Here is a 43,515-nt window from a genome sequence, read left to right on the forward strand (position 1 = left end):
TCGAAAACAACCGATGCACGCGACCCAACGACGACACGGCGCGTGGTTGCGGCGGTGGCGGCGTGTTCAACGAAGGCACTTTCGTGATGGAAGGCGGAACCATTCGCGGTAACCGTTCCACGCAGTTCGGCGCGGGCGTCGCGAATTACGGACCCAATCCCCCTCCGTCGTTCACGTTGCGGGGCGGCACGATCGAGAACAACGCCATCGACCCCTTGCCTTCGACGGGCACGCGCGCACCTCGCGATCCGTTCGGCGGCGGCGTCGCGTCGGGCGGCGTCTTGGTGATGGAGAACGGCACGGTGCGCGGCAACTCGGCCGCGCAAGGACGTGGTGGCGGTCTCGCCGTCGAGGGTGCGTCCGCCGAGATTCGCGGCGGCGTCATCGAGAACAACACGGCCGCCGCCGCCGGTGGCATCTTTTTCGTCGACGCCGAGGCGCGCGCGGGCGTACGCACGATTTCAGGGGGAACGATTCGTGGCAACGTCGTCACCGGACGACCTGCGAACGGCACCCTCTCGTTGCTCACGCCGAACGGAGCCGGCATCGCGATCTTCCAAGCGAACGTCACGATGTCGGGCGGCACGATCGAGAACAACACGGGTGCCATCAACGGCGGGGGTGTGCGCGTGTTCAGCCCGAGCACGTTCACGCTGTCGGGTGGAACGATTCGCGGTCACACGGCCGAGCGTGGTGCGGGCGTGCAATCCGACGGCACCTTCACGATGACGGGCGGTCGCATCGAGAACAACACCGCGAGCGTCACGGGCGGCGGCGTCGCGAACGCAGGCACCTTCGCGTTGCAAAACGGCACGATCACGGGCAACACGGTTGGCGCGGCGCAAGGCAACGAAGGAGCGGGCGGCGTGCGCACTTACGCGGGCACAACCTTCACGATGAGCGGCGGCACGATCTCGAACAACACCGCGCGGCGAGGCGGCGGCGTCGTGGGAGACGGTCCCTTCCAAACGTCCACGGCGGCGCAGGTGAAGATCACCGGGGGCGCGATCACGGGCAACACCGCGACCGTGAACGGCGGCGGCGTGAACGCCTTCAACCTCGACTTGACCGGTGGAACGATCTCGAACAACACCGCGCGAGACGCGGGCGGCGTCGACATCACGGGGGCGTCACAAGCTCAGAACATCGCGAGCTTCTCGTTCTCGGGAGGCACGATTTCCGGTAACACGGCGCGTTTCGGCGGTGGCGTGCGCTTGATCGACGCGACGGCCACCATGAGCGGTACGGCCGTCGTGAGCGGAAATCGCACGGTCGCGCCGAGCGGTGAGACGGGCGCCGCGGGCGGCTTCCAAGTCAACAACTCGACCTTCACCTTGGCGGGCGGCACGATCGAAAGCAACGCCTCGGACTTCGGCGGGGGCCTCGACGTGTTCGGCGCGGCGCCGTTCACGATGACGGGCGGCACGATTCGGGGCAACACGACCACGCGAAATGGCGCTGGGATCAGCTTGGGAACGACGGGTGTCGTGCGCCTGTCGGGCGGCACGATCGAGAACAACGCCGCGTCCGATGTGGGCGGCGGCTTCATCGCGTACGCGAGCGATGGACGCACGATCAACATCACGTTGAGCGACACCCTCGCGATCAAGAACAACACCAGCCGCTTTTGCGGAGCGGGCGCACACGCGAACGCCGCGCAAACAGGCGCGGTGAACATCACGATGACAGGCGGCACCATTTCCGGCAATGGATCGCAAGAGACGGGCGGCGGCATGTGCTTTCTCACGAACGCACGGCTCGCACTTTCGGGCGGGTCGATCACGGGCAATACGGCGGCCACGAACGGCGGCGGTCTCTTCTTCGGCAACGGCAGCCGCTTCAATCGTACGGGCGGCACGGTGAGCGGCAACACGCCCAATGACGTCTTCCCGGGGCCGTAACACCTCGTGGGCGAGCGTACGCTCGCCCCGCGCCTCAAGGCAAGCGCGTCGCCTTGAGGCGCTCGTACCACTGAGGAACGGTCGGGTCGCTCGATACCACGCCGCGCACGTTCTCCTCGGCGTTCACGGCCCACTGCAACGGGTCGATCGTCAACGCCGCCGCCGCCCACTCGAACTTCACGTTGCCGTTGTCCGTGAGCGGCAACAATTCCTGCGAGATTCGCAGCGCGCGCTCGGCTTCGTGCGACTCGCCCATCCAATGCAACGCCAGCGCGCTGCACGTCCACGACGTCGCCGCGCCGGTCACGTTCACGCTTTCACGTTGCGGCGCGAACGCCTCGAACGCCGTTTCGAAGTCGCGCCGCAGCAAATGCGAAAAGCCGAGGGCGTTCACGAGGTGCGACGAGAAGGTGGGCGCGCCGTACATGAGGCCGTCACGCGCCAGCGACAAACTGCGCTGCGGATCGCCCGTGATGTTGAAGTGCCACAGCATGAACGAAATGACTTGCGGCAGCACGAACGGATCGTCGTGCTGCCGCGCGGCCTGCAACGCCAACTCGTGCCAGTGACGCGCCGCGCGGTACTGCTGCGTGGCGTCTCCGACGCGCGCCAAAATCGCGTACAACATCGCCGGTGAGTCGAGCGCGGGCAAAGTTCGCAGCGCGCCGCGCGCGATGCTCGCAGCGCGGTCGTGCACGCCCAGGATGACGTTGCTGTACGCCGCCGTGAAAGCCACTTCACTCGTCGGTTCGTCCACGAGGGTGAGGGCGCGCTCGGCGAGGTGTCGTCCGCGGTGGTACTGCCCTTGATCGATGGCGAGGTTTGCCAGGACGTCCATCGCGAGCGCCGCCGTCAATCCTTTGGAGTGCCGCTGCAGAATCTGCCGCGCGATGCTTTCAGCGCCCGCATGGTCACGAAGGCGATAGGTGCTCAGCACATCTTGACTCCACGCGGTGGCGTCCAGCGGACGACGTGGTAAGAACGCCACGGTCACGGCGCGTCCCAAGTGATCGAGGAGGGACGTTCGGTACGCGCGTTGTTCCTCGCTGTTCGCGGCGTCTTGACGTTCGCGGCGTTCTTGCGCCGTCAACCACAAGTCGTGCGCGGTGCGCTGCATGGCCCGCAGCAGTTCCTCGTCGGACGGTCCACGCCGAGCGTTTTGAAACGCCGTCCAATGCGTGAGCACCTGCGGATGGTGCGGTGCGAGATGAAACGCTTGACGCAACAGCACCTCGGCTTCGGGCAAGGAAGCGGCGGCCGCGTGCGCGAGCAAGGCTTGCAAGTGCTCTTCGAACAAGCGTGACTCCGTCACGTCCGCCCATTCCAACCACGCTTCCGTGCCAACGTGACGGTAGCCGGACATGAACTCCTGCCAATACGACACGAGCGCGCTCGTTTCACGGGGAGGATGACGCACGTCCACGTGGACACGTGTAACGTCGAGCGCGAGGTGATCGCGTTCGATCTGCAAGACGTCCTCGTGCGGACCGAGCGCTTTTCTCAGTTCGGACAGCGCCGTTCGTAGACTTTGCAGCGTTCGCTTCGTGTCGCCAAACCAAATGAGGTCGGCGAGTCGCGACCGTGTCGAAGGCCCGTCGAGCGCGAGGATGGCCAGCAAGCGCAGCATGCCTTTCCCGACCGTGACGTCATGCTCACCCATCATCAAGCGTGGCCGCCCGAGAAGATGCAGTCGAAGAACTTCGGCACGGGTCGAGGTCGGTGGACTGGAAGCAACTTCAGGCACGGGAGAGGCTCCTCCTTGATTTTATAGGCACCCAGCGTCCGATCGTATGTGGACGCGGGTGGCCGCACGAACGTAGACCAACGGTGCTCGCATCACTTCTCGACCCGTGCCGCGCGTCGACAGACTCTCGTCGAAGAGCACAAGACATGTTGAAGTGTGCCAACGAAAGCGTCAAAACAGCGTCAAAACATGAGAATGCACGCGCGCTTTATAGATTGGGCACGGATTCGAGTGCGCGAGGCGGGCAGCCAGGTCGACCTGCCGAACGTGCTGCCACGCCATCGTCGACCTCGCCTTCGACTCCGCTGACGACCTCGTCGAAGCTGCCCGGCACGTTGCACTTCACGTCCGTCCACGCCAACTCAACCCGATATGTCACGACAGGCGAACCAGGAACGAGGCGTTCAGCGCGAGAAGAACCTTGAGGGGCGAGACGAGCCGGTCTTCACGCTTCGGCGAGATCACGTGGTCCTTGGGCGTGCGACAGGGCGACTCGCGAGAGAGCACAATAGAACTCTGGTGGAGCCCAGCCTGCTCACGGTTCCGCCAAGCAGGAGAGGAGGCACGAAGTCATGCCGTCCACACCTTCGCCCCCCGAAGTTCGTCGCCGCGTCCTCGCATGAACCCGCAGCTCGCCGATCTCGCCGTGCGGATGCGCGCCCTGACGGCACGTCGAAGCGGCCTTGCGGTGGGCCTGTGGGGAGAGCCGGGGATCGGCAAGACGCACGCGGCCCGAAATCTGCTGCTCGGCACGCCCTGTCGTAGCTTGAGCGTGCCCGCGGCCACCTCACCGGCAGAATTGGCGCGGAGCCTGCACCGACCGGCGCGGTTGCCCGCGTGGGTGAGGCGGGTACTCGAACGGCTGGAAGCGGGCGAAGAGCTGGAGAATGCCCGCGCGGTGGACACCTTGGGAGCGGCCTTGGCAGCGCTTTCTCCCTTCGTGCTGCACTTGGAGGACCTGCACGAGGCCGACTCGGGGGGGCAGCGCCGAGTGGCCTCGCTGGCCTCGCTGATCAGGCGCGCCCGCGGTGTGGGGCTGCTGGTGACCAGCCGCGTCCCGCCTCCCGAAGAATTGGAACCGTTGAGGCTCTGGCCTCTGGATCGACCGGAATCCGACGCGCTGTTGGAGGCCGAGGCCGCCTCCGCGTTGCCCGCCGAGGCGCGAGCGTGGCTGTTCGGGCACGCGGCGGGCAATCCCCTCTTCACCTTGGAGTATTTCCGATTGCTGGCGCGCCAGGGACACCTCTGGAACGACGGTCACCGCTGGCACTGGCGCGCTCCTCAGGGCGATCCCACGCCCGTGATGGTCGAAGCGCTGATCGAGCAGGCCGTGCTGAACGCCAGCGCCCTGCCGACACTCGCCGAGGTGATCGCGTGCAGGGCGCTGCTCCCGGTCGGCGCGGACCGCGCCTTGCTCGTCGTACTGACGGGTTTGACTCAGGAGGCGTTGACCGAGGCGGAACGCGAGTTGGAGCGGCAAGCCGTCTTCTCGGGAGGCGAGTTCACCCACCCGCTGTACCGCGAGACGGCGCTCAGGACGCTGCTGCCCCAACGCCGCCGCCGACTGGCTCGGCGGGCCCTGGCGGCGTTCGGGCACGACTTGCCAGCCGCGAGCCGTTTCGTGGAGGCGGCGGAGCTGGACTCGGAGGCCGCGCAGGACTGGCTGCTGAGGGCGGCGGACCAGCGCGGCGCGGCAGGCGACGAGGTGGGAGCCGCTCGGCTCTGGGCGCGCAGCTTGCGCTACGCGACCCCCGAAGTGGCCGCCCGCAGGGCGCTGGCGGCGGCGTCCCGACTCAAAGAGGTCGACGTGCCGGAGGCGACACGCCTCGCCGAGCAGGCCGTGCAGGCACCTCGGCAGCGCAGCGAGGCCCTCTGGCTGCTGTCCGAATTGCTGGCGGCTCAAGGCCGTGGCACCTTGGCCGAGCAGCGGCTGATGCAGTTGCCTTCCGGCGAGCGCGAGGGAAACGCGTTCTGGGCGCGCGTGCTGACGCTGCGCGCCCAGAACAACGGGCGTCTGCTGGAGTTGCTCGATGAGCACCCCGGCGTCCTCGCCCACGCTGACCCGAGCACCGCCTGTCAAGTCGGCCGCTCACTGGCTTACTGCGGTCGGGCCACCGAGGCCGAAGCGGTCGCTCGGCATCTGCTCGCCCGACCGGGCGACGATCCCGGCGCGCGGATCATGGGCCTCAAGGTGCTGTCAGTGGTGGCGCAAGTTCGAGCCGACTTCACGGCGATGGAGCGGCTGGAACGCGAGGTGCTGGATTTGGTGCGGCCCACTGGGAATCTACGCCTGATCGACGCCGCGCTGTTCAACCGCGCGATGGCCTTGGGTACGCTGGGGCGCTACCGCGAGCAGACCGCCTGCTTGGAAGAAGCGCTGAAGGTGTGTCAGGACCTCGGCGATCCGACCGCCTCGGCGATCGCGCAAGTCGCGCTCGGCAGTGCGCTGAGCGAGGCGGGCGAGTACCAGCAGGCCGAGACGCTGCTTCAAGACGCCCGCTCCTTCTTGGAGAGCTTGGACGTGAGCGGTTATCTGGTGGACTGCGAGTGCGCCCTGAGCGCGCTGTATCAAGCGTGGCAGCCGCCCCACGGCCGAGTGCTGGCGACCCGTTACGCTCGGGCCGCCCTGTCCCACGCCCAAGAGTTCAACGATTCGCGCTCGCTGGCCGAGAGCCTGCCGGTCGCCGCGCTCGCCGAGTCTTGGGCGGGTCAGCCCACGTCGGCGTTGGCGCTGGCCGATCAAGCGGACGCGCTCGCCAACCAGCTGGACATGCCGCAGATGAGCCGAGCCGCTCACGCGGCCCGTGGGGTCGCCCTGATCGCCCTCGGTCGTCCGGACGAAGGAGCCGAAGCCCTGCGAGCGGCCGAGCGGTTGGCGCGAGACATGGGCGATCTGCTCGCCGCGCACCGCACCGGCCTGCAACTCGACCGCTTGCACGGCGACTTGGCGTCTGCCAGGAAGCGGCTGACGTGGTTCGAACGACGGGGACTGGGAGCAGGCGCCGATCTGGCGCGGCGATTGTTCCCGGACTTGAAGCCGACGCCCGAGCGAGGCGCGCCTCGCTCGAAAGAATCGATCCACGGTCATCCTGCCCAGGAGAGCTTGCCCGCTCCTCTTCGGCTCGAAGCCCTCGGCACCCTGCGCTGCGGCGTTGCGGGTCAACCGAGGTTGGTGAGGGGGCACAAGCGCCGCGAGTTGCTGGCTTGCTTGCTGGAAGCCCGCCTGGCGGGCCGCTCGGAAGTGACGCGGCTTGGGCTGCTCGACTTGCTGTACCCCAGCCACGACGAGCAGTTGGCGAGCGCCGCGCTGCGCGACATGGTGCATCACCTGCGCGCCGAGTGCGGCCCTCACCTGATCCTGACCACGCCCGGCGGTTACGCGCTCGGCCAAGTCAGCAGCGACGCCGAGGACTTCCTGCGAACAGGCGACACGCGCCTGTGGCGCGGAGTGTACCTGGCCAGTGAAGGCGCGGACCACGGGGACGACACGGTGAGGAGCGCGCTCTGCTTGGCGCTCGGCGAGCGGGCGGAAGCGTTGCTCACGAGCGACCCTGCCGAGGCGGCGCGGCTGGGCCGCCTGCTGCTGGCCGCCGATCCTTACGACCATACCGCCCTCGGCGTCACGCTGAACGCGTTGCGTGCGCTTCACAACCACCGCGGCCTGACCCAGACGTACGGGCAGGCCCGAGCGCGTCTGCTGGAGGTCGGCGAGCGACTGCCGGAGCACTGGGCCGATTACCTGGCCGTCAGAAGCGGCGGAACACCGTGACCGTCTGACGGGCGTCTCACAGCGTCGCCTTCACAGTGAGCGTGAAGGAGGCGGCGCCTGTGGAAGACGGGAAGGGGAAGAACGCGGCGAAGAGCGACGAAAGGTTGGCCTACCGCCTGTGCCCACGCTGCCTGCGGGCCGTTCCCGCCACCTCGGGCGAACGGTACTGCGTCAACGACGGCGTGCGACTGCTCGAAGCGTGCCCTCGGTGCGGCGCGCCCATCGCCTCGCCTTACGCCCGCTTCTGTCCGCGCTGCGGCGCGCCGCTGGCCGAGAACGGCTCGGCCTTGACGTCCAGGTCCTCTCAACCCACGTCCCAGGAGGAACCGTGAACCGTTCGACTTCCCTGAAATCAAGCTTGATCGTCTTGCTGTGCGCCGGACTTGCCTCCGCGCAAGAACGCGTCGGCAGCCACTCGCAGCCGCTGACCGTCAAGAACGTGCGCCTCTGGACCCAGAATGGCAACACCGTGCCGGTGTGCTGGGAAACACCAGGCTACGCCCGTGAAAAGGCCATCGTGCAAGCGGCCGTCATCAGCACTTGGCAGTGGCACGCCAAGGTCAACTTCACCGGTTGGGGAGCCTGCCCGACGGGCGGCATCGGCGGCAGTGCCACGGTGAAACAGGTGCGGGTGCGCATCACGGCGCAAGGCACCGCGAACGCGGGAGCCGGAGGCTCGGCGCGGCTGGGCATGGACGCCCTCAGCAGCGCCAACGACAACGATCCGGGCGTCTCGCTGTCGTTCAACCCTGACGGCAGCGCGAATCGGGGACGCGTCGAGTACGTCGGCGTTCACGAGTTCGGCCACGTGCTGGGATTCGTTCACGAGCAGGACACCCCCGGCAACCCTGAAGGACCGGCTCGTTGCGCCAGTCCAGGCAACGAACCGAATTCGACGTCCCTCACCGCTTACGACCGCGATTCAATCATGAATTACTGCAACCGCGACGGCAATATGACCGGCAACCTCACCGACATCGACATTCAAGGAGTGCAGGCCGTGTACGGCGTCCGCTTTCCGAACCTCGCGGCACGAAACACCTGCGCTTCGGCCCTCACTCGGCAGACCGCCTCGGTCGCCTGGGCTTGGAACGACGGCAGCAACCAAGCTTCCATCGCCCTCTTTCCATCGTCAGGAACGAAGTTCACCGACCGCGCCGTGCTGAGTTCACGTGACGGCGGGTGGGGCGACTCGGTGAAGTGGTTCGCCGGTGATTTCAACGCCGACGGCAAAAGCGACATCGGAGCGGCGTGGAACAACGGCGGTCACGCCACCCTCACGATGCGGCTGTCCACTGGCAGCGCTCTTCGTCAAGCGCACTGGCTGATCGAAGCGGGAGGCTGGATCGACACCACCATCTACTTGCCGGGTGACTTCAACGGCGACGGCAAAACCGACGTGGCCGGCGTGTGGAACAACGCCGGCAAGGTCTCCATCGCGGTCTTCTTGTCGGACGGCCAGAAATTCACAGGTTGGACGCAGTGGAGCGACCGTGACGGTGGTTGGGCGGAGACGGTGAAGTGGTTCGCCGGAGACTTCGACGGTGACGGCAAAAGTGACATCGGCGCCGCCTGGAACAACGGTGGCCGCACCACCCTGACCGTCCGCGCCTCGACCGGCAGAAGTTTTGTCGCCGCTCACTGGCTGACCGACGCGGGCCGCTGGACGGACACCGCCGCCTTTGTCGCGGGCGATTTCAACGGTGATGGTCGTGCCGACGTGGCGCGGCTGTGGAATGACCTCGGCAACAACTCCACCGACGTCACGTTGTCGAACGGCAGGGCCTTTCAGGGCGCTTCGGCTTGGAGTACGCGCGACGGCGGTTGGATTCAGGGAGCGGCCGTCAAATGGATCGCGGGCGATTTCAACGGTGACGGCAAAACCGATATTGGCGCGGCCTGGAACGATCAGCAACTGAACACCCTGACGATCCGCGCCTCCACCGGAAGCAGCTTTGCCCCCGCCCACTGGGCAGTTCGCGCCGGCGGCTGGCGTGACTCGGCCGCTTGGTGTGCCGGGCACTTCCAATAGCCTGCGCCGAAACCATCCCGCAGGGAAGCGCGGGTGTTCGACCGCGCTTCCCTGCCTCCCGAAGGAGACCCATGTCCGCTGCCCCATTGTCTCGTTGGCTGACTGCCTTGTTGCTGAGCGTCTGGACGGGTGAAGCCGTCGCTCAGCAGGCTCCTTCCGAACCCGCGTCCCGTTCCACGCTGCTGGGATTGCCCCTTTCCGATGCCCCGCGGCGCTTGACCAGCGGCGCCGGCTACGTGGCCGAGATCGCCCAGATGAACAAGGGCGCCCTCTCTTGGACGTTGGGCCCGTGCCGCCGTTATGAGCTGTTGTACTGGACGACCGCCCTCAAGGTTCAGCCCTCCGTGGCGCTCGCCCATTTCAAGGCCGCGGTCCACGCGGCAGGCTGGAAACAAACGACGGTCGCGGACTTCACGCCGCTCGGAGGGCTGGAGGCGTTCGTGCTCAGCAAGGACGGCCGGCGGGTGCTCGCTTCGGTGGTGCTCGGCCGTGGCCCCAGCCTCTCGCTGTGCGAACTGCCGCGCTAACTCCACGCCTGCGCTCGCTCCTCGCGAGGAGGTGACGACCACCAAGGCGCTGGCCCTGCTTCCCGTGACCTTCCCGTGCTGACCGCGTATTTCCGCTCACCCGCCTCGACCAGCAGATCGACCATGGGACGCCGACGCTCGGCGCCTTCCTGAGCTCGGTCGTAGCGCCCGCCATCCTCGCCCACCTTGCCGCCCTCATCCAAAGAAGCGCCGGGAGTCCCCATGAAAAAGATCACCCTGCTTGTCTCCGCCCTGCTCGTCCCCGCCTTGCTCGGCACCGTCGCCCTCGCGGCAAGTCCGACCTACAGCGTGATCGTGAACGGGCAGGTGGCCCCCGATCAGGCCATCGTGATCGGCGGCAAGACCTACGTGCCGCTCACGGCCCTGAAGCTGCTGGGCGTGAGTTCGAGTCTGAAGGGCAGTACCCTCACGCTGGGAGCACAGAACGCCGCGGCAATCGCGCCCGGTGGAGCCAATCAGCGCGCCTCGCTGGAAGGCTGCGTCGGCGAGACGCTCTTCAACGGCGTCTGGCGGATGACGGTGAGGAAGGTGGAGGCCATCGGGCCCGACGTCGGGCTCGGGCCCGGCTGGGGCGTCACCGTCGAACTCAGGAACGGCACGACGACCAAGACGAACTTGCACGACACGGGGTTGGAGAACATCGACTTGTCGCTGCCGAACGGCAACACCTTGACGTTCGAGGAACGGACGGCCGAGGAGGGCTTCATCTACAAGGAACTGGCCCAGGCCAGCGGCGTGACCTACCAGTTGCGCTTCCACGTGCAGGACACCCGGGCACCCGCCAGCAGCGTGCCTCGTCCGGCCAAGCTGACGATTCAGCTCAACCCGGCACGCCTGACGGCGGGCTACCTGATCGCGGGCAAGGTCGCCTACACCACGCCTACCCCCAGCTTCCGGGTGCGGCTGGATTGCCAGAAGTGAGCTCACCGGCAGTGTGTGAAGTCGACTTCAGTCGCGTCTACGTTCCTGACAGGGAGGCCCGAAGGGCAGGCAGCGCGAGAGGACGCACGCGCATCTGCTGGAGAAGTGCTGCGTCACCGGGGCGTCGTCCGCAGGGAGTACAGTATGGATGAGCCAGGCTCATGGCAGCCGGGAGAACAGGGCCTATGCTGGAACTCGAGGTTCGGCTTTTCGAGACGCTCCAAGTCACCTGCCACGGACACTCCGTGACGCCGCCGCACGCTCTGTGTCAGGACGCCGTGGCCTGGAGTGGCCGTGACGCGAACTTCGACGTCCACGACGGGGGCGACCTCCGGCCAGGGAACGCCGACGCCCTCAAGAACCGGGTGATGCACACCTGGGAAATGCTGCAGCCCCATTCGCCGGGGTGCGTCCGTCAACTCGACGATGGACGAGGAACAAGACCGCGTCCGGGCACTGGAGCGCGACCACCACGAGCGGCTCGCACGGGTCAAGGCCGGGATGACCCGCAGAACGTATTCAGCGTCGACCAGGACATTTTGATGTGAGGAGGCCGTGGAGCCAGCGAAGGCCTGCTGGCCAGCTGAGCACGGCCACACCGTCGAGCCCGCGAAGGGTGTCAGCCTGTTCTCCCGCTCCTCACCTTTGCCTCTGTCTTACCGCGACCCGTGGAGGCTCTTATGCAGAAGAAGTCGATCAGCCGCGCGCTTCTCGCTCTGGCCCTGGCGCTCACTGTGGCGGGCGTCACCCACTCCCAGCCCGTTCCGCTGGTGAACAACACCGGCGCGCTCGCCCGCGGGTGCCGCACCGGCACCCTCGCCCGCATCGATCCGCAATGGGTGAGCGTGGAAGCCAGCGATCGGCCCCGAGTCGCGGAGGGCACCGTCACCCTGAGCAAGGTCACGCACGAGGACAACCCCGCAAATCACACCAGCCACGACTGGAACTTCGACGTCGTGCTCGACCCCTCCTACCAAGGGCTGCACAGCGACGCCAATCCCGTCGAGGATGGCCAGCGTCAGATGGAGATGGAGTGGGAGACTCGGTATTTCCCGCCGCAGTTCTGGCCGGTGGCCGGGGACCGCGTCTGGCTGATGGGCCGCTGGATCTTCGACTGCGGTCACCCACCTTACCGCACGGAGATTCACCCGCCGAAAGCCGTGGCGTTCACGCGCCTCGAACCCACCTTGTTCCCCGGCCAGACCATGCCCGCCCTCACGAACCGGACGTACGTGTACGTGCACGGACGCAGCGGGTATTACCGCTCGCCGGTCGCCACGCAGAATTACGAGTTCGACGTTCCCCTGCCTCCCAAACCGTTTGTCGACACGCCCCTGCGCCGCAACGAGTTGCGCGCCGAGGTCCTGTCCCTTCCCTTCGGCGGCCCGCGCCCCATCCTCACGCCCCAGCCAGCGAACAACCCCACTCGCGTGCACGTGGTGTACCCGCTCGCGCTGGGCAACCCGGACCCGAACCTCCGCTTCGGAGCGGTGCTCGCGGTGGGCTGGCAGGAAGTCGCTCGGCGCCCGGCTCTCCCTCTGGGGGACCTTCGCCAGGGGAGCGGCCCTCCCCGGTTCCGGCAGTTGCGGGTCACGTTCGACAGTCTGAAGATCAACGAGGACCATGATCCTCTCGCGTCGGGAGAGTGGAACTTCTGGGTCCGGGCGGGCAGCACGTGGTTCGAGGTGCGTGGGCTGGGGGACGTGGATGACGGCGACACGATTCAGATCCGGCAGTCGACGACGTTCATCGTGCCGGAGAACGGTTCGTGGAGCGTGCAGACGACTGGCTGGGAAGATGACTGTGACGACCGCTTCAGCGACTCGGAAGCGGAGGCCGAGCGGAATGACGCCTCGCTGGCCGACTTGCAGTGCTTGCTGGACGGCAACGACCGAATCGGCACGTTGAACCGGACGTACACGTCATCCTCGAACTTTGGTCTGGGAGCGCACGATGACACGTCCGCTCGCAATGGCGACTCGGACACGCAGAGGGATTTCAACTTGCGCTACCACGTGGAGGAAGTGGCGCGCTACCCGCAGGCGGGAATACAGCCTCCGGTCAATCGCTGACGATCAGCACGCCCGAGGACTCGTTTCACGCCCGGTCATGCTCCCGGAAATCCTTCCAAAATCACCCGCTCACTTGCAGGGGTTCGGCACACGGCGGGGACATCATGGGCAAGCAACGGAAAAACTGGCCGACACCAAGAAGCAGATGGCGGGTTGCTGAGTCCGGCTCAACTTCTCGTCGTCTACGAGGAGCCCTCCGCATCTGAGCAGCTCACCGCCCCTTTCCCGAGCCCGACGAACACACGCGCGAGTAGCAGATTCCCGAGAACGACAGAGCCATCTTGAGGAGCGTCTGGCGGCCACGAGTGCGCGGTTTTCGTGGCCGCCCCGACGCTTTCTTTATGGCTGGAGGCACACTACTCCGGCGGTGGAAGTCGCGGCCTCGCAACGGGCGGGCTCCTCAAGTTCCGGTTGTCGCCTCCGCTTTGGCGCGCGCCGTGACGATGCCGCGCGCGGCCGCAAGGGTGCCGATGTCCGCGCCTTGCAGCGACGCCGCCATCAACTCCGGGAAGAAGTCCGGCGTGCACGCGAAGACCGGGATGCCCAGCGCGGCGAGGCGAGCGGCGTTGTCGTGGTCGTAACTTGGCGTGCCGTCATCGTCGAGGGCCAGCAGCACGATGACGCGCGCGCCCATCTCGCGGAATTCGCCGAGGCGCCGGATCATCTCGGCGCTGCCCGCTCCTTCGTACAAATCGGAAATCAAGACGAAGGTGTGCTCCTCGGGATTCGTCAGCAAGCCGCGGCAGTACCGCAAGGCGAGGGGCGTGTCGTTGCCACCGCCGAGTTGCACGCCGAACAAGACGTCCACCGGGTCGGCGAGGTGCTCGGTGAGATCCACGACCGTCGTGTCGTACACGACGACGTTCGTCTTCAACGCCGGAAGGCTCGCCAGGACCGCGCCGAAGATGCCCGCGTACACGACGCTCGACGCCATGCTGCCCGACTGGTCCACGCACAACGTGACCGCTTTGAGTTGCCGCCGTGCGCGGCTGTAGCCGACGAGCCGCTCGGGAATCACGCTGCGGCGCTCCGGATCGTAGGTGCGTAAGTTCTTCAGCAGCGTGCGGCCCCAGTCCACTTCGTTGTGACGCGGGCGCGCGTTGCGCTGCGAGCGGTTCAAGCTGCCCGTCACGGCGCTGCGCAGCGGTTCGGCCAGGCGCGCTTGCAAGTCGTCCACCACCCGCGCCACGACTTGCCGCGCGAGCGCCTTGGCTTGGTCGGGCATGGCGTCTTTGAGGCTGAGAAGGGTGGCGGCCATGTGCACGTCCGGCTGCAAGTGCTCCATGAGCTCCGGTTCGAGCAGCAGCGTCTTGAGGTTGAGGCGCTCCACCGCGTCGGCTTGCATGACTTGCACCGCCGACTGCGGAAAAAGCTCGCGCACTTCTCCCAGCCACGCGGCCACCGCCGGAGCGCTCTTGCCGAAGCCGACGTTGCGGTGCGACTTGCGGACCTTCTGCGGCTTGTCCGTTCGCATCGTGAAGGGCGCGCCGTCGTACAGCGAAGCCAACGTCGCGTCCAAGCGGCGGTCGTGCTCGCCCAACGTGCAGCCGGTGCCGTCCGCGCTTTCACCGCTCGCCGTTTCGCCGCCCAGCAGCAGCCGCCAGCGACGCAAGCGCTCCAATTCGGGCGTCGAGTTCTCCGGAGTCACGTCCGTCATGGCGCGCCTCCCACGGGCGACGTCACGCCCAGCATTCGCAGCACGATCGGTACCACCTCGGCTCCCAAGAGGTCGTTGATTTCAGTCGCTTCCTTCGTGCGTTCCAAGCCACGCAGTTCCTCTCCCAACCTTTTGCGGGCGTGCGGCTCCAAGCGCGACAGGGCGCGCCGCAAGGAAGGCAGCACGTCGGTGAACGCGTCCGCGTCGAGCATCACCACCCAGGCGTCCAAGAGCGCCAAGACCGTCGGGTCGTGGCGCAGCGTCGAGCCGTCCTCCCCGATGAAGCCCACCAGCCAAGCTGCCACGTCCAGCGGCGGCGCGCCTTTGGCGAGCGCCAACTCGAGTCGAGCTTGAACGTGCTCGGCGTTCAGCTCTCCTCGGTCGCGTAGGCGGTTCACGGCGTCGCCCCGCAAGAGCGGCGCGTTTCCCTCCGCGTCGAGGGCGTGAAGCGCCCGAGTCCATTCGGCGCTCGCTTCCGCGTCGTCGAGGAGGCGCACGGCCGCGTCGGCCTGCGCGATCTGAGCGTGCAAGGCTTCCGCGGCTTCGCCGTTCAAGCCGTGCGCCGCGTTCGGCAGTCCGGCGGCGGCGCGCGCCACGAGCGTGCGAAACACCGGCCGCAAGTCGTCACCGTCACGTTGCCGCACGTCTCCGTACCGAGCGAGGCGCGCGAGTGACGGCAGCGATTCGAGCAGCGCGGCCGTGTCCGCCTCGGCGGCGCGCGCGTTGAGTCGAGCGAGCGTGAACGCGGCGGCGCTCGGCAGTCCGCTCAGCCGCGCCACTTCCAGCAACTCGGAGAGCGCCGCGAGGTCCGGGGCTTGCCGCGCTTTCGACGCGACCGCCGTGTTCGCGGCGCGCACGAGGGTGTTGCCGTGACGGCTCGCCTCGACGACGCGCACGCTGAACTCCGGTTCCCAGCGAAGCGTCCAGGTTTCCTTGAAGGTGCCCGCGCCTCGACTGGCCGCCGCTTTCGCCCACGGCACGCCGAGCACGTTCAAACGGTGGAAGAGTTGCGAACGACTCAAGCCGACGTCCTCGCGCAAATCGAGGACTTGTTCGCGCCTCACCGCTTCACGCTTGAGGCGCAGCCGCGTCAGCGTGGCCGCGAGGTCTTGTTCGAGCGGCACGGCGGGCACGCCGGAGGGCACGCTGCCGAGCACTTCGCCGACGAACAACTCGTCGGTCAAGAGGCGCAGCGGCGTATCCGAATCCCACGCGAACACCGCGCGCGTCGCGTCCGTCAGCTCGTCGAGGCCCGCCAGGCTCCGCCCTCGCAAAGTTGCGAGGGCTTCGGCGAGGCGCACCGCGTCGATGACTTGAGCGCTCGACGCGTCCAGTCCGTGCGCGCGCAGCAAGCGGGCCGAGCGCGTCAACCAGCGCTCGCTGACCTGTTCGGACGCGCCGAACAAATGCGCGTACCAACCGGGCGACGTGACGCCCGCGCCGTACCCGCTCGCTTGCGTGAGTCGCCCGTGCGTCCACGGAGTGATGGTGAGGGCCACCTTCGCCTTCGCCAGGTTCTTGAGGCGCGCCACGTCCGCTTTCGCTTCGCGCGTCAGCACGTCCTGCGTCAACGCGGGCGCGTGCCACGCGCCGCACACGACGGCGACGCTGCCCCGCTTGAGGGCTCCGCGAATGGTGTGGCGCATGTGCGCTTCCCGCACGAGGTCGCGCTCGGACGTGTGGTGCTCGTCGCCTTCGCGCACGGCCGTCATGACGTCGGCGATGGCGGAGAAGACCGCTTCGCCTTCACCTCGAGACTCCACGAGGGCGTCCCACCAGCGTTCGAAGTCGCTGTAACCCGCCGCTCGCGCGAGCAGCGCGAGCGGATCGGCGCGCACCGCGTCCGCAGGTTCGATCGACGTCGATGCGGCGTCCACGTCTACCTCCGCCCGTGCCCCTTCTGCTTCTTCGGTCGAAGCGAGGGTCACGGCGGCCGGCACGTCCATGAAGGCGACGTTCACGCCGCGCGCGAGCGCCCAACGAATCGCCACGAACTCCGGGCTGAACTCGGCGAGCGGGTAGAACACGGAGCGTTCGGGGCGCCCTTGCACGTGCGCCATGACCGCGACGGGCGGCGTGAGCGCCGCGTCATGCAAGAACGGCAGCAACCCATCGGCGTCCACGGGTCCCTCGACGAGCAGCGTGGCAGGTGGATTGGCCTCCAGCGCCCGCGCGACGCTGCGCGCCGACCCGGGGCCGTGGTGACGAATAGGGTAAAGGGTCAGCATGAAACTCGGACGCTCCGAGCCGAGGAGCCTTCTTTCTTCACCTCGTCACCGAAGTGCTTCCTCTTCGTCTGCACGTGGCGCTCCACCTTCAGCTCACTTCCCGGCACGCCGCGTAGAAGTCCTTCCAGCCCGACCGCTTCTTGACGGCCGTCTCCAAGTACTCGTTCCACACGACTTGGTCCTGCACCGGGTCTTTGATGACAGCGCCGATGACGCTCGCGGCGACGTCGCGGCTGTTCATCGCTCCGTCTCCGAAGTGAGCGGCGAGCGTCAAGCCGTTCGTGACGACGCTGATGGCCTCGGCGACGCTGAGGCTGCCGCTCGGCGTCTTGAGTTTGATCTTGCCGTCCTCCGTGACGCCCGCGCGCAACTCGCGAAAGACCGTCACGACGCGCCGAATCTCGTCGAGCGCCGGGGGCAGCTCGGGCAGACCGAGGCTGCGGCCCAGCGATTCCACGCGGCGCGTCACGATTTGCAGTTCGTCTTCCAAGCTGTCCGGCACGGGCAGGATGACGGTGTTGAAGCGGCGTTTGAGGGCGCTCGAAAGGTCGTTGACGCCTTTGTCGCGGTTGTTGGCGGTCGCGATGAGGTTGAAGCCGCGCACCGCTTGCACCTCGCTGTTGAGCTCCGGAACGGGCAGCGTCTTTTCCGAGAGGATGGTGATGAGGGTGTCTTGCACGTCGCTTTGCACGCGCGTCAACTCTTCGAGGCGCGCGATCTTCCCTTCGCGCATGGCGTGCATGACGGGACTTTCCACGAGGGCCGCTTCGCTCGGTCCTTCGGCGAGCAGTCGCGCGTAATTCCAGCCGTACCGAATGGCGTTCTCGTCGGTGCCCGCCGTTCCTTGTACGAGCAGGGTGCTGTCCCCGGAGATGGCGGCGGCGAGGTGCTCGCTCACCCAGCTTTTGGCGGTGCCGGGCACGCCGATGAGCAGCAACGCGCGGTCGGTGGCGAGGGTCGCGACGGCGATCTCCATCAAGCGCGTTTCACCGACGTACTTCGGCGTGATCTCCACGCCGCCGACATGCCCGCCCATCAAGTACGTCAAGACGGCGCGCGGACTGAGCTTCCACTTCGGAGGGCGAGGATGCCGGTCGTCCTCGGCGAGGGCGGCGAGTTCGTGAGCGTACGCTTGCTCGGCGTGCTGGCGCAGGACTTCAGGGGCGCTGGTCATGAAAAGCTCCTTGGAAGGCGGGAAGGTCAGGAGGTCGGGTGGGCGGCCAGGGCGGCGCGCCACGCGCGCCGCACCCGCCAGGTGTCGACGAGGTCGGCGTACGCTTGAACGGCGGACGTCTCCTTCTGGGCGTGCTCTTGACGTTGGCGCTCTTCCCACGCGGCGGGCGTTTGCCACGTGGGAAGCTGCTTCGGGCGGGGCGGCAGTTCGAATGCCCTCGGCGTGGGCGGGGGAATCGTCACGTCCGGTGACAAGGTGAGGCGCAGCAAGCGCGTGAGTTCGCGCGCCGAGGGCGTCAGGCCCGCGATCTGGATGACGTTCAGCGTTCGCGTCGCCAAGGCGGCTTGCAACGCGGGAGGTTCCGCCGAGAGGTCGGTGGACGCGGCCAGCGCTCGCACGGCGTCGAGGAGTTTCTCTGCCGTCACGCTGGGTTGCCCGGCGAGGTCGCGCACGCGCGCGCGGGCGGTGTCGACGTCGAGTGGAGGCGGGGCGGGCGATTGCGGCGCTTGGAGTTCTTGCGCGAGGGACCAGTGGTGACTTCGAAGGGCGTGGTGCAGGTCGTCCCAGCGGACGTTCAGCGTGGTCAAGACGAGCGGGGTGGGCAGCGCGCCGAGCAGGCGGTGCAAGTCGCTGTCGTCGTACTGCCCGGCGCGCGGTTTGCCGAGCGCGGCAGGCAAGTCGAAGGCGCCGAAGGTGATCTTCTGTTTCAGGAAGCCGCTCACCTTCACCGCTTGAGGCAGCAAGCGCAGCAACTCGTCTTGCAGAGGGCCGGGAAGGTGCCCGAGGAGTTGACGCGCTTGCTTTTGCAGGTCCGGCGAACGGTCGCGCGTCGCGGCTTCCAGCAACGCGCGGTCTTCTTGGCGCAGGTCGCGGCGCACGAGGGTCAGCAGTTCCTTGCGTCGCTCGGCGGGTTGTTCCGCCCACTGGGCTTGCAACTCGCGCGCGGCGGCCTCGGGGTTCGTGGCGCGCCGCTCGCCGAGCGCTCGGAGGGAAGCGGCCCACGTGGCGTCCTCCTCGGCTTTGCGCGCCTGCTTGTGCAGGGAATGCGCGTCCAGCGTGACGCGTGCGCGCGCGTCCGCCAGCGTCCACAGGGCGTGCGCGAGGTTGGCGTTCTGGCCGTGCACGGCCAGGATGTGCGCGGCGTTCAGCGTCCAGCCGCGCGCGGCCACGGTGCGCAGCGCCTCGGCGATCAACGCCGGGTCGGCGCGCAGCAGCGCCGGCAGCAAGGCCGCCAAGTCCGCTGGCAAGGGACGCTCGGGTGGTGGAAGCGGCGTGGGTGGGAGCGCCGCGGCGCGGCCCAAGGAAGCGCCCGCGCGGGCGTGCAAGCCCAGCAAGGCGGCGCGGCCCAGCAGCAGCGCTTCGGGCGTGTCGCCGGGAACGGCCGTCAACGCTGCCGCCAACGGTCCGGTGGGCGCGGGCAGGTCGGCGCGGCTCGTGCCGCGCGTGGCGACCGCAGCCAACTCGCGCAAGTCGCCGCTCACGAGGCTCCTTGTGCTGCTCGCGGGTCGGGCGTCGCCTGCGTGTCGGCAGCGACGGTGCCCACGGGTGTGAAGCTGCGCCCGTCCCATTCACCGAAGTACGTTTGCGGGAGGGTCTCGGCGTGGGCGAGCATGGTCCACACGTCGGCCTCCTCGACGCGCGCGCCGAGGGGAACGGCGTGGCCGTCCGCGTCGCACAGTTGCGGCGGGTCGAGGTTCAGGTACGCCGGGCCGACGAAGGCGCCGATTCGTTCCAGCCAGGGATTGAGCGCCAAGGCGGCCGCGAAGCGGCTTTGCAGGTCGGTGAGGGTACCGCTTGGGAGGGGCAGGGGTGTGGTGGCCGCCGTCACGTCGCCTTGCAGGATGGCTCGTTGCGCGTACGCCGAGGGCGCGTAGGCCACGGCGGCTTGGAACGGGCGGGCGGGCGGGGGTGGCGGCAGGGCTTGTCCGGTCGGCGCGAAGTCGAGCAGCAAGGCCACTTCTCGCTCGTCTCCGAGCAGCCAGGTGCGGCGAACGTGAAGTTTGCCTTCTTCTTCTTGCACGAACCCGAGGGTTCGCCACGTGCGCGGCGCGGCGGGCGGGATGCTCGCGCGGTCGAGGGGCGCGCCGAGGGCGCTCAGGAGGTCGGCGCGTTCGAGTTCACTGAAGGTGGTTCGGTGTCGCCAAGCTTGCGTGAGCAGCCACAGCCGCCCGAGGTGCGCGGTGAGCGCTTCGCCGGTCTCGTCGTGCAGCAAGTCGGGAATCTGGCGAACGTGCCTCGCCACCCCTGGAAGTTGAGCGTCGACGAGGCGCGCCGCTTGCCGGTCCCAGTCGCCGTACGGGCGGGCGCGAGCGGCTTGCAGGCCTTCGCGTACGAGGTCGCTCAGCCACAATTCGAGGTCTTCGAGGCCCGCGGTCTTCTTGCGGTCGCCGCCCGCTTGAGCTTTCGCGCGGGCTTTGGCGCGCTCGGCCGGATCGGTTTCCACGTCGCTGGGAAGCTGCGCGGCCTTCTCGGCGCGGGCCGTTCGGCCTTCCAGCCATTTGGCGAGGTCGGACGGCGGGGTGGCGCGTTGCCACGCGCCGGACTGGGCAACGTGCAGCAAAAGCAGGCCCAGGGCGTGCTTACAGGGGAATTTGCGGCTGGGGCAACTGCATTTGCTGGCGAGTTCGGCGCTTCTGGCGTCCACGCCGACGAGGTAGGGATGTGCGCCGCTGCCTTGGCATTCTCCCCACAGCACGTCGCCTTCTCGTGCGAGGGTCGGCCATTGCGTGGGTCGAGCGAGTTTCTGGGCAGCTTTGGCGCTGCCGCCGTCGGGCGCGAGGGCCAGGGCGGCATCTGCGGTCAGTTGATCGAGAAAGGACGACAGCGTAAACCTCACTTTAAATTCATTTATAACATAATTGCGGCGAGTGGAATTCATGCTCGCACCCTTACCGACTCGAGCAACCTGCGGTCAGTTCACCCATGCTGCAAATGACAACTCGATCCACGTACGGCGAGCAACCGCACACCGAAGCAAGGCAAGCAGGACCTTCACGACAAGCCCGTGCACAACCCCATTTCGGAGGCCATCCCCACCCTTTAAGGACGATGCCCTTGGCTTCGAATAGTCGTGCGCGCTTTCCAAACTGCATCTGTTGAAGCTCTCGATGAACTGAACGGGAACGCTCAGGCGTCCTGACGTTTCATCACGCGTCCCAACCGAAGCCACGTCACTTGTCCGTTCGCGTCGCGCAGGATGTCCACCCGTGCGCCTTTGAACATCCCGTCGGTCGCGACGAGTTCGTCCTGCCCGCAGAATCGCGCCGGAAAAGGCGGAAGTGGATCGGGTGCCGTGTCGGACAGGTCACCGTAATCCTCGGGAATGAACTCCACCAGCAACTCCGGCCCGTTTCGTGACACCGTCACGCCACCCCCGAACGTTCCAGCCATCAGGTAACGACCGACCACGTCACTCACGGTGTTCTCGTCGACGTCCAAGAAGATCGGTTCCTCCTCTTGAATGCCAAGGAGGTGCTCCCATACCCACTGTTGCACGCTCTTATTCAAGACCTCCCCGAGGTCCGCATTCGTCAGGCTCGTGAAGGCGAAGCCGAGGTCCGGAGCGAGCACGAACGCGGACATCTGCCCGTTCGTAGCTCCGCCGTGCGATAGGAACCGCACACCGTTCACGTCGCGCACGAACCACGAAACGGCCATGTGACGCCCCCCGGACGCCCGTACGGTCGGCGTCTGCAGAACCCGCATCGACTCCGGAGACAGGAGACGCTCCCCGGACGGGGCCGTTCCATCTCCCATGTGAAACCGTGCGTACGCCAACTGATCCCGAACGCTGCTCGCGAGACCACCGGCAGGATTCGCGCTGCGCGGCAACCCCCATGGGCGAGCGACGACCGCACGGTCACCTTTCACGATGTGTCCCACGGCGAATGATCTCGTCATCACGTCATCTTGAAAGAAGAACGACGCGTCCAGGCTAAGCGGATCGAGGACGAAGCGCCGCGCGGCCTGCTCGTACGTCATGCCCGTCACGACTTCGATGACACGCCCCGCGACGTAGAACGCGGCGTTGTTGTACGACCACACCTCCCCGAGCGGCGTGATTTGCTCCTGATCCGCCAGATTCGCGACGATGCGCGTGAGGGCGTCATCACCGTTTCCTGTGTTTTCAAAGTAATCTCCGACCCAACCCGCCGTGTGGTTGAGCAGTTGCCTCACCGTGACACGCGCAGCAACGTCCTCAGACTGCAACCGAAGGTCGGGCAGGTACGTTCGGACGTGCTCGTCCAAGTGCACTTGGCCCGCTTCGACGAGACGCATCAGGATCGTCGCCGTGACGGTCTTGGTGGTACTGCCGATCTGGAAGAGCGTGTCGGCGGTGACGGGAAGAGGATGATCGACGCTCGTCACACCGAGGCACAGCTCGTACGTCTCCCAGGGCGTGTGAAGACCGATGGCGACTCCAGGCACACGGAGCGCGCGCATCTGCTCGAGAACATGATGCGTGAAGTTCTCGAGCAGATCGGGCGTGAGCTGACGCACGTCGGTGATGGGTGTGTTCATGAAGGAACCTCCTCATTCAGCATAGGCAGACGAGGTTCGTACCGCGAGTCCGTGCAGCGAGATTGATTCACCACTCGACGTCGGCTGTCCGGGAAAACGTCGCCCAGCCCGCTGATCATCGTCCGCGCCACATGCCGTCATGGGACCGCACGCACGGCGGCGAGCGGCACGTCCACCTCGGAGTATTTCCTCGCCCACATCACGTACTGCTCCGTATCCCCGCCCGTACGAGAGATGACAGCGCGATCAGTAAGTGCGTGAGGGCCACGTCACGGTACGCGTCGTGAACGCCTTCACGTCAGCGATGCGGGTGTCCCAAAAGAGAACGTCGGGAACGAGGGTGGCGAGCAGGGTCGAGGTGATAGGTTTCATGCAAGCGGTCGTGCACCCTGAGAGGCTCGTCGCGCTCAACGTGACGTCGCCCGCTCGCGCCGACGTCGAGGTCGGTCACGGCCTAGCCGGGGCCGGGAACGCCATGTCGAACGCCAAAGTGGCCAATCTGGCGGTCAAGATCCGAGCGATCCGGTATGAGGAGAGCGGATGGAGTCATGCTTCAGCTTGTCGGACGGTCACGCTGAAGGGCGAGCGGGGACTTCAGGGAGCGAGAAAGCGCGACGAGCAAGGAAGAAGCGTTCAGCAGCTCACCTCGCTCTACAAGGTGCGTAAAGGGCTGCTGGCGATCTTCTTGGCTTGGCGTTGGTTGACGCTCGTTGAAGAGCGTTCTGGCGCTCTGGATAATTCAAGACCGTTGGCCCAACGTCTCGCCTTGAGCGACTTGGCAAGACGCCCGTTCGGACGCCGCAAGCCTCTCCTCGTTGTTTTGTACCGACTCCTGTCACCGCGCGGGTGCGGGCCAGTTCAAGGTGGTGCGGACGCTGCGACCCAGAATCCAGGCTTTCTCCTCGCCGGACAACTCGCCGGTATCGCGAATGTAGTGCAGGGCCTCCGCCCAAGAGTGGTGGTCCTTGCTTTGCGTGTGATCGCTTCCCCACATCACCCGCCGCGGCGTGAACGCCTCCACCACGCGCAGCAGCATGCCGAGAACGTCTCGGTACGGATACCCTTCGCTGGACAAGCGTGGCGCGTGACTCCATTTCACCGACACGTTCGGAAATTCCGCCAAGGCCAAGACGTCCTCGAAGTCCGCGAACCGCTCGGCAGGCGGCGCGCCCAAGGGAAGACGCACCCCGCAATGGTCGACGATGACCTTCACGTTCGGGAACTTGCGCAGGTACGGCCGCAAGAGGCGAGTACGGCCGGGCAGCAGCACGAACACCGGCACGCCGTACTTCTCGGCCGCCGCGAACACCGGTTCGTCCGCACCCTGCGCGAATTGCGAGAAGCCTTCCTCCGTCCACGGCACGACCCGCAAGGCTTTACGTTGCGGCATCCTCCCGATGGTGGCGATGAGCTCTTCGAGGTCCGGGTCACGTCGATCGAAGCGCACGAGGTACGCGAAACGCTCCGGGAAGCGCAACGCCGCCTCTTCGGCGAGGGGAAAGACGTGCCGAAACGCGCCGTTCGGTAACTCGTACCCGGGCAGGATGCGCGATCGCTCGTCGAATCCCCAGTACTCGTCGTACAGAACGGCCTTCACGCCCACGGCGTCCATGGCGGTCATCCCCGCCTCCAAGCTGCCCAGTAAGTTGAAGTGCACTTGAGCGTCGACGATGTCCATGCTGATCTCCTTGGGCGCGCTCGAGGCGCCGCTCTCGATCATGGACTTAACCACTTCGAAGGGTGCCGCGTGATGAGACGGCCCCAAGAGGAGGCGATGACCGCTTTGGGAAAGCGGTCGCCCGTCGGTCGGGTACGCTCGGCATCGCGTCACTCTACGGACCGGCGACCACTTGACGCACCTCGTCGTACGCCTTGACACCCGCTCGCGCAACTTCAACGAAGACGCTCGCATCGACAACGGCTTCAAGCCGCTTACCGCGACCTTTTTACTTCCGGCAGGTGAGTCGGACGCGAAAGCTCGGATCCGACACGCTGTAGCTGAGGCCCAGATCCGCTGGAAGGCGCGGATTCACCTGGAGGATGAACTTCGTGGGCTTCAAGGCTTTCGCTTGCGCCTCGGTCGTTCCCTTCGGAAACGAGAAGCGAAGCTTGAAGGTCATGACGCCACCTTGCAGCACCTCCTTGCTCCAGGGCTTCAGAAAATCGTCCTCGTCGACGGCCAAGGTGTTGCCGTCGGGCAACACCAGGGCAGGCTGGCTCGCTCCACTCGCCGCGCCAAAGCCGGTGTTCATCAGCGACGTCGCCCTCCGAGCTCCATTGCGCATCTCGAGCGTGACGGCCCAGCCGGAAGTATCCGAATTCGCGAGCTCGGCCGCACGCACCGCTTCGAGCGACGTCACCTTGACGCGCCAAATTCCGTTGAAGAGAGTCTCGTTCAGGCAGCCTTCGAGCGCCGGAAGCTGATTCGCCCCACCGGCGGCCGTCCCCGACGGCACCCCGCCTCCCTGACTCAGCGTCAGCGCGTTGCCCTTGAGCGTGCCGGTAATTCCCAGCTTCTTCAAGGCGGACAACGGCACGTACGTTTCGCCACCGATGACCACCGCCGGTTTGGGCATCGTCTGGCCATTGACGATCACGCTGTACCCGCTCGCCGCGAGCGCAATCCCTGTCATGCCCAACGCGAGCGCACCGGCGACTCCCGACTTCATTCGTACCGCCATACCTTACCTCCGAACCGCAAACCCCACGCGACCGACGAGGCTTTGTGGCCATGTGCCTCCAGACCTGGTCTCGCACGTGGGGCCAGTGGGGAACTGCAATTTCACCTCAACGCGGGCGGGCGGCGGTGCGACCAGGGTCGGCAGGCAGCACGGCGCCCGCACCATTTCGGCATCACCGAATGCGCCTGGAATCCGCCAGAGCGTTGTCGGCGTGCGCCTGATCGCGCGTCGCGGGCAAGACGCACACGGCGTCACCGTCATACGCGTCGCGCCAGACATAGCCTGAAAGACAGGCGATGCTGTTGGGCTGCTGACGAGCGGCGGCCCGGCTATTGTCCAAAAGCACTTGACGCCGAACGGCGGGAGTCACGCAGACGTGATCGCCCGGAACCGTCTCGCGCCACACGTACCCCCCGATGCACGTGTCCGGCCCGGAGGAAAGGACTCGGCGTGCCTGCGCCTGGGCGTTGTCCGCTTTGGCCTGCTGACGCGTCGCGGGCAAGACGCACACGGTATCGCCTTGATACGCTTCTCGCCACACGTACCCTTGACGGCAGGAGAGGGACCCCGGAAGGTGGCGCAGAGGCGCCTGGCGATTGTCGGCAGCCACCTGGGCCCGGACTTGTGGCGCCACGCAGACCAAGTCGGTTGGAATGGCCAGGCGCCACACGTAACCGGCTTGGCACGTGTTCGGTCCATACGGCAGGCGCGAGGCTGACTGAGCCGACGCCGTGGCCAAAGTCAGGAGTGGCGCGGTGAGCAGCAGGCTGCGGACGGTCGTGGAGTTGAGCAAGGTCAGGTTCATGGATTCCTCCTGGAGTGCAGGCAATGCGGCGAAGCCGCAAGTGCAGAGGGTGAAAGCACCGATCGACGGCGGCGGGACGAGGGAAGCGCCAGGGAGGTGGAACGTCCGGAGTTCGGCCGGCGTGCGGGCCTACTCTTCGGTGACGCGAGGTGGAGAACCTAATCGGCAGTCATGGCGCCCCTTCATGCGACTGCAGCAGAGGCTCGCCGCAAGCCGCGCAGTAGCGGGTGTAGGGACTGAAGATCGGCGCGCGGCACAGCGGACAGACCTCCATGAGCCAAGTCCCGTCGTTGATGCAGTAATGCTCCGTGGAACTGAGCGGCACGGCGCGCCCACAGCGCGAGCACAGCCGGTAGTGAAGGGGTGTCCGGACGGCAGCGTCTTCGCCAACACGTTTCACAAGATGATTCAACCTCCCTTCTGCCACGCAGTTTGGGGGAGGCTGGATCGGAAGCGAATCGGATTCTCAGGTCGGCGTGCGCTCGGCGTCCGAACGAGCAAGGAAATCAGCCCACGTCTCCGGGAGGCGTTCGCCGACCTCCAACAACCGGGAGCGCGCCCATTCATACGTCCGCTTCTGGCCCTTGGGTTTGCCCAAGATGCCCTGCGCCCGCAAGCTGAGCTCCAGCGCCTTCAAGTCGTACGGGTCGGCGTCGAGCAGCAACTGGGCCGCCCGGACGACCTCGGCCGGATCGTTCGTCAACTGCGCCTCGAGGCGGTGCTGCAACGCCAGAAGCAGGGCCTCACGCGCGGCCTCCGAGCGGCTCTCCAGAGAGAGACCGCTGAACGCCGCGCCGCGCCATAAGCGGGTGTCGCCGTGCGCGAGGAAAACCTCCGCGTCGCTCGACACGGCCGCTCCGAGCGCGTAACCATCGACCGTCGTGGTGATCAGCCCCGCGCCGAGTTGCTCGCGCACCTGGTAGACCAGATCCGCGAGGAGCTTCCCCGCCTGCAGCTCGGTTTGATCCGCGTAGAGCGACTCGGTCAAGCTCAAGCGGGCCACCTCGAGGCGGCCCGACAGCCGCGCTTCGAGCAACGTGGCCAGCAATTCCTGACGTTTGCGTCCCCGCACGGGGAACGTTTGCGGGCCCACCGTCAACCGCATCGGACCGAGCACCTCGATGTGAAACGCGGCGGTCGAGGCGGCCGGAACCGCTCCGCCACTCGTCGTTCCCCCCGCCAGCTCCGGAAAATAACGATGGGCGAGAAAGACGCCGTGCTTCAATCCACGCTGCTCGAACCATTCGGCGTGGGTTCGGGCGCCTTCGAGATCACGATCCAGGGCGCAGCGTTCCAGCTGAATGACGTGCAGTGGAAGCGGCTCGGCGATTTCCGCCGCCAAGCGCTCGGCCTCCTCCAGACTCTGCCGAGCCAGGTCCTGATGCCCAAGGGCCCGCGCGATTCGGGCCTTGACTTGATAAGCCGCCCGGAGTTGCCGAGGTCGCCCACTGGACGTGGCCATCTTCATGGCTTCATCGGCGCGTTCCCACGCCCTGCTCAGCTGACGGTCGAGAAGCAGCGTCACCGCCAACGCCCGAGTGGCCGAAGCGGCGCCTCCCGAATGATTCAACGCCTTGGAGACTTGCAGCGCCTCGGAAGCGTACTTCCGGGCCAGGGTGACGTGAAGGGCGGTTTCCAGCGTCAAATGCAATTCGGCCAGGGCATTCAAACAGTCGATCAGAAATCCATGAGGCTTTCGCCGTTCCAAGACACCCAAGCTGTCCAGATAAAGGCTTTCGGCCTGCTCATACTCACCTTGCCAAACCAGATGATCGGCAATCGCGAGATTGGCTTCGGCGAACTGGACAATGTGACCGCGCTGAAGACTCAACGCCGCCGCTTCCTGAAGCTCTGCCAGCGACTCACCGTACTCGCCCAAGTCTTGCAAGACCACCGCGTGAGCGTGCAGACCGGTCACCACGTTGTGGGTGAGCTCGAGCGTTCGGAAGATGGCCAGAGATTGGCGAAAACAAATCTCGGCGTTCTTGTTGTCCGCGCCAGAGGCATGAATGATGCCCTGCAAGTAGATCAAAGCTCCGCGGATTCGGTCCGTCAGGGCGGGATGCTGCTGCGCGCGGCGCGCGAACTGCTCGGCCTCCTCGACGCGCCCCACGTTGAGCAGCGACCAGGCGATGTCATAGCACGTTTCTGGACTGGCGCCGAGCAGCGAAGGATGCTGCCGCACCAAATCGACGACCGCCTCGTCATCACCGACGATACTGCTGAGGCGAATTTGCCGCCACAAGCCGCGCTCTCCGTGTTCGCTTTCCGGAAGCTGGGCCAGCACCCGGTCAAGCTTGTCTTGCTCTTTGCGGCTCGCGAAGATGCCAGCCAGCAAGTCGATCGTCGGAACGTCATGGGGATTGAGTTCCAGCGCCAGTTCACCCAACCGAATCGCGGTTGGCAAATCGCTTCCCTTCAAGGCGGTCGCCGCTTCAAGTGCCAGAGCGGCCTGCTCCGAACCGCTGGCGTAGTCGACCGCCTCGACCAACCACCGGTTGGCCTGCGTTCCTCCTCGGGCCTGCGCGGCCTGCTTGAGCAGGTTCAGGGCGTGACCAGGCTCGAGCGCGGCGTCTTTCACAAAACGGGCTGCTTGCTGAGGATCGTCTTGATAAGCCGCGATGGCTCGGCGACCGAGGAACTGACGTTGCTGCGCGGGCACTCCCCGCGCCATGACTTCGGCATACAAGGGATGAACGAACTCACCGTGAAGGAGAAGTCCGGCCCGCGTCAGGTGCTCGGTGGCGTCTCGAAGTTCATCCAGGCTCGACCCGACCACCTCTGCCAAACGCGACGCCGCAACGTCTCGCCCGAGGATCGCCTTGGCTTGCAAGACGGTCTTCAGCGAGGACGATTCGGTCGCCCCGGCGATGACCTCTTCGATCAAAGCTTCGACCGTGGCCGGCACGACGCGCTGCTCGGGCACCCGCCAGTGCCAACGCCGACCGTCATTCCAGAGCAAGCCCTGCCGAGCCAGGAACCGAAAGAATTCGAGTGTGAACAGTGGATTCCCGCCGGCCTGCTCGTAAATCCAGGCGCGTGCCTCCACGGGCAACTCCGCCCTCACCTCCGCTTCGAGCAGCGCATCCGAAGCGGCGCGGCTCAGCGGCTGAACTCGGATGGACTCGAACTCCTCGGGCAGCGGTGTTCTGCTGGTCACCAACAGTCCGGCGCCCTTGGTGCGCTTCACGCGGGCAGCCACCTGCTGCCACAGCTGCCGCTGCTCGGGCGAGGCGGCGTGCAAGTCCTCGACATGCACAATGAGTGGAGCTCCATGGGCAAGCTGCGCGGCGAGAACTTCGACGAGTTGGCTTCCGGTGAGGGCTTCCCGGCTGCCCAAGCGTTCAATGGAGCGGGCCAGCCAACTGCCGGGTCGTTTCAAAGGGGGAAGGGCCAGCGCGACCTGCTCGAGCGCGTTGCTGGCCTGGACACTCAGCGAAGGACAGGGCGTGGTGCTGAGCAGAGACTGGGCCAGATGGGTCTTGCCGACGCCGGGCTCCCCCCAAAGGCCAACGGCGAGACCGGCACGCATGGCGAGCAACCCTCTGAGTCGCTTGCTGATCTGTTGATCGTCTCCGATGATCTCGACCTCCCGATGGTGGAGTCTGCCCTCTTGATAGGCTAATGCATCCACCGCGACCCTGAGAGGGTGTTCTAGTGGAGTTGTGCCCTCGCCGAAAAGAACGGCGACGACGGGTAGAGCCTTGTCATCCGAGGAGGCGGTGATGCTCTTCGAACGCCTGCCTGAGCGTCAACGGACAGTTCTCCTGCCCGAGCATCACCACCGCGTACGCCGCCGCCATCTGCCGCGCGCTGCGATCGGGCGGCATGCGACCGATCGCCGTGCACAACCCCGGACTCAACACAGACGTGATCGGCCGCTCGGCGTTCGCGGCGTTGAAGGCACGCACGGCCAGCAACGCCGCGCGAAACGCCAGGTACGCGTTCACGCTCTCCGCGACGTTCCCTGGCACGCGCATCGTCGGGGCGCTCACCAGGTAAGGAAGGTGCGCGTCGAAGGTCTCGAGCACGAGCGCCTGCCCGACGGGAAGCTCCCCGACGTGCGAGCGTCGCAATTCGTCGCGCAAGCGGTCCTGCAAATCCCACCCGAAATGCCCCGTGTACGCGAGGTCGATGCCGCCGTCCATAAACCCGAAGCTGTTCGCGGGACTGACGATCGCGTCCGCCGAGACGTCGAAGATGTCACCGTGCGACACATCCACGCTCGGCAGACGATGAAAGTGCGTGCGCCAAGCGTCGACGACGTCCGCGTCGCGGTCCCGCAGGTGCAGCGTGAAGGCCGGCATGCCACTTCATCGTCGCACGTCCCGCGCCGCACCTGCCGAAGGTTCTCGTTTCATCGCTCGCGCTCGGCACGCAAGCGCCCGCCAAGGAAGAGAGCGAGGGGCGCGTCGAGCGAACCTTCGTCCGCGTACGCTGAAGAAGTGACGCTCACCTTCCGCCACCGCCTGCGTCCCTTGCCCGACCTGCTTGCTTTGTGGAAGGAGGGCGGGGTCGATCCGCGCTCGTACCTCACGGGATGGTTTTGGCTCACCGACGGCCGGTACGCCATCGACACCCCGCACGGCCGGGTGTTCGCCTACCACCCGGCGTTCGTGACCGCGCACGATGTCGTCGGCGAGGACGCGCACTTCCTCGATGACCAAGTGGGGCGCTTGTGGTGGAACCTCGCCGAGATCCTACCGGACGTCCTCGACGTCCTACCCACCCCCTTCGACGCGTGGGTCGAAACGGGGCAGTGGCAGGCGTGGCTGGCGAGCGTGACCGAGTGGTGGAACGGCCTCGACGAACACGAAAGTGACCTGACGTGGAACGCGTGGTACGAAGCCACCGCGTGGTGGGGTGCGCGGCACCTCGACACCGGGTACCTGGCGGCTGGACCGCGCGTGGTGCTTTGGCGAGTGCGGACCACCGTGACGATGGAATGGGACGCCCGCAGGCGCCTTGTAGACGGCGTGCCATGCTGGGAGGAAACGGCGGGACGCGTGACCTTGAGCGTGACCGAATTTCAAGCGGAAGTCGAGGCGTTTCGCGTTCGCCTTCACGCGGAGATGGAGAGGCGGTTGCGTGAGGTGGCCGCGCTGGGCATGTTGACGCGAGCGGAAGAAGCAGACTTGCGCCGACAACACGCGGACAGCTTCGCTCGGGTCGGCAGGAGCGACGGCACGAACTGGACGACCGTCTTGGCGGCCGTGAAGGCCGTGGAGGACGCGTCGGGAATCGCCTCCCTTCAAGCGACGCCTGACCTTTTCAACTTCGATGGCTAGCTGAATGCGGACCAACGCGCCCGAAGGGTCAGAACCCGAGGGCGTGACGTCGCCTACTTCCCGTCACTCCGGCAAGCGTTGAAAGACGAGAGCGAAAGGGCCACTCGAATGACAGGGTTGCGCGGAGCAGCGAGCAGTTGGAAGAAACGCGTCTCCGGCGGCATCGAGTCGAGTCGAGTCGCGGCGTGCTCAGCGGCGGCTCACACGAGATGGAAGGCCGCCTTTCGGGTGGAGGGTGATGCTCGGCGTCGGCACGGCGACGCGCGGCACTTCGACGTTCCACGCGCGCACGATCAGCGCGAGGACGAGCGCCGCCTCCATCGTGGCGAACGCGTTGCCGATGCAGATGCGCGGCCCGCCGCCGAAGGGGATGTACGCGCCCTTCGGCAAGCGGCGCTCCAACCCGTCATGCCAGCGCGCCGGGCGGAAGTCGAGCGGCGCGTCGAACGTGGCGTCCGAGCGGTGCAGCACCCACGGCGAGATCATGATCTGCGTGCCCTTCGCGACCGCGTCCTCGCCGAAGGTGACGTCCGCGTCAAGCTGCCGATTGAAGATCCACGCGGGCGGGTACAGGCGCAGCGTCTCTTTCACGACCGCGTCGAGGCGCGGCAACTTCGGCAAGTCGGCGAAGGTCGGCGCGCGATCCCCGAGAACGCCGTCGAGCTCCTCGCGCAGCGCCCCGAGCTCCTGCGGATGCCGCCCGAGCAGCCACAACGCCCACGACAGGGTGTGCGCGGTCGTCTCGTGCCCGGCGATGTAGAGGGTCATGATCTCGTCGCGCAGTTGCGCGTCCGACATGGGCTGCCCGTCCTCGTCGCGCGCCGCCATGAGCAAGCCGAGCAAATCGGCGCGCTCCTCGCTCAAGGCGCGTCGCCTCGCCACGATCCACGCGAGGACCTCCTCGACGTGCTCGACGGCCCGCGAAAGGGCGCGCCGCCCTGGAGCGGGCAGGTGCGGCGGCACGACGGCACGCCACGAGAAGCTGTCGAGGATGATGCCGCGCTCGATGGTCCCGAGGGCGTCGGCGAGGCGACGCTCATCTTCGTGCAGGGACGCGCCGAACATCGTCGCGACGACGATGCGCTGCGTCAGGAGGGTCATGTCGGCGTTCACGTCGCGCGTCTCGCCACTTCGCCACGTTCCGAGCAACTCGCACGTGAGGGTCACCATCGTCTCGGCGTAACTCGCGACGTGCACCGCGTGAAAGGCAGGCTGGATGAGTTTGCGTTGACGGCGCCAGAAGTCACCCTCGCTCGTCACGAGGCCGCTTCCGAACACGAGCGGCATCGCGAAGCCACGCTGATAGCCTTTCGAGAACAGCCGTCCCGTCTCTTGCAGCGTGAAGTGCACGTCCTCGGGGCGCGTGAGCAGCGCCGTAGAACCGCCGAGATCGAAGAACACGACGCGCCGCTCCGTCGCGGCGAGGCGGTCGAGGAAGCTCAGGGGATCGCGGGCGAAGGCGGGCGTGTGCCCGACGAACGGCAGCGGCGTCGGAAGCGAAGCGGGCACGGCAGGCGAGCGCGTCATGCCTCATCTTGCGCTGTTCACGGTGCGACGAGCATGCAGGAGGTCCCGTCGAAGCCATGCGTGAAGAGCGTCACGCCGACCTCGCCCATGACAAGCCGACGACATTCCACGTCGCCTCTCCAGCTTCTCGGGCTCGACGAGTCACCTGCCGTTCGCTCGCCACGCGCCCGTGCACCACAGCGCCCAGAGCACGAGAAGCGGCTGGAACAACAACCGCACCCCACGCTCGACGTCCGAGTTCAATCCGAAGGCGTCCACGCGGTTCACGAACTGCGAGACGTTCCCCGGAAAGATCGCCACGAAGAAGGCGGCGACGACGACGCCGATCACCACCCGGAAGCGCGGCAGGGCGATGAGGGCGGCTCCGAGGGCGATCTCCACGAGGCCCGAAGCGACGACCACCGCGTCCGGCGAGAAGGGCAGCCAAGGCGGCACTTGCGCTCGAAACGCGGCGCGCGCGAAGGTGAGGTGCGAGATGCCCGCGAAGAGCAAAAAAGCGCCGAGCAGCAGGCGGCCGATCGTTCGTGGCACGTCGAGGCGAGCGGTCGGACGCGGGGGCGGTGAGCGCACGAAGTCCTCCATGGCGCGCCGGGCGCCGCTCCTCGACGATACAAAAGATCGAGCTGCCCGCGCCCCTCGGAAGGCGCGCCATCATTTGGACGAACGTTGCTCCCACGCGCTGTCCCGGACCGTCAGCGGGGTGTGAGGAAGCGCGTGGGAAGTGTCTGCTCGGGTCGATCTCGCCCTCGAACGTCGCCCGCTTCCCGCCGGCAAGGATCGGGTCGAGCGAAACGAGCGCGACGGCGTGTGGCGGCAAGTCGAGCTTCGGAAGCGTCGGACGTCTCTCTCGCGTCCTGCCTCGTCCGCCACTTCCTTTGTGCCGCAAAGCTCCTCGCGGCGCACGGCTCACCGCTCATCGACGTTCGCCCTCAAAGCGCCCACCACCTGCCGGATGACACTCACCACCAGCGCAGGATCCTGCTCCGGAATACTGAACCAAGCGCGCTGAGACACCACTTGCCGACCGGCAGAAGACAACCGTGCCATGGTCCTTTGCTGTTCCCCGAGGATCTGTGTGAGACGCAGACTCCCGGAAGGCAGACGTGCCCGCTCCCCGTAGTACGAGCGCACGTCCTGACCCGGCGTGATGACCACCAACGGCATGGCCTTCAACGGTCGAGCTTGTCGAAGTTGACGCTCCCCCGCCTGGACGTTCCAATTCGCCGTGAGGGCGGCCGCGTCGTCGCGCACCGCCGCAAGCCGTTCGGTCAGCCGCTGAAGTTCTCTGCGCGCGTCCCACGCGTCCATCTCTCCCGAACGGAGAATGTTCGCGAGCGTGACGTGCAGCTTCTCCCAAAGACCTTCCGGCAGAGGATTGACGAGAATCACCGCGCGTACCCCCGACGGGTGAAGGTCGGCGTACAAGCGTGCAAGCTGAGCGCCGTACTCATACCCGACGAGCACCAGAGGTCCCGTCACCTTGGCGGTGACGAGGACGCGGTGCAGCTCCTCCGCGCGCTGCCGTCCGTCCGTCACGCGAGGCGAAGGGTCGCTCATTCCGACGCCGGCCGTGTCGAACACGCAAACGCGCGTGAACCGAGCGACGTCGTAGCTCACCACGCCGAACACGCCGGACGGCGCCAGCCCGCCAAGCAGCACCACCGTCGGCGCCCGACTCGGACCATCGCACTGAAGGTAGAGCTTGTATCCGCCCACGTCATACCAACCGAATTGTTCGGCTGGAAACGACTGAGCGGAGACGTGCATGTTGACGATGAGAATGGAGGTCCAAGCCAGGAAACGAAGCGTCTGCCAGTTCATGTTCTTGCCCCGCTTTCACTTGACGGCGTCGTCGCTAGTCTACTCTCGCCGGTGACTCGAGCGCGCCGTGCAAGTGCGGCTTGTGACGTCGCTCAAGAAGCGCTCGTCCGCCGCTCGAAGCCACGAAGGCGCAAGCGAACGAGGAGTTCGCTGAGCGCCCGCCACGCGTTCACGCTCACCTCGTCTCGCAGCCGACGTTCGTCCTTCGCGGCTTCCAGTTCGGCGGTGAGGCGGCGCACTTCACGCTCGTAGACGCTCACGTCGCCCGTCAGCGTTTCCTTCTCCGCGCCGCTCGTCTTGCGCGCGACGAGCTCGTCAAGGTACGCGAGCTTCGCGTCCTCGTTCAGCACGCGCACGTTCGCCTCGACTTCTCCGGTCCGCATGAGGTGCAAGCCCGTCAACAGCGTGCGGAAGGTGTACAGCAGCGGTTTGACGCGCGGCGGGTCCTCCTTCGCGAAGAGCTTCCACTGATTGGCGGCGAAGCCGAGGTAGTGGTGCGCGTGGTGCCGCGTCACGACGCCCGCCGCGATCTCTTTGAGCTCGTCGTGCTCGGGCGTCGTGTGCACGATCAAGGGGGAGTGCAGTTGCTCCAGCACGTACCCGTTGCGCTTGAGCATCAGGGAAAAGAACTTGTACGCGTCGTGCGTCACGAGGTCGAGTTCGATGTCCGATCCGAACGGGGCCATGCCCGCGTGCGCGAACGCCGAGTCGTTCATAAGCTGCACGGTGTCGCGTCGGCCGAAGAGCCCCAGCACTTCCTCAGGCGGCAGGACGTGCACGCCGCGTAAGTCCCAGTCGCTGTCGGCGCTCGGGAAGCCGTAGAGGTGCGCGCCGCTGATCGTCGCGAACAGCAGCGGGTACGGGTGTTCACGCACGGCGAGCTTCAACGCAGGTGGAAAGGAAATCGTCATGCAAAGGTCCTTTTAGAGCGGCCAAGCGCCCCTTTCCACGAGACGCAAGACGAGCGCGGCGATGTTCCACGCGTCGTCCTCGCCGCGGTGGTGTCGCCCTTCGAGGGGCAACTCGGCGTGCTGCAGGGCCTGCGCCATGCCAAGTCGCTTCTTCATGCCGAACGCCGCGTACGTGGCTTTGGCGTTGGTGTGCCGACTCGAGAACGGATAAGGCACGCCGCGTGTCGCACACGAGTCCGCGTGGAACTCGCTTCGCAAGGTGCGGCAAGCGTCCGCGAAGGACATGCCGCGATCGACTTCTTCTCGCGTCAATCCCGTCAAATGCGTGCAGAACTCGCTGACGTCGGAGCGGGTGGGTTTCACGAGCAGGCGGTGCTTCGACGCGCGGCGCCTTTCGTGCAAGTCCACGACCGTGAGGCCGATTTCGATGATTTCGCTGACCTGCCCGGACGGCGCTTCGTCTTGCCAACAGGTCGCTTCGACGTCCACCACGTTGAGGGAGCGCCCGAACGCTTCGCTCATGGCGCCTCCCTCAGCGTGTCACGTACGCGCATAAGGGCGATCCCGAGCAGGTTTTCGCCCCAGCGGTCGCGATTGGCGAGGGCGTCCTGCTCCGAGAAGCCGACGCCCCAGATGCGGTCGGTGGGCGAGGCTTCCACGAGCAGCGCGTCGCGCGTGGCGAGCAGGGCTGCTCGAAGCTTCTCGTTTTGCGTGAACTTGTGCAGGCACGCGTCGAACGCGACGCTTTCACGCACGCTGGCCCACACGGCGTCGTCGTACGGACGCACGCGCCGTCCGAGTTGCTTGCACTCCCCAGGATTCCTCGCGTGCAAGATTGCCTCGGCCGTTTCGAAGTCGCCGAACTGCACGGCTTTGCGGTGCATGATGAACTGCTCGGCCCAATGGTACGTGACGCCCTGAACGACGAACACGGACGGGTGGAAGTTGCTGAACGGGTGCGCCGTTCGGTAGAAGAACACGATGTCGTCCGTCGTCATCCTCCGAGCCTAGCGACCCGGGCGGATCGCGTCATGCGAACCTTGGCGTACGCCGTTCGCGCGCTTCACAATGACGCTCGCGGCTTCGCGCGTGGGACTCTGACGGGACGTTCGAGACAGACCTTCTGCGCTCAGGCGGCCGCTCGTCTTCCTTGCGCCGCGTGACGGCTCCGCACTCGTACTCGGTTGAGCAGCAGCGCGTTCACCGTCACGATGACCGTCGAGGCGCTCATCAGCAGCGCCGCCCACTCGGGCCGCAACAGCACGCCCGTCGAAGGGTACAGCACGCCCGCCGCGACCGGAATGGCCAAGACGTTGTAGATCGCCGCCCAGAACAAGTTCTGCACGATCTTGCCGCGAACGCGCCGCGCGAGGACAACGGCGCTCGCCACGTCCGCCGGGTCGCTGCGCACCAGCACCACGTCGGCCGTCTCCACGGCGACGTCCGTGCCCGCGCCGATCGCCACGCCGACCTCGGCTTGCGCGAGCGCAGGCGCGTCGTTCACGCCATCGCCGACCATCGCGACCTTGCGGCCCTGCGATTGCAGCTCTTGCACCTTCGCCGCCTTGTCCTCGGGCAGCACCTCCGCAATCACCGTGTCCATTGCGAGCTGCCGCGCGACCGCCTCGGCCGCGCGGCGGTTGTCACCCGTCAGCATCACCGTCTTCACGCCCAGCGCGTGCAGCAACCGCACCGCCTCCCGAGCCGACTCACGAATCGTGTCCGCCACCGCCACGACACCAAGAAGCTCCCCGTCCGCCGCCACGTACATCGCCGTCTTGGCGTTCCCCGCGAGGCGCTCCACCTCGACGGGCATCAAAGCGACGTTCACGCCTTCCCGGTTCATCAACTTGCGGTTGCCGATCAACACGCGCCGCCCCTCGACGGTCGCGACGACCCCGTGCCCCGGAACGCTGTCGAACGATTCAGGAGCGACCAGCGACAAACCTTGCGCTTGCGCGCCGCGCACGATCGCCTCGGCCAGCGGATGCTGCGACGGACGATCCGCCGACGCGGCGAGGCGCAGCAACTCGCCCTCGGTCACGCCCGCCGCGGGAACGATGTCGGTCAACGCGGGTTTCCCTGCCGTGAGGGTGCCGGTCTTGTCGAACACCACCGTGTCCACGTTCGCCGTCGCCTCCAGCGCCGTGGCGTTCTTGAACAGCACGCCTTCCTTCGCGGCCTTGCCGACGCCGACGGTGATCGCCGTGGGCGTCGCGAGCGCGAGCGCGTCCGGACAGGCGATGACGACGGTCGACACGGCCGCCGTCAAGGCGAAGACCACGCCCTCCCCACCGAAGAAGGACCACGCGAGGAACGCCAGCAATCCCGAGCCGAGCGCGAGGAACACCAGGTACTTCCCGGCTTGGTCGGCCAGGCGTTGCGCGGGCGCGCGGCTCGCCTGGGCGTTTTGCACCATCTGTACGATGCGGGACAGGGCCGTGTCCGCGCCGACGGCGGTCGCCTTGAAGGTGAACGCGCCCGTCTGGTTGACGGTGCCGCCCGTGACCCTCGCGCCCGCCTCCTTCGCGACCGGGACGGGTTCCCCGCTGACCATACTCTCGTCCACGTAAGAGTGTCCGCTCGTGACCTGGCCATCGACGGGGACGCGGTCGCCAGGTCGCACGGCGATCTCGTCGCCGACCACGATTTGCTCCAGCGGGATTTCCACCTCCTGACCGCCTCGAAGAACACGCGCCGTGCTGGGCGCGAGCTTCAGAAGCGCCTCCACGGCGCGTCCCGTCGCGAAGCGCGAGCGCATCTCCAGCCAGTGGCCGAGGAGCGAGAGCGCGGTGAGCATGGCCGCCGCCTCGAAGAACACTTCACGGCCTCTCAGGGCGAGCGTGGCGTACACGCTGAACACCCACGAGACGAGGATGCCCGTAGCGATCAGCGTCATCATGTTCGCTTCGCTTCGGCGCAACGCCCGCCAAGCCGCCGAAATGAACGGCCAGCCGCCCCACCACACGACGGGCGTGGACAGCAGCAGTCCGAACCACGCCATCGACAGCCCGAATGGTGGCAGGGCGGTGAAGCCGAAGGTTTCGCCGATGGGGGAGTACAGCACCACCGGGACGGTCAGGACGAGGCTGACGGCGAAGCGGAGCAGCATGTCGTTCACCATGTGCGCGCCGTGCCCGGACGCTTGACCGTGCGCGCTGTGGTCCATGACGGCCTCCCCCTGCGTTCCGTGTCTCGTCGCCGCGTGGTCGTGCGCTGCCGAGGCCGAGTGATGAGCGTGGTGGTGTTCGTGTCCGATGCTGGGGTGGCCGGGTTGCGCGGTGGACGGCGTGCAGTCCTGGCAGTCGCAGTCGTACCCGGCGTTGTGCAGGCGTCGCCGCAACTCCGTGTCATTCACGACCGCCGAGTCGTACGTGAGGTGCGCGACGGCGCGGGTGCGGTCGACGTGCACGCCCTCCACGCCTTCCACACGGACGAGTCGGTCTTCCAGCCCGGCGAGTTCGCTTGGGTCGTGGCAGTTGCGGAATGAAACTTCCAGGGTGCTGCGGCGTGGCGCGTCGGGCGCGTGGTGGTGATCGTGGTGGGTCATGCCTGCCTCCCGTCGAGGTTCACCTTGTCGTGCAGAACGTCAGGTGTGCTTGAAGACTTCCATGAGTTCGTCGCCGATTTTCTGCTCGTCGCCACGCTCGTGGGCAGGGGCGACGTGCAGCCCAGCAAGTCGCCGGTCGCCGCTCCGTCGAGCTCGCCTTGAATGGCCTTGAGCTGCTTGAGGACGTCGACGCAGTAGGCGGCGGGGTGATCGAGGGAAACGCGGACGCTTTCGAGTTGCCCGCGTGCGATGGCAAGTCGCCGTGGTGCTTTCTCGCGGGCGTCTTCGAACATGCACGGGTGAGGCTCGGTGTGTGCGTCGCAGGATTCGCCTCGAGGAGTGAGGTCAGTCTCGAAGGTGGTTGCATCGGTCGCCATGGCTCGGCCCTCCTCGCTCAATCATGCACCCACCCAGAGGGGATGTAAAGACCTCGTAGAAAATATCCTGACAAGAGCGGGTCTTTATCGAGATATTTTCAATATCCCCGAGGGGGGTATACTCTTGATGTCGGGCGATCCTTGCCAAGGGATCAGGAACAAGGAGAGGACCATGTCCCACGTCAACCCCACCTCGCCCAAGTCAAGCCAACTCGGCCTGCCACTCCTCGTCATCGCCGCCGCCCAGTTGATGCTCGTCCTCGACGACTCCATCGCCAACGTCGCCCTGCCCACCCTCCAACGAGAACTCGGCATCAGCTCGGCGAACCTCCCGTGGGTGGTCAACGCATACATCCTCGCCTTCGGCGCGCTGCTCTTGTTCGGCGGCCGCGCCGGCGACTTGTACGGCCGCCGCCGCGTGTTTCAAAGCGGCCTGCTCCTCTTCACCGTCGCGTCCCTGCTCGTCGGCCTCGCGCCCAATGCTGCGCTGCTCATCGCCGCTCGCGCCTTGCAAGGCGTCGGCGCGGCCTTGACCGCCCCGAACGCCTTCGCCCTCATCACCACCACCTTTCCCGCCGGTGCAACTCGTAACAAGGCCCTCGCCGTGTACGGCGCGATGTCCGGCCTCGGCATCGTCGCGGGCCTGCTCCTCGGCGGCCTCCTCACCGGCACCCTCGGGTGGCGCTGGGTGTTCTTCATCAACATCCCCGTCGGCTTGCTCGTCCTCGCTGGCACCCGCACCCTCGTGGAAGCCGCGCGTCAACCCGGACGCCTCGACGTCCTCCCGGCCATCACGGGAACGCTGGGCATGGCGTCGTTGGTGTACGCTGGCGAACAAGGCTGGACGGACCCCCTCACCCTGGGCGCCTTCGCGGGTGCAGCCGTCCTGATTCCGCTGTTCCTGCTCAGCCAAGCGCGCCGTGCGAATCCCCTGCTGCCCCTCGGCTTGTTCCGCGATTGCAACTGCGCCGGGTCGTACCTCGGCATGCTGCTCCTCGCGATCGGCCCGATGGGCACCTTCTACCTCGTGACGCTGTTCATGCAGCACATTCTCGGGTACAGCCCCATCCGCGCACGGGCCTCGCGTGGCTGCCGTTCGCCGTCGGGATCGCCCTCTCGTCAAGCGTCGGCTCGAAGCTCGTCTCCCGCGTGACACCTCGCGCGCGCCGCCGCCGGAATGATGATCGCCGCCGCCGTTCTGTGGCTGTCGAACATGGATTCGCAAGCGAGCGACGCCCTGCACATCCTGCCAGGCATCTTCGCGACCGCATTCGGATTCGGGTTGGGCTTGACCCTCACGGCCGTGCGCGGCGTGCGCGCCGAAGAATCCGGGGTGGCGTCGGCGCTGCTCAACGCCTCGCAGCAGATCGGCGTGGCCCTCGGCTTGGGCGTGCTGTCCGCGGTGGTAGTCGTGACGGCCACCGCGACGCTGCCGAACGCGCTGAGCGCCGTGTACGAAGGCCGAGCGGCGGGAAACGAACGCTCGGTGGCGCGAGCCAGCGACGCGCTGGTGCAAGGGTACGACCGTGGACTGCTGGTCGGCGCGCTCGTCCTGGCCGTCGCCGCCGTCATCACGGCGCTTGTCATCGACGCCAAGCCTCAGCCCCAGAACGCCGAGCAGCATCTCCACCGCTGAAAGCTTCCACCCTGCATGAAACTCGACGTACTTGCAGAGCGTGGCTCGACGAATTCAAGACTCCGCTTCAATGCACGGGTGCGCCCTTCCGTGCGTTCCGGCCGCTGTCTTCAATACGTTCCCGTCCCGCCACCGACTCCTGGGCGCTTCACAGGCGTCCGTAGCGCCGCATCACCTCCAGCAACTGCTCCGGGTCGATCGCCTCCACGACCCACCCGCGCGGCTTGATCGCCGTCATCGTGCGCGCCGCGAGCAAGGCGTTCACGACGGCCTCCTCGACCGCCTCGCACGCGGCTTCGTAGATCGGATCGAACACGTCGTCGTTCACAAACTCCAGCGCGTCGATCACCGCCGATTCACGCTCGGCGGAGCGTCGGTTCGCCACGCTGAACGCCAGGAACAAGTCGCCCGAGCTGTTGCCGCCCGCCGTTCCCGTTCGGCCGATGCCGAGCGTCGCTCGCCGCGCGAGACGCCTGAGTTGATGCGGCAGCATCGGAAAGTCCGTCCCGATCACCACGATGACCGAACCTTGCTCGCGTTCGAGCGCGGAGGGCGCGTCGAGGTGACGTCCGACCGGCACGCCGAGAACGTGTAGCCAAGGCCGAATGCCGAAGTTCGCCTGCACGAGCGCCGCGACGCACCCGGACGTGCCTGCGATGTTCAAGACGCGCGAGGACGTCCCCGTGCCTCCCTTGAATCCGTACGCGATCATGCCCGTTCCACCGCCCACGTTGCCCTCGGCGACCGGACCGCTCACGGCGCCGTCGAGGGCGGCGCGCACGTGCGCCTCGGTGACGTGCTGAGCGTTGATGTCGCTCAGCACGCCGTCGTACGTTTCGCCCACGACCGGCATCAGCCACAGGTGACGCTCTCGGAAGGTGTCCGCGTGCTGCTCGATCATCCAGCGCGTCACGCCGTGATGCACGATGCCCACCGAATGGGTGTTCGTGAGGCAGATGGGACCGCGAAAGTACCCGGCGTCCTCGACCCAGTGCAAGCCTGTCAGCTCGCCGTTGCCGTTGAAGCGGTGATGTCCCGCCCACACAGGTTCGAGGCTTGCGGCGCGTCCGCGCGGCAAGATGGCGGTCACGCCTGTGCGCGCGGGCGCCGCGCCGGACGTGATCAAGGTCGTGAACCCCACTTCGACGCCTTGCACGTCCGTGAGGGCGTTGAACGTCCCGGGCGTTCCCGGGAAGGGCAGGCCGAGCTCTCGACCGCGAAGGCGACGCGTCACCGTTCGTTGTCCTGACGCGCGCGTCGCACCGCGAGGAGAAGGTGGCGAACCACGGGCGTCATTTCAGCGACTTCTCGACTCGGTCGGACGCCAGCATTCCGTAAATCAGCGTGTCGGTCCATTCTCCCTTACTCCACCAGTCCTGGCGCAAGTGGGCCTCACGCTGCATGCCCAGGCGTTCGCACAGGCGCGCAGAGGCCGCGTTCCTCGCGTCCATCTGCGCGGCAACTCGGTGCAAGCCATAAACGTCGAACGCAGCGGTCAGGACAGCCCGAACCGCTTCCGTCGCCAGCCCCTTTCCTGAAAAGTCAGGATGCATGACCCAACCGATTTCTGCGACGTCGCCGCGCCCTTTGGTCAGCCACAGCGACACGTCACCAATGACTCGACCTGCATGTTCCCAGACCAGGGCCAAGGCGCCCACTTCGGAATCGAGTCCGACCCGTGTCAGCCGCTTCGCCAGCTGCTCCTCGGCATCGTTGGGTGTCCAGGGTTCCTCGAGCAGATATTGCGCCACGTCGGCGCGGCTGTAGTAAGCCAGCAGGTCCTGATCGTCCGCCGGGCGAGGCAAGCGCAGCGTGAGGCGATCTGTCTGCAACGGAAGGAGCAGCGTTGGCTTCGACACATCAGGACTGTAACCCAGCTCCTCGGCAGGAACTGAGGAGAGTGTTCGAGCGGGGCCGTTCCAGGGTGGGTCGCCCAAGGGGAGCGGCTCACGAATCTCTGCAGGGACGCGTGAAAAAGTTGCTGGAAGCGCGAAAACTGCACGGAGAGCACCAACGGAGCGACTTCTCTCCCCTCGATGCCGTTGAAGCGTACGGTCAGGTGAGATACGGGACGGGCGGGTGATACATGCGCTTGATCGTGAACGGTTCCGTGAAGAGCGCGCCCGTGTGACTCGAACGTGCCTCGCGACCGATCTTGAAGCGTTCCATGGGAAACTCCTCCGTCGAGCCGTGCATGTGCCGCCGGTAGTAGCCGTACACCTGCCCCGCCACTTCAATGGTGTCCGTCACATCGACATGGACGATCGGCAAGGTCGGGTCGGGCGTGCCGTACTGCGCGTACTGGTAGAAGTTCACGTTCCCTCGGTGTCCCTCGGGCTCCTCGCCTTCCGC

35 protein-coding genes (1 of these 35 only partly in view) are annotated in these 43,515 nt (G+C 66.6%); 10 read left to right on the top strand and 25 right to left on the bottom strand.

The features are described from left to right. Nucleotides 1-1,901 carry the 3' portion of a beta strand repeat-containing protein gene (locus DES52_RS10705; protein ID WP_146237260.1) on the top strand. It extends 715 nt beyond the left edge of the window, so the window shows 1,901 of its 2,616 coding nt (coding positions 716-2,616); the start codon falls outside the window, past its left edge; the stop codon is at nt 1,899-1,901. Between the two features lie 34 nt (nt 1,902-1,935). Here DES52_RS10705 and DES52_RS10710 read toward each other — a convergent pair whose 3' ends face one another. After that, complete coding sequence (locus DES52_RS10710) at nt 1,936-3,645, bottom strand: AfsR/SARP family transcriptional regulator (protein WP_146237261.1); 1,710 nt, start codon at nt 3,643-3,645, stop codon at nt 1,936-1,938. A gap of 619 nt (nt 3,646-4,264) precedes the next feature. Here DES52_RS10710 and DES52_RS10715 point away from each other — a divergent pair. From DES52_RS10715 to DES52_RS10745, 6 genes are all read left to right on the top strand, one after another. Beyond that, complete coding sequence (locus tag DES52_RS10715) at nt 4,265-7,414, top strand: AAA family ATPase (RefSeq protein ID WP_110886809.1); 3,150 nt, start codon at nt 4,265-4,267, stop codon at nt 7,412-7,414. Nucleotides 7,415-7,473: 59 nt separating this feature from the next. Beyond that, the gene (locus DES52_RS10720; protein WP_170131008.1) at nt 7,474-7,746 is read left to right on the top strand and encodes a zinc ribbon domain-containing protein; all 273 of its coding nucleotides are present in this window, start codon (nt 7,474-7,476) and stop codon (nt 7,744-7,746) included. Beyond that, a complete protein-coding gene (locus DES52_RS10725; protein WP_245900906.1) occupies nt 7,743-9,446 on the top strand; it encodes an FG-GAP-like repeat-containing protein in 1,704 nt (567 codons plus the stop codon). The genes DES52_RS10720 and DES52_RS10725 overlap by 4 nt, the downstream gene beginning before the upstream one ends. A 71-nt stretch (nt 9,447-9,517) precedes the next feature. Then, nucleotides 9,518-9,973, top strand: a complete 456-nt coding sequence (locus DES52_RS10730; protein ID WP_146237262.1) for a hypothetical protein — start codon at nt 9,518-9,520, stop codon at nt 9,971-9,973. Nucleotides 9,974-10,195: 222 nt separating this feature from the next. After that, nucleotides 10,196-10,915, top strand: coding sequence for a hypothetical protein (locus DES52_RS10735; protein ID WP_245900908.1), 720 nt, complete (start codon nt 10,196-10,198; stop codon nt 10,913-10,915). A gap of 680 nt (nt 10,916-11,595) precedes the next feature. Continuing rightward, on the top strand, nt 11,596-12,987 hold the full coding sequence (locus tag DES52_RS10745; protein ID WP_110886813.1) for a hypothetical protein: 1,392 nt from the start codon (nt 11,596-11,598) through the stop codon (nt 12,985-12,987). Between the two features lie 400 nt (nt 12,988-13,387). On the opposite strand, the gene DES52_RS10750 is transcribed toward DES52_RS10745, so the two are convergent. The 13 genes from DES52_RS10750 to DES52_RS10810 form a co-directional block, all read right to left on the bottom strand. Then, nucleotides 13,388-14,644 carry a VWA domain-containing protein gene (locus DES52_RS10750; RefSeq protein WP_110886814.1) on the bottom strand — a complete coding sequence of 419 codons (1,257 nt, stop codon included), beginning with the start codon at nt 14,642-14,644 and terminating at the stop codon, nt 13,388-13,390. Further along, nucleotides 14,641-16,872 (bottom strand): DUF5682 family protein, encoded by a 2,232-nt coding sequence (locus DES52_RS10755; protein WP_110886815.1) that lies wholly within the window; start codon nt 16,870-16,872, stop codon nt 14,641-14,643. The genes DES52_RS10750 and DES52_RS10755 overlap by 4 nt, the downstream gene beginning before the upstream one ends. Nucleotides 16,873-16,960: 88 nt before the next feature. Continuing rightward, entirely contained in the window at nt 16,961-18,046 is a 1,086-nt protein-coding gene (locus DES52_RS10760; protein WP_110886816.1) for an ATP-binding protein, read from the bottom strand. Nucleotides 18,047-18,072: 26 nt separating this feature from the next. Further along, nucleotides 18,073-19,527 (bottom strand): DUF5691 domain-containing protein, encoded by a 1,455-nt coding sequence (locus tag DES52_RS10765; RefSeq protein WP_110886817.1) that lies wholly within the window; start codon nt 19,525-19,527, stop codon nt 18,073-18,075. Then, nucleotides 19,524-20,882 carry an SWIM zinc finger family protein gene (locus tag DES52_RS10770; protein ID WP_245900909.1) on the bottom strand — a complete coding sequence of 453 codons (1,359 nt, stop codon included), beginning with the start codon at nt 20,880-20,882 and terminating at the stop codon, nt 19,524-19,526. Before DES52_RS10770 ends, DES52_RS10765 begins: the two co-directional genes overlap by 4 nt. A gap of 290 nt (nt 20,883-21,172) precedes the next feature. Continuing rightward, on the bottom strand, nt 21,173-22,567 hold the full coding sequence (locus DES52_RS10775; protein ID WP_110886819.1) for a serine hydrolase domain-containing protein: 1,395 nt from the start codon (nt 22,565-22,567) through the stop codon (nt 21,173-21,175). Between the two features lie 246 nt (nt 22,568-22,813). Beyond that, entirely contained in the window at nt 22,814-22,939 is a 126-nt protein-coding gene (locus DES52_RS23585; protein WP_281268568.1) for a hypothetical protein, read from the bottom strand. 463 nt (nt 22,940-23,402) lie between these two features. After that, nucleotides 23,403-24,245, bottom strand: coding sequence for an amidohydrolase family protein (locus DES52_RS10780; protein ID WP_110886848.1), 843 nt, complete (start codon nt 24,243-24,245; stop codon nt 23,403-23,405). A gap of 268 nt (nt 24,246-24,513) precedes the next feature. After that, nucleotides 24,514-25,248 carry a hypothetical protein gene (locus DES52_RS10785; RefSeq protein ID WP_110886820.1) on the bottom strand — a complete coding sequence of 245 codons (735 nt, stop codon included), beginning with the start codon at nt 25,246-25,248 and terminating at the stop codon, nt 24,514-24,516. A gap of 172 nt (nt 25,249-25,420) precedes the next feature. Beyond that, nucleotides 25,421-26,053, bottom strand: coding sequence for a hypothetical protein (locus DES52_RS23275; protein ID WP_211317904.1), 633 nt, complete (start codon nt 26,051-26,053; stop codon nt 25,421-25,423). Between the two features lie 169 nt (nt 26,054-26,222). After that, on the bottom strand, nt 26,223-26,480 hold the full coding sequence (locus DES52_RS23720) for a double zinc ribbon domain-containing protein (protein ID WP_425451121.1): 258 nt from the start codon (nt 26,478-26,480) through the stop codon (nt 26,223-26,225). Between the two features lie 39 nt (nt 26,481-26,519). Beyond that, nucleotides 26,520-29,687, bottom strand: a complete 3,168-nt coding sequence (locus DES52_RS10800; protein ID WP_146237263.1) for an ATP-binding protein — start codon at nt 29,685-29,687, stop codon at nt 26,520-26,522. A 73-nt stretch (nt 29,688-29,760) separates the two neighbouring features. Continuing rightward, nucleotides 29,761-30,360, bottom strand: coding sequence for a macro domain-containing protein (locus tag DES52_RS10810; protein WP_110886824.1), 600 nt, complete (start codon nt 30,358-30,360; stop codon nt 29,761-29,763). A 138-nt stretch (nt 30,361-30,498) separates the two neighbouring features. Here DES52_RS10810 and DES52_RS10815 point away from each other — a divergent pair, with 138 nt between their 5' ends. Then, nucleotides 30,499-31,341, top strand: a complete 843-nt coding sequence (locus tag DES52_RS10815) for a DUF5984 family protein (RefSeq protein WP_110886825.1) — start codon at nt 30,499-30,501, stop codon at nt 31,339-31,341. A 189-nt stretch (nt 31,342-31,530) separates the two neighbouring features. On the opposite strand, the gene DES52_RS10820 is transcribed toward DES52_RS10815, so the two are convergent. From DES52_RS10820 to DES52_RS10855, 8 genes are all read right to left on the bottom strand, one after another. Further along, nucleotides 31,531-32,868 (bottom strand): cytochrome P450, encoded by a 1,338-nt coding sequence (locus tag DES52_RS10820; protein ID WP_110886826.1) that lies wholly within the window; start codon nt 32,866-32,868, stop codon nt 31,531-31,533. 141 nt (nt 32,869-33,009) lie between these two features. Further along, nucleotides 33,010-33,438, bottom strand: coding sequence for a DoxX family protein (locus DES52_RS10825; RefSeq protein WP_245900911.1), 429 nt, complete (start codon nt 33,436-33,438; stop codon nt 33,010-33,012). A 336-nt stretch (nt 33,439-33,774) separates the two neighbouring features. Next, complete coding sequence (locus tag DES52_RS10830; protein WP_110886828.1) at nt 33,775-34,689, bottom strand: alpha/beta fold hydrolase; 915 nt, start codon at nt 34,687-34,689, stop codon at nt 33,775-33,777. A gap of 92 nt (nt 34,690-34,781) precedes the next feature. After that, the gene (locus DES52_RS10835; RefSeq protein ID WP_110886829.1) at nt 34,782-35,600 is read right to left on the bottom strand and encodes a nucleotidyltransferase domain-containing protein; all 819 of its coding nucleotides are present in this window, start codon (nt 35,598-35,600) and stop codon (nt 34,782-34,784) included. Nucleotides 35,601-35,612: 12 nt separating this feature from the next. Continuing rightward, nucleotides 35,613-36,122 carry a 3'-5' exonuclease gene (locus DES52_RS10840; protein ID WP_110886830.1) on the bottom strand — a complete coding sequence of 170 codons (510 nt, stop codon included), beginning with the start codon at nt 36,120-36,122 and terminating at the stop codon, nt 35,613-35,615. Further along, nucleotides 36,119-36,598 (bottom strand): riboflavin biosynthesis intermediates N-glycosidase, encoded by a 480-nt coding sequence (locus DES52_RS10845; RefSeq protein WP_110886831.1) that lies wholly within the window; start codon nt 36,596-36,598, stop codon nt 36,119-36,121. The genes DES52_RS10840 and DES52_RS10845 overlap by 4 nt, the downstream gene beginning before the upstream one ends. Nucleotides 36,599-36,729: 131 nt before the next feature. Then, nucleotides 36,730-39,150 carry a heavy metal translocating P-type ATPase gene (locus DES52_RS10850; protein ID WP_110886832.1) on the bottom strand — a complete coding sequence of 807 codons (2,421 nt, stop codon included), beginning with the start codon at nt 39,148-39,150 and terminating at the stop codon, nt 36,730-36,732. Beyond that, nucleotides 39,147-39,527, bottom strand: coding sequence for a metal-sensing transcriptional repressor (locus tag DES52_RS10855; protein ID WP_342767079.1), 381 nt, complete (start codon nt 39,525-39,527; stop codon nt 39,147-39,149). Before DES52_RS10855 ends, DES52_RS10850 begins: the two co-directional genes overlap by 4 nt. 172 nt (nt 39,528-39,699) lie before the next feature. Between DES52_RS10855 and DES52_RS10860 the strand changes: the two genes are divergently transcribed. Further along, complete coding sequence (locus tag DES52_RS10860) at nt 39,700-40,680, top strand: MFS transporter (RefSeq protein WP_211317905.1); 981 nt, start codon at nt 39,700-39,702, stop codon at nt 40,678-40,680. A gap of 27 nt (nt 40,681-40,707) precedes the next feature. After that, a complete protein-coding gene (locus DES52_RS23280) occupies nt 40,708-41,163 on the top strand; it encodes an MFS transporter (protein ID WP_211317906.1) in 456 nt (151 codons plus the stop codon). A gap of 148 nt (nt 41,164-41,311) precedes the next feature. Here the strand turns inward: DES52_RS23280 and DES52_RS10865 are convergent, their stop codons facing one another. From DES52_RS10865 to DES52_RS10875, 3 genes are all read right to left on the bottom strand, one after another. Further along, nucleotides 41,312-42,397 (bottom strand): DmpA family aminopeptidase, encoded by a 1,086-nt coding sequence (locus DES52_RS10865; protein ID WP_110886833.1) that lies wholly within the window; start codon nt 42,395-42,397, stop codon nt 41,312-41,314. Between the two features lie 58 nt (nt 42,398-42,455). After that, entirely contained in the window at nt 42,456-43,022 is a 567-nt protein-coding gene (locus DES52_RS10870) for a GNAT family N-acetyltransferase (protein ID WP_245900913.1), read from the bottom strand. A gap of 196 nt (nt 43,023-43,218) precedes the next feature. Then, nucleotides 43,219-43,515 (bottom strand): hypothetical protein (locus DES52_RS10875; protein WP_211317907.1); only part of this gene is annotated, 297 nt, incomplete at its 5' end.

The organism is Deinococcus yavapaiensis KR-236 (assembly GCF_003217515.1).
GTDB lineage: Bacteria > Deinococcota > Deinococci > Deinococcales > Deinococcaceae > Deinococcus_A > Deinococcus_A yavapaiensis.

What these genes read in the sequence shown, in the direction of transcription:
- DES52_RS10780 (WP_110886848.1), bottom strand. Translation starts at nt 24,245, where the DNA reads ATGGACATCGTCGACGCTCAAGTGCACTTCAACTTACTGGGCAGCTTG.
- DES52_RS10810 (WP_110886824.1), bottom strand. Translation starts at nt 30,360, where the DNA reads ATGCCGGCCTTCACGCTGCACCTGCGGGACCGCGACGCGGACGTCGTC.
- DES52_RS10715 (WP_110886809.1), top strand. Translation starts at nt 4,265, where the DNA reads ATGAACCCGCAGCTCGCCGATCTCGCCGTGCGGATGCGCGCCCTGACG.
- DES52_RS10820 (WP_110886826.1), bottom strand. Translation starts at nt 32,868, where the DNA reads ATGACGCGCTCGCCTGCCGTGCCCGCTTCGCTTCCGACGCCGCTGCCG.
- DES52_RS10860 (WP_211317905.1), top strand. Translation starts at nt 39,700, where the DNA reads ATGTCCCACGTCAACCCCACCTCGCCCAAGTCAAGCCAACTCGGCCTG.
- DES52_RS10850 (WP_110886832.1), bottom strand. Translation starts at nt 39,150, where the DNA reads ATGACCCACCACGATCACCACCACGCGCCCGACGCGCCACGCCGCAGC.
- DES52_RS10785 (WP_110886820.1), bottom strand. Translation starts at nt 25,248, where the DNA reads ATGGCGGTACGAATGAAGTCGGGAGTCGCCGGTGCGCTCGCGTTGGGC.
- DES52_RS10845 (WP_110886831.1), bottom strand. Translation starts at nt 36,598, where the DNA reads ATGACGACGGACGACATCGTGTTCTTCTACCGAACGGCGCACCCGTTC.
- DES52_RS10745 (WP_110886813.1), top strand. Translation starts at nt 11,596, where the DNA reads ATGCAGAAGAAGTCGATCAGCCGCGCGCTTCTCGCTCTGGCCCTGGCG.
- DES52_RS10750 (WP_110886814.1), bottom strand. Translation starts at nt 14,644, where the DNA reads ATGACGGACGTGACTCCGGAGAACTCGACGCCCGAATTGGAGCGCTTG.
- DES52_RS10835 (WP_110886829.1), bottom strand. Translation starts at nt 35,600, where the DNA reads ATGACGATTTCCTTTCCACCTGCGTTGAAGCTCGCCGTGCGTGAACAC.
- DES52_RS10855 (WP_342767079.1), bottom strand. Translation starts at nt 39,527, where the DNA reads ATGGCGACCGATGCAACCACCTTCGAGACTGACCTCACTCCTCGAGGC.
- DES52_RS23275 (WP_211317904.1), bottom strand. Translation starts at nt 26,053, where the DNA reads ATGAACCTGACCTTGCTCAACTCCACGACCGTCCGCAGCCTGCTGCTC.
- DES52_RS23585 (WP_281268568.1), bottom strand. Translation starts at nt 22,939, where the DNA reads ATGAAACCTATCACCTCGACCCTGCTCGCCACCCTCGTTCCCGACGTT.
- DES52_RS10755 (WP_110886815.1), bottom strand. Translation starts at nt 16,872, where the DNA reads ATGCTGACCCTTTACCCTATTCGTCACCACGGCCCCGGGTCGGCGCGC.
- DES52_RS23280 (WP_211317906.1), top strand. Translation starts at nt 40,708, where the DNA reads ATGATCGCCGCCGCCGTTCTGTGGCTGTCGAACATGGATTCGCAAGCG.
- DES52_RS10760 (WP_110886816.1), bottom strand. Translation starts at nt 18,046, where the DNA reads ATGACCAGCGCCCCTGAAGTCCTGCGCCAGCACGCCGAGCAAGCGTAC.
- DES52_RS10730 (WP_146237262.1), top strand. Translation starts at nt 9,518, where the DNA reads ATGTCCGCTGCCCCATTGTCTCGTTGGCTGACTGCCTTGTTGCTGAGC.
- DES52_RS10735 (WP_245900908.1), top strand. Translation starts at nt 10,196, where the DNA reads ATGAAAAAGATCACCCTGCTTGTCTCCGCCCTGCTCGTCCCCGCCTTG.
- DES52_RS10775 (WP_110886819.1), bottom strand. Translation starts at nt 22,567, where the DNA reads ATGAACACACCCATCACCGACGTGCGTCAGCTCACGCCCGATCTGCTC.
- DES52_RS10840 (WP_110886830.1), bottom strand. Translation starts at nt 36,122, where the DNA reads ATGAGCGAAGCGTTCGGGCGCTCCCTCAACGTGGTGGACGTCGAAGCG.
- DES52_RS10830 (WP_110886828.1), bottom strand. Translation starts at nt 34,689, where the DNA reads ATGAACTGGCAGACGCTTCGTTTCCTGGCTTGGACCTCCATTCTCATC.